Source organism: Acidovorax sp. SUPP2825 (assembly GCF_030158995.1).
GTDB lineage: Bacteria > Pseudomonadota > Gammaproteobacteria > Burkholderiales > Burkholderiaceae_C > Paracidovorax.
Genome location: NZ_BQXK01000001.1, coordinates 1 through 55,905 on the forward strand (window position 1 = coordinate 1; position 55,905 = coordinate 55,905).

A 55,905-nucleotide genomic window follows, 5' to 3' on the forward strand; every position below is an offset into this window, starting at 1 on the left:
TCTTGTGTTGGCGCGAGGCCTCAGCGAACAGGTCGAACTTCAGGGCGCTACGGGGAGTGATCATGGCAAAGGATGGAGCACGCGTTCTCGATCAACAAGGGACCGGATGGGTTTTGAGAGGTTCCCTACTGATACAAGTGTTATGTTGTGCAAATCTTATATTGAGAAATAGATTTGCTTCTGCTTTCGGTTTGGCTTATATGGCGGAAGCTCTGGCTGCCATCGACCATGGGCTTTTTGCAACAGAACCTATGAATGGTTCTACATTCTTATGGCCGCGGCATCAGAAAAATTTTGCTATGCCAGAATGTCTTGATAGTATTGCGAATGTTTCGCATTGCATGCATAACTTTCTGGGAGGGAAAATGAAACGTATTTTGGCTCCGCTCGTCTTTGCTTTGCCGTTGGTTGCATTCGCTCAAACACTTCCACAGGTTACCGTGACTGCTCAGGGCTACTATAGCTTTGGCTACGATACCTACAGTTATGGCGGTGGCCAGGGAGGGGCTGTGCCCTTTGATGAATATCCTATTCTTATTGCCGGTGCTGCTTCATTTGCAGATGCGAGCAGCGTAAGGTGTAGTTCTTCTGGGTCTAGTAAAGAGGTCACTTCCCAGAGCAGCGTAACCGAGCGTTGGATTGCAGCGGAAGAGGTTTACCGCCGCCTCAAGCTCTTTGATACTTTTTGGACTCGATTTGGTATCAATAACTCGGTTGATAGAAAAGGGTATTTTGTCGTTATTTATGCTGATGGCTATAAAGAGCAGTGGGCAGTGATTTCACCGCTCTTCTCCACTGTGACTCCAGGGTCGCCCATGCCGGGCACCCTTGAGCCCGGGAGTACTCCTGCTGGCGTAGTGACGCCGCATCCGGTATGCGGATGATGCAAAAAATAGCAGTGTCCTGCGTGGTTGTTGGGATTTTCGCTATATTGGCGTGGAATCATCTGTCTTTTGGAGGGGGGGCTGCTCCAAAGATGCAAACGAATAATGGTGCCAAATCTGCGCCGCCTCCGTTCAGCGCCGGAGTGGGGGAAAATCTTGCGGATCATGAGGAGGTGTCAACTCGTCAAGTGGAAGCCCCGGCTGGCAAAGTTGTAAATAGCTTGGCGAAAAATTTCCATGAGTCAAGAAATTTAAGGAAGGTCTATCTTGATGCAATGCAAAATTTCGATAAAGGAGGCGGGCTTTATGCCTTGAATATCGTGATGCGCTGCGCGGCCACCAAAAGGGATCAGGCGCGGTTGGATTGGGTAGCAAAGTCTCGAGAGCAAGAGGCGGCAAAAATTCTGCGCGAGGAAAGGTGTTCATCCTTCATCGAGTCTGAAATTTCGCCCGAGCATATCAGGGCGATACGTCAAGCTGCCAGCCAAGGCGGCGATCCCTACATCAAGCTGATTGACTCAACTGCTGGTAAAGCGCTTGGTAATCAAGAGCGAGCCCAAATCGTTCGGAAAATCTTTGATTCCCGTGATCCGCTCCTTTTGGAGCAGTTTTCGGCGGCTCTTTTTTATGAAAATGGTGATGGAATATGGTTGAACGGCAAGTCGTATAAACAAGAAGGGGCAAATCAGATATTTACGACGGCGTGGTTGGCGGCTTCGTGCAACATCATGGAAGGCAATTGTGGTGGATCGTTCGATGCATACGCGATTGAAGGATGCGCACTGACCAATAAGTGTTTTGCGAACAGGCAGGAATTTTTTGAGAACGATGTTGAAGAGCGCTTTGGAAGGGCAGGTGTCGGATTGTATAAAGAAATATTTCCTATCATTTCTAATGCGGTAACGAATGCTGACTCTTCTGTTTTTGAAAAGAAATAAATTTTTAAAATTCTTCCGCAGAGCGATGGAGTTTAAAAAATCATTGAGACTCGTGTAAGTCAATGGTTGCGATTGCAGAGCAGATAATAATCAGATTGAAATTAAAAGGATGCGCTGAGTCATGAGCCGCATCGCCTTAATGGCATTCCTTGCCCTGCCACTGGGCGCCACAGCCAGCGAATCATTGCTCACGCGCCAAGTGGAATCCCTACCCCTGTCTGTGCAAAAGGTCGAAACCTGCGGCGCCTGGACCCAGGCGGACCGGGCAGGTTACTACCGCGTGGTCGTTGTCGATGTGCACGAAGGGGCGGGCAGCGAGATCTACGTGCAGTGGCTCACGCAGCCGACGCAGGAGCGGAGGTCGGAGTTGGTCCGGACCCTGGCGTTTCCCGAACTCAATGACGACCACAGCCAGTACGCCATTCAGGCAATGCGGTGCAGGAAGGTGGGCAGCGGAATCGAGATCGCGATCAAGGCGCAGTACGAGCACGACACGGTGGAAAAGACCCATGCCATTCGGGTCCTTGTCAAAGCAGCGGGAACCTACGCGATATCGGGCATGGCGCGCGGCAACCAACGGCGCTGAGCCTGGATGGGGTGGTGCTGCGCATCGCTCGGCGGACGATTCCCTGCCAACCGTTTCGAGCGCAGCCTCGTCATCCCCTGCGCGTGGAGCCCCGCGCCAGCAGCGCTCCTTCCAGCACCACCCGCCGTACCGTCCGTTCGGGCTCTGCCAGCCGCTGCAGCAGCAACTCGGCCGCGGTGCGCCCGATGTCGTAGGTGGGCTGCGCGATCACCGTCACGTCCATGGCCGGCAGGGCCGTCCAGTCATTGTTGTCGAAGCCGGCCAGGCCGATGTCGTTCGGCATGGACAGGCCCGCGGCCTGGATTGCGTGCACCGCGCCCAGCAGCAGCAGGCCGTTCGTGGCCAGCAAGGCGTCCGGGCGCGGCATGCCCCCGGTGCCCGCCAGCAGCGCCGTGGCGGCGGCCATGCCGGCCTCGCGCGTGGGGGCGACCCAGTGCGGATCGGGCGCCAGCCCGCGTTCGCGCAGCGCATCCGCGTACCCGGCCTGGCGCTCCTGGCCCGTGGTGCTGTGCGTTCCAGCCAGCACGGCGATGCGTCGGTAGCCGGCGTCCAGCAGGTGTTCGGTGGCCCGCCGGGCGGCCGCGCGGTTGTCCAGCACGACGCGGTCGGCGCGGGTGGTGTCGAGGGCGCGGTCCACCAGCACCATCGGAAACGGCCAGTCGGCGGGCCGCAGGCGCTTGAGGCCTTCCATGGTGGGCGAGAGGATCACGCCGCTGGCCTGCTCGTCGGCCATCAGTTCGAGGTAGGACTGCTCCTTGGCCGGGTCTTCATCGGTGTTGCACAGGATGAGCCGCAGGCCGTGGCGGTAGGCCACGTCCTCCACCGCGCGACCCACGTCGGTGAAGAACGGGCTGCGGATGTCCGAGACGATCAGCCCCACCAGCGAGGCCCGCTGCTGGCGCAGGCGCCGGGCCGCCAGGTTGGGGCGGTAGGCGAGCGCGGCGATGGCCTGCTCGACGCGCTCGCGCAGCGGCGTGCGCACGGCGGCGGGGTTCGACAGCACGCGCGATACGGTGGTGGTGGAGACGCCCGCGCGCTCCGCGACGTCCTTGATGCTGGCCAAGCGGCTTTCTCCTACAAAAGAAACCGGCGTTTTGGTATCGATTCCTGAAATCACTTTGCGATGGCCGATCTTGCCGCCAGCGGCGACCGATCGGCGCGTTGATTTTGCGCTGCCTCGCGGGGGTTGCCGTCGCATTCATTCATAGGGGATTACCCGAATTTCCATAGCAAAGGGGTTCTTCGTGGCCTTGTCCGCCCTGAAAAGCAGTTTCATAATCTCGCTCTGGAATCGATACCAAAACAAGGAGACATCGCACCATGTCCACGATCCCGGTCGAGGTCCGCCTGGGCGCCGCGCCCCACAACCGAGAAGACGCCGTGCGCGCCGCGGGCGCCCTGCTGGCTCAAGCCGGCCATGCCCAGCCCGCCTACACCGACAGCCTGCTGCAGCGCGAGAAAGTCGCCAACACCTTCCTGGGCCAGGGCCTGGCCATTCCGCACGGCATGGTCGAGGACAAGCACCTCGTGCGGCGCACCGGTCTGGCCGTGCTGCAGGTACCGGGCGGTGTGCGCTGGGGCGACGATGCCAAGCAGGCACGCCTGGTGGTGGCCATTGCCGCCGCGTCGGACGAACACATCGCGGTGCTGCGCCGCCTGACCCGCCTGATGCGCGACGACGCCCTGATGGACCGCCTGGCGACCACGCGGGATGCCGGCGAGATCGTGCGGGCGCTCACGGGCGAGGAGTCCGCAGGCGCGGCCGAGGCCGCCGGGCTGGAGGACTTTCCGCTCGGCCACGAGCTGTCGCTCAACTACCCCAACGGCTTGCATGCGCGCCCGGCGGGGCAGTGGGCACAGGCGGTCAAGCGCTTCACCGCGCGGGTGCATGTGCGCTGCGGCGACACGGTGGCCGATGCCAAGAACCTGGCTGCGCTGCTGAGCCTGGGCGCGGGGCGCGGCGCGCAGCTGCGCCTGTCGGCGCAAGGCCCCGATGCCCCGGCGGCGCTGGCCGCCCTGCGCGACACCATCGTGCGGCTGGGCGAGGAGGAAAGCCGCCAGGCCGAACTGTCCGCCGCCCGCCAGGCGCAGGCCCAAGGGCTGGGGCGCGAGCTGGGCGACTGGCAGCCCACGGCCCGCCAGACTTTCACCGGCATCGCGGCCAGCCCGGGCCTCGTGATCGGCACGCTGGTGCAGGCCGGCGCCGCGGCGCTGGAGGTGGACGACCGCTTCACCTCGGTGGCCGCCGAGGCCGCGGCATTGGACCAGGCCCTGGCCGCCGCGCTGGCGCAGTTGCAGCAACTGGCCGATGGCGCGCGCGCTGCGGGCAAGGCCGAGCAGGCGGGCATCTTCACCGCCCACGCGGGCCTGCTGCAGGATGCCGACCTGCTGCTGGCCACCAGCCGCAGCGTGGTGCAGGGCCACGGCGTGGCCTGGGCTTGGCGCCGCGCGGTGGGCGAGCGGGTGGCTGCGCAGCGTGCGCTGGCCGATGCCACGCTGGCCGCGCGCGCGGCTGATGTGCAGGACGTGGGCGAGCGCGTGCTGCGCCACCTGCTGGGCCGCGGGGACGAGCCGGAAGGCGGCGCCGCCGCCGCGTGGCCGGCCGATGCCATCTTGCTGGCGGACGACCTGTCGCCCTCGGTCACCGCGCAGATCGACACGGCCAAGGTGCGGGGCTTCTGCACCGCGCGCGGCGGCCCGACCGCCCACACGGCCATCCTGGCGCGCGCCCTGGGGCTGCCCGCCGTCGTGGCGGCCGGCCCCGGCGTGCTGGGCGCCGACGCCGCGGCCGGCACGCCCGCCATCCTGGACGGCTATCGGGGCCGGCTCTACGTGGGCCCAAGCGAGACGGCGCTGATCGAGGCGCGCGAGCGCATGCAGCGCCTGGCCCGCCGGCAGGAGGAAGAGGCCCGCACCCGCCAGCTGCCCGCCACCACCACCGACGGCCACACGGTGGAGATCGCCGCCAATGCCAACCGGGCCGACCAGGCCACGCACGCGCTGGCGGCGGGGGCCGAAGGCGTGGGCCTGATGCGCACCGAATTTCTGTTCCTGGAGCGCGACGCGGTGCCCGACGAGGACGACCAGTACGCCGTGTACCGCGCCATGGTCGAGGCCCTGGACGGTCGCCCGCTCATCGTGCGCACGCTGGACATCGGCGGCGACAAGCAGGTGCCGCACCTGGACCTGCCGGTGGAGGACAACCCCTTTCTCGGCCTGCGCGGCGCCCGCTTGTGCCTGCGCCGCGACGACCTGCTGGTGCCGCAGCTGCGGGCGCTGTACCGCGCGGCGCGGCACGGCCCGCTGTCGGTCATGTTCCCGATGATCAGCACCGTGGAAGAGGTGCACCAGCTGCGCCAGCGCATGGAGGCGGTGCGCCGCGAGCTGGACGCGCCGCAGGTGCCCGTGGGCATCATGATCGAGGTGCCCTCGGCCGCGCTGATGGCCGACCGGCTGGCGGCGCACGTGGATTTCTTTTCCATCGGCACCAACGACCTCACGCAGTACGCGCTGGCGGTGGACCGGCAGCACCCCGAGCTGGCCGGCATGGCCGACAGCCTGCACCCCTCGGTGCTGCGGCTCATCGAACGCACCATCGCCGGCGCCCGGGCCCATGGGCGCTGGGTGGGCGTGTGCGGCGGACTGGCGGGTGAGCCGCTGGGCGCGGCGCTGCTGGCCGGCCTGGGCGTGCAGGAGCTGAGCATGAGCAGCGGCGACATCGGCACCGTCAAGGCGCTGCTGCGCCGCCATTCCCTGGCCGAGCTGCAGGACCTCGCCCGCCGCGCGCTGGACGTGGACACCGCCGACGAGGTGCGCGCCCTGGGCGCCGCGCTGCGCCCGGCCGGCCCGGTGGCAGACACAGGGGATGCATCATGAGGTTTGCTATGAAAAATATAGCGATATGCCCTAGTATTGATTGCGCTGGGGCCGTTTTTGATGCGGCATGTGCCATGCCGGGAAAGGCCGCACCATGACGCCCGAAGTTCTGGCCGGCGCGGCGGCGCCTGCCCGCGTGTTCACCATCACGCTCAACCCGGCCATCGACCAGACGGTGCGCATTCCCACGCTCGTGCCCGGCGCCGTGCACCGGGCGCTGGGGCAGCAGACCGAGGCCGGCGGCAAGGGCATCGGCGTGGCGGCGGTGCTGGCGGCGCTGGGCGTGCCGGTGACCGCCAGCGGCTGGCTGGGCGCCGAGAACGACGGCGTGTTCACCACCGCCTTCGCCGCCTGCGGCATCGCTGACGCGATGGTGCGGGTGGCGGGCAGTACCCGCACCAACATCAAGCTGGCCGATGCCGGGCGGGGCGACTCGACCGACATCAACCTGCCCGGCCTGTCCCTGCCGCCCGAGGCGCTGGCGCAGGCCGAAGCCCAGTTGCTGGCCACGCTGCAGCAGCAGGTGCAGTACGGCGACTGGTGCGAGCTGGCCGGCAGCCTGCCGCCCGGCGCGGCGGCGGGCGTGTGGGAGCGGCTGGCCCGCGCCCTCGCGGCCCAGGGCGCGCACATCGTGATCGACACGGGCGGCGACGTGCTGCGGCAGCTGCTGCAGCGCCTGTCCGATCCGGCCGCTGGCCCGGCGGTGCCGGTGGCGCTCGTCAAGCCCAACCGGGCCGAGCTGGAAGAACTGGCCGGCCGCGCGCTGCCAACGCTGGCGGAGGTGGCCGAGGCCGCATCCGATTTGTGCCGGCGCTACGGCGTGCGGCAGGCGGTCGTCTCGCTCGGCGGTGACGGCGCGGTGATCGCCACGTCCCAGGGTCGCTGGCATGCCGAGGCACCGCGCGTGCCGGTGGCCACCACGGTGGGGGCGGGCGACGCGCTGGTGGCCGGCACGCTCGCCGCGCTCGCGCAGGGCGGCACCTTCCCCGGTGCGGCCGTCTTCGGCATGGCCTGCGCCGCCGCGCGCATCCAGCGCATCGCGCCCGGTCTGCCGCCGCGTGCCGAAGTGGACGCCATCGCCGCCGCCATCGCGCCGCAGCCGGTCTGACCGGCCCCGCCCCCTCAAACGAATCCGCACGGAGACCCATCCCATGGCCCACCTCATCGCCATCGCCGCCAGCCAGGCCGGTCCGGCGCACAGCTTCATGACCGGCGAGGCGCTGCGCGCCGCCGCCGAACGGCTCGGCCACCACATCGCCCTGAGCGTGCGCAGCAGCCTGGGCGCGCAGGGCGGCTGGACGGACGACGAACTCTTGCGTGCCGACGCCGTCATCATCGCGGCCGACATGGCCGTGGACCGCAGCGGCCTGCCTGCCGCACGCCTGCACGAGACCACGCCGGGGGCCGTGCTGGCCGATGCGGCCGACGTCGTGCGCGCCGCGCTGGCACGCGCGGGCGCAAGCGGTGGGGCAGTGGCGGCGCCCGGCGTGCCGTCCCCGGCTGCCGCGGCGGTGCCCGCGGTGGCCGCCGCCGACGTGGCGCGCCCCCTTCGGATCGTCGCCATCACCTCCTGCCCCACGGGCGTGGCCCACACCTTCATGGCGGCCGAAGCGCTGGAGCAGGGCGCCCAGGCGCTGGGCCACACCATCAAGGTCGAGACGCAGGGCTCGGTCGGCGCGCAGAACGCGCTCACGGCGGACGAGATCGCCCAGGCCGATCTGATCGTGATCGCCGCCGACACGCAGGTGGACCGCGCGCGCTTCGCTGGCAAGCGGCTCCATGCGACCGGCACCAAGGCCGCGATCCACGACGCGGCCGCGGTGTTCGCCCAGGCGGCGGCGCAGGCCGCCGTGTGGGGCGATGCGCCCGCAGCGGGCACGGCCGCAACGCCCGGTGCCGCGCCTGCCGGCGCCGCCGTCCGCAGCACGGAGCGCACCGGCCCCTACAAGCACCTGATGACCGGCGTGTCGTTCATGCTGCCCTTCGTGGTCGCGGGCGGGCTGCTGATCGCGCTGGCTTTCGCGCTGGGAGGCATCTACGTGTACGACGACGCGCACCAGGGCACGCTGGGCTGGACGCTGTTCCAGATCGGCGCCAAGGCCGGCTTCACGCTCATGCTGCCGGCGTTGGCGGGCTACATCGCGTTCTCCATCGCCGACCGGCCGGGCATCGCGCCGGGCATGATCGGCGGCCTGCTCGCGGGCACCGTGGGCGCGGGCTTCCTGGGCGCCATTGCCGCGGGCTTCATCGCGGGCTATGCGGTGCACTGGATGAACCGTGCCATCCGCCTGCCGCGCACGCTCGACGGGTTGAAGCCCGTGCTGCTGCTGCCGCTGCTGGGTACCTTGGTGGTCGGCGTGCTCATGATGATGGTCATCGGCAAGCCCATGGCCGGCGTGATGGCCGCGCTCACCGAATGGCTCAAGGGCCTGCAGACCGGCAGCGCCGTGCTGCTGGGCGTGATCCTCGGCGCGATGATGGCCTTCGACATGGGCGGCCCGGTCAACAAGGCGGCCTATGTGTTCTCCACCACGCTGATCGCCAGCGGCGTGGCCAACCCGATGGCCGCCACCATGGCCGCGGGCATGGTGCCGCCGCTGGGCATCGCGCTGGCGTGCTGGGTGTTCCGCAGCCGCTTCAGCGCCGAGGAGCGCGAGGCCTCCAAGGCCGTCGCCGTGCTGGGCCTGGCGTTCATCACCGAAGGCGCCATCCCGTTCGTCGCACGCGACCCCCTGCGGGTGATCCCCGCCTGCATGGCCGGTGCGGCCGTGGCGGGCGGCCTGTCGATGATGTGGAACATCGGCCTGCAGGCGCCGCACGGCGGCGTGTTCGTGCTGGCCATTCCGAACGCGGTCAACCACGTGGTGCTGTACGCGCTGGCGATCGCGGCCGGCACGGGGGTAACGGCGCTGGCGCTGGGGGTGCTCAAGCGGCGGGTGGCGGTGGCGTAGCGCCCTCGGCGCAGGGGTGGCACCGCCCGTTCTTTTTCCCTAGCCCATGGCCAGTTGCCGCCGCCCCTGTTCCTTGGCGGCATACAGCGCCGCGTCCGCGCGGGCCATGAGCTCGGCCAGGTCCTCTTCGCCACCGTGCCACAGCGCCGCGCCGGCGCTGTAGTCGATGGGAAACCCCAGGGCCTGGGCACTTTCGGCCTGCAGGCGTTCGCGCAGGCGCTGGTCGAAGCGTTGCGCCTCTTCCTGCTGCGCATGCAGCAGGAGCACGCCGAACTCCTCGCCGCCGAACCGGCACACGGTGTCGTGCGGCCCGGCCATGGACTGGGCGAGCCGGGCGAACCAGGCCAGGGCGCGGTCGCCGGCTTCGTGGCCGTAGGCGTCGTTGATGCGTTTGAAGTGGTCCAGGTCCAGCAGCAGGGCGGCCAGGGGCAGGCGCTGGCGCGCGGCGCGCTGTCGCAGGGCCTGGCCTTGCGATTCGAAGCCGCGGCGGTTGAGCAGGCCGGTGAGCGGATCCGTCATGGCCAGGGTGCGCAGTTGCTGCTCAGCCTCGTCGCGCCACGCGACCAGCACCGCCACCGTGCCCAGCACGAGGGTGACGTTGGCGGCCACGGCCGCGGCGATGTTGACGGGGTGTGGCGTGCGGAAGCTGGGGTAGGCGTCGGTGAAGGCGCCCAGCACGCCGCGCGCGGCGGTGAACGCGGCCATCGTGGCCAGGCAGCCCATGAGCAGCAGGCGCCAGCGCCGGTCCACCGAGTGCGCTGGGTGGGCCGGGTAGAGCGTGGCGCGCGCCACGGCCAGCAGCAGCGTGGCCAGCAGCAGGTTGGCCCAGCCGACGCGAAACGCGTAGTGCGAAAAGCCCAGGGTGTAGCCCAGCGGGATCGCCACCACCAGTGCCTGCACCAGGCGCCGCCCGGGCCGGGGCCCCAGCCAGATCGCCAGGGCTTCGAAGAGGGCCCATTGGGCCAGGGAATTGGCGGCCATGGACACGGTGGACAGGGTCTGGTCCCACGCGTACGAGGACGCGATGATGGCCGCCCAGGCCAAGCCCTGCAGCAGCAGGCTGGCCTGCACCCAGCGCGCGGCGGTGCCCGCGCCACGGCCCATGATCAGCGGCAGGGCCGCGGAGAGCATGCACAGGTTGGTGGCCGTGATGGCCATCAGGGTGACGAAATCCAGCCGCATCAATCCCTGGTGGCGGCGCCCACCGGGTGCGTCACTGGAAGGCCACCTCGGCGAAGCTGCGCAGCTTGCGGCTGTGCAGGCGGCTCACGCCCCCGGCCCGCAGGATGTCGATGGCGCGCATGCCGATGCGCAGATGCTGGTCCACGCGCTCGCGGTAGAAATGGTTGGCCATGCCGGGCAGCTTGATCTCGCCGTGCAGGGGCTTGTCGCTCACGCACAGCAGGGTGCCGTAGGGCACGCGGAAGCGAAAGCCGTTGGCAGCGATGGTGGCGCTCTCCATGTCCAGCGCGACGGCGCGGCTCTGGCTGAACCGGCGCTGGGGCATGTTGTCGGGCAGCAACTCCCAGTTGCGGTTGTCGGTGCTGGCCACGGTGCCGGTGCGCATGATGCGTTTCAGGTCGGCGTCCTCGATCTGCGTGACGTCGGCGACGGCCTGCTGCAGCGCCATCTGGATCTCGGCCAGCGCGGGAATGGGCACCCACAGCGGAAGCTCTTCGTCGAGCACGTGGTCTTCGCGCACATAGGCGTGGGCTAGCACGTAGTCGCCCAGCTGCTGGCTGTTGCGCAGGCCCGCGCAGTGGCCCAGCATCATCCAGGCGTGCGGGCGCAGCACGGCGATGTGGTCGGTGATGGTCTTGGCGTTGGACGGGCCCACGCCGATGTTGACCATGGTGATGCCGCTCTTGTCCGCCCGCATGAGGTGGTAGGCCGGCATCTGCGGCAGCCGCGGCGGGGCCACGCCCAACTCGTCGCCCGGCTGGGCCGGCAGGCCGGTGCGGCGGGTGACGACGTTGCCCGGTTCGATGAAGGCCACGTACTCGCTGTCCGGCTTGGCCATCTCGGCATGGCCCAGGCGCACGAACTCGTCGATGTAGAACTGGTAGTTGGTGAACAGCACGAAGTTCTGGAACCACTCGGGGGCGGTGCCGGTGTAGTGGCGCAGCCGGTGCAGCGAGTAGTCCACCCGCGGCGCGGTGAACAGCGACAGGGGCTGGGCCTCGCCCGGGCGGGGCGCCCAGGTGCCGTTGGCGATGCCGTCGTCCATGGCCTCCAGGTCGGGCAGGTCGAACACGTCGCGCATGAGCATGCGGCGCTGGGCGGTCAGCGTGCCCTCGATGTGGTCGTGCTCTGCGAACGAGAAGTGGATGGGGATGGGCTGGCTGCTGATGCCCACCTCCAGCTCGATGTTGTGGCTGTTGCGCAGCAGGCGGAACTGCTCGGCGTAGTAATTGGCGAACAGGTCGGGCCGGGTGAGGGTGGTTTCATACCGCCCCGGGCCTTCCACGAAGCCGTAGGCCAGCTGGGTGGCGGCGCGGGCCACGGTGGTGGTCTGCACCCGCACGAAGGGGTAGAAGGCCCGCACGTGGCTGGCCGGGGTCTCCCCGGCGACGAAGCGCTGCATGGCATCGCGCAGGTGCCCGATCTGCTGCTGGTAGATGCGCTGCACCTGCGACAGCGCCTCGGCGGGATCGGTATGAAGGGTGGGCTCGGTGAAGTCTGGGATCTGGGCCATGGCGCCTATTGTCCACGGGCGCGCGGGTCTGCCCGATGACGGGCCCGCTATCTTTTTTTCAGCAGCCACTCGCGCGTCTGGCGCGGGTCCATGGGCGGCGAGATCAGGTAGCCCTGCGCCAGGTGGCAGCCCAGGGTGCGCAGCAGGTCGTGCTGGGCGGCGGTTTCCACGCCTTCGGCCACGGTCTGGATCTGCAGGCTGCGGCCCATCTGGACGATGGCGGTGACGATGGCCACGTCGTCTTCGTTGGCGGGCGTGTCCGAGACGAAGGAGCGGTCGATCTTGAGCTTGTCGATCGGGTAGCGCTTGAGGTAGGCGAGCGACGAGTAGCCGGTGCCGAAGTCGTCGATGGACACGCGCACGCCCAGCGCCTTGAGCGCATCCAGCGTGCGGCGCACCTGGTCGGCCTCGTGCATGAGCACCGATTCGGTGAGCTCGATCTCCAGAAAGCGCGGTGCCAGGCCCGTCTGGCGCAGCACGCCCGCGATCTCGCCGGCCACATCGCGCTGGCGGAATTCGAGCGCCGAGAGATTGACCGCCACCGGCACCTGCGGCAGGCCCTCGTCGTGCCAGGCCCGCATCTGCCGGCAGGCCTCGACCAGCACCCAGCGGCCGATGGGCGTGATGAGCCCGCGCGCCTCGGCGAAGGCGATGAAGTCGATGGGCCCCACCAGGTCGCGCTCGGGGTGGCGCCAGCGCACCAGTGCCTCGAAGCCCACGAGCGAACCGTCGTCCAGGCGCACCTGTGGCTGGTAGTGCAGCACGAACGCGCCGTGCAGGATGGCGTCGCGCAGCAGGCGCTCGTGCTGCAGCACGCCGGTGGAGGGCGTCTCCATGCCCGGGGCGTAGGCCTGGCGGTTGGCGCGGCCGCTGTCCTTGGCCTGCTGCATGGCGGCGTCGGCCCGGCGCACCAGCTCGGCGGCGGTGTCCCCGTCGTCGGGGTACATGCTCACCCCGATGGAGACCGACACCGACAGCGGCGTGCCGTCGGCATGGAACACGGCGCACACGTCGGCCAGCAGCTGGTCGGCCACCGCCAGGGCGGAGGGCCGGTCCTGCGCGTCGCGCAGCACCACGACGAACTCGTCGCCGCCCACGCGCGCCACGATGTCCACCGGGCGCACGCCCTGCACGAGCCGGCGGGCCACCTCGCACAGCAGCATGTCGCCGGCCTCATGGCCCAGCGAGTCGTTCACCGTCTTGAAATGGTCCATGTCGATGAACAGCACGGCGGCGGCCTGCGGCGTGCGCTGCGCGGACTCGATCACGGCGGTGAGCTTCTCCATGAGCGTGGCGCGGTTGGGCAATTGCGTGAGCGCATCGTGCCGGGCCAGGAAGGCCTCGCGCTCCTGGGCCTGGCGGCGCGCGGTGATGTCGCGCAGCACCGCGATGCGGTAGTCCGAGCCCTTCCAGGGCATGGTCTTGCCGACGATCTCCACAGGTACGGCCCGGCCGTCCCGGTGCAGCACCGTGACTTCGTAGGGCTCTTCGCGTCCCTCGCGCACGTAGGCCTCGGTGACGGGGCGGAACTCTTCGCTCACGAAATCGAGCATACGCCGGCCGCGCACCTCGGCCAGGGAGTAGCCCATCAGCCGCGTGAGCGCTTCGTTGAAGTCGGTCACCAGGCCTTCGCGGTGGAAAACGATGGCCTCTTCGGTGGCCTGCGAGAACTTGCGCATGCGCTCTTCGCTCTCGCGTACCGCGCGTTCGGCCTCCCAGTGGTGGGTGATGTCGTTGATGAGCACGAAGGCGCCCATCAGCCCCAGCTTCGGGTGCAGGTGGGGAATGAGGTTGACCTCGATCATGCGGGGCGGCCCGCCCCGCACCCGCTGCTTGCGCGTGTATTGCACGCGCTCGCCCCGCAGCACCTGCTGGATCTGGGGCTGGATCGAGGCCCAGGCGCTGTCGCCGATGGCTTCCTGCACTGTCTTGCCCAGGATCGCCTCCACCGTGTGGCCGGTGGATTCGGCGTAGCCCTGATTGGCAAAAACACAACGCAGGGTGGACGATTCGAAGTAGGCGAGCAGCGCCGGAACGGAGTCGGCCAGCAGCCGCAGCAGAGAACTGCTGCAGTGGGGGTCCTGGGAAGGACCGTCCGCTCGGCTTGATGTGTCTGGCATGTCCCACCCTTGTATCTCGAAGTTTTATAGCCGATCGGGGCGCCCCTGGCGAGGGGTGCAAGCCCTTGACCACCCGGCCCCGGGATAATCCGGGGATGACTTCTTCCGTTTCCGGCGCTGGCGCCGAGTTCTCCTCCCTGGCGCTGCACCCCGCGACCCTGTCCAACCTGCAGCAGCTGGGCTACACCCGCATGACGCCGATCCAGGCCGCGAGCCTGCCCGTGGCCCTGCTGGGCCGCGACCTGATCGCCCAGGCCAGCACCGGCAGCGGCAAGACGGCGGCCTTCGCCCTGGCGCTGCTGGCCAACCTCAATGCGCGCCGCTTCGCGGTGCAGGCCCTGGTGCTGTGCCCCACGCGCGAGCTGGCCGACCAGGTGGCCACCGAGGTGCGGCGCCTGGCCCGCGCGCAGGAGAACATCAAGGTGGTCACCCTGTGCGGCGGCGTGCCGCTGCGCGGGCAGATCGCCAGCCTGGAGCACGGCGCGCACATCGTGGTGGGCACGCCCGGGCGGGTGATGGACCACCTGGAGCGCGCCACGCTCGATCTGCAGGCGCTCAACACCCTGGTGCTCGACGAGGCCGACCGCATGCTGGACATGGGCTTCTTCGACGACATCGCCAAGGTCGCGCGCCAGTGCCCGGCCGAGCGCCAGACGCTGCTGTTTTCCGCCACGTACCCCGAAGGCATCGAGCGCCTGGCGCGCCAGTTCATGAAGGAGCCGCAGCGCATCACGGTGCAGGCCCAGCATGGTTCGGCCAAGATCGCGCAGCGCTGGTACGAGGTGAAGGAAAGCGAGCGCCTGCACGCCGTGTCGCAGCTGCTGAACCACTTCCGGCCCGAATCGGCCATCGCCTTTTGCAACACCAAGCAGCAGTGCCGCGACCTGGTGGGCGTGCTGCAGGCGCAGGGCTTTCACGCGCTGGCCCTCTATGGCGAGCTGGAGCAGCGCGAGCGCGACCAGGTGCTGGTGCAGTTCGCCAACCGCAGCTGCTCGGTGCTGGTGGCCACCGACGTGGCCGCGCGCGGCCTGGACATCGCCCAGTTGCAGGCGGTGATCAACGTCGACGTGACCCCCGATCCCGAGATCCATGTGCACCGCATCGGCCGCACCGGCCGCGCGGACGCCGAAGGCCTCGCCTTGAGCCTGGCCAGCCTGCCCGAGATGGGCAGCGTGGGCAAGATCGAGCAGCTGCAGGGCCGCGAGTCGGAATGGCACCCGCTGTCCGAGCTGACCGCCGCTCCCGGCGGGCCATTGCTGCCGCCCATGGCCACCATCCAGATCATCGGCGGGCGCAAGGAAAAGATCCGCGCGGGCGACGTGCTGGGCGCGCTCACCGGCGAGATGGGCTTTGCGCGCGAGCAGGTGGGCAAGATCAACGTGAACGATTTCTCCACCTACGTGGCCGTGGAGCGGGGCATCGCCCAGGACGTGGTGCGGCGCCTGGCGGCCGGCCGGGTCAAGGGCAAGCTCGTGAAGGCGCGGCTGGTGGATGGCACCTGACGGCCTTTGAGGGCCCCTGAGGGGCCCTGAGGGGCCCTGGCGGTGGCGGGGCCGGCGCCCCCGGGTTTGTCCCGATCGCGCCGCCTGTGCCCTGTTTTAGACTGCAAGTCATCTAGAGGAGTAGATCAATTGCCGTCGCCCGCATCCCCTTCCGCCGTGGCGGAGCACCCCGGTCTCGCCCGCTATGCCGCGCTGGCGGCCGCGCTGCGGCACCGCGTCGTCCGGGGCGAATGGCTGCCCGGCACGGCCCTGCCGGCCGAGCAGGCGCTGGCCGCCGAGCATGGCGTGGCGCTGGGCACGCTGCGGCGCGCGCTGGAGCTGCTGGTGGAGCAGGGCCTGATCGAGCGCATCCACGGCAAGGGCACCTTCGTGCGCAGCGGCATCGCCGGCGCGTCGATGCTGCGGTTCTTTCGTTTCGGAGAGGGCGCGGCGGGGCAGGAGCCCGCTTCGCGCATCCTGTCGCGCCAGGCCATGGCGGCCCCGGCCGAGGCGGCCCGCGCGCTGGGCCTGGCACCGGGCGAGCCGGTGCTGCGCCTGCACCGCCTGCGGCTGATCGACGGCGAACCCTGCCTGCTGGAGCACATCTGGCTGCCGCTGGACCGCTTCGGCGCGCTGGCGGAGGACGACACCGCCGCCTGGCCGCCGTTGCTCTATCCCTTCTACGCCAGCCGCTGCGGCGTGCACGTGCAGCGGGCGGTGGACGACATCGGCTTCGGCGTGCTGTCCGCGCCCCAGGCGCGCAGCCTGGGGCTCGCGGCGGGGCACCCGTGCGCCGTGGTCACCCGCCGTGCCATGGACCTGGCCGGCCGCTGCGTCGAATGGCGCGTCACGCGCGGCGATGCCCACGCCTTTCACTACACCGTCACCCTGACCTGAACCGAACCTGGAGACCCGCATGCCTTCCATCGCATCCCCCGCCACCGGTGGCGCCCGCCGCCGCTGGATCCTCGGTGCCGCCGGCGCCGCCCTGGCCGCGCCCTGGGTGGCCGGCCGCGCGCAGGGCATCGGCGGCAAGCCCGTGACGCTGGTGGTCTCCTACCCCGCCGGCGGCGGCGCGGACCTGATGGCGCGCATCATCGCGCCGCGGCTGGGCGAAGCGCTGGGCCAGAACGTGGTGGTGGACAACAAACCCGGCGCCAGCGGCCAGATCGCCGGCGCCTACGTGGCGCGTGCCACGCCGGACGGCAGCACGCTGCTGCTGGACGCCTCGTCCTTCGCGGTCAACCCCGCGCTCTATCCCAAGATGGCCTACGACACCGACAAGGCCTTCACGCCGCTGGCCGTGCTCGCCACCTTTCCCAACGTGCTGGTGTGCTCCGCGGGGTTCCAGGCGCGCAGCGTGCAGGACGTGATCGCGCTGGCCCGCGCCAAGCCGGGCGAAGTGGCCTATGCGTCGTCCGGCAACGGCTCGGCGCAGCACCTGGCGGGAGCGCTGTTCGAGGAGCGCGCCGGGGTGCGGCTGTCGCACATTCCCTACCGGGGCGGCGGCCCCGCGATGAACGATGTCATGGCGGGGCAGGTGCCGCTCTTTTTCGCCAACGTGGCCTCGGCGCTGGGCCACATCCGCTCCGGCAAGCTGCGCGCGCTGGCCGTGACGGCCGCGCTGCGGGCCCGTTCGCTGCCGGAGGTGCCCACCATGACCGAAGCGGGCGTGCGCAAGTACGAGGTGCTGGAGTGGAACCCGGTGCTCGCCCCCGCCGGTTTGCCAGCCGCCACGCGCACGCGCCTGGTCGATGGCATCCGCAAGGCGCTGGGCGATGCCGAGGTGCTGGCGCGCATCCGCGCGCTGGGCGGCGATGTGTTCGCCGATGCATCGCAGGCCTCCGCCGGGGCCTTCATCCGGGCCCAGCAGGGGCAGTGGGCCCAGGTGGTGCGCGACCGCAACATCTCGGTCGGCTGAACCGATGCCGACCGACGCCGACCGCGCTCCCCACCCTGATGCCTGGGACGGAGCCGGTGCCTGCTGGGACGCGCACGTCCACGTGTTCGACGCCGATGCGCCGACGCAGCCCGGCCACTACCGCCCCGCGCACCACCCGCTGGAGCGCATCGAGGGGGTGGCTGCCGCGCACGGGGTGCGGCATCTGGTGCTGGTGCAGCCCAGCGTGTACGGCACCGACAACGCGGTGATGCTGCGCGCGCTGGCCGCGCGGCCCGGCCGGCACCGCGGCGTGGCCGTGGTGGATGCTGCGGTGCCCGACGCGCTGCTGGACCGCATGCACGCGCTGGGCGTGCGGGGCGTGCGCTTCAACCGCGTCTCGCCGGTGGGCAACGGGCCCGAGGCGTTCCGCGCCCTGGCGCCGCGCCTGCGCGAGCGCGGCTGGCACGTGCAGTGGTATGCCGGCCCGGAGCATCTGGCGGAGATCGCGGCGCTGCACGCCGGCACCGGCGTGGCCTGCGTGCTCGACCACCTGGCGGGCCTGCATGCCGAGTTGCCGGCGGACGACGCGGCATGGAACGCCCTCGCGGCGCTGGCCGCGCAGGGCGCGTGGATCAAGCTGTCCGGCTGGTACCGGCTGCGCGCTCAGGCGCCCTACGGCGCGCTGCAGGAGACGATCCGGCGCGTGGCGGACCTGGCGCCCGGGCGGCTGGTGTGGGGATCGGACTGGCCGCACACGTCGTTCGCCGCCGACGCCATGCCGGCCTACGATTTGGTGTGGCAGCCGGTGGTGGAGGCGTTGGGCCCGGACCGGGCCGGCACGGTCCGGCAGAACGCCTCGCGCCTGTATGCCTGACGGACGCCGCCCCGACGTGCTTTAGAAAATATCTTTTCAGTAGTGACTTAATACTGTTTCGATAGTAATATCCCTTCGTCGGCCATCCGGCCCATGACGAAAGGAAAACAATGCGCAAGACGAACAGGGGTATCGCCGTCGTGACGGGGGCGTCGTCGGGCATCGGGCTCGTGACCGCCCGGTCCCTGGTGCAGGCGGGCTACCAGGTCTTCGGCACCAGCCGCAAGGCACCCGCCGATCCGCCCGCCGGCGTCACGATGCTGGCTTGCGACGTGACGGACGAGGCGTCGGTCCAGCGCCTCGTGGATGAGGTGGCCAGGCGGGCAGGGCGCATCGATCTGGTCGTCAACAACGCCGGCGTGGGCCTGCTGGGCGGGGCCGAGGAGTCCTCGATCGGGCAGGCGCAGCGCCTGTTCGACGTCAACGTCTTCGGCGTCGCCCGCGTCGTCAACGCGGTGCTGCCCGTCATGCGGGCCCAAAAGAGCGGCCGCATCATCAACATGAGCTCGATCCTGGGGCTGATTCCGGCGCCCTTCAACGCCTTCTACGCATCGACCAAGCACGCGATCGAGGGCTACTCGGAATCCCTCGACCACGAAGTGCGCCGGTTCGGCATCCGCGTGGTTCTGGTGGAGCCCGGCGTGACGCGCACGGCGTTCGAGGAAAACCTGTCGCGCGCCGACCGCCCCCTCGCGGACTATGCCGACGATCGCACCCGCAGCGAAGCGCTCATGCGCCAATGGGTGGAGGCGGGCGATGCGCCGCAGATCGTCGCCGACGCCGTCGTGAAGGCCGCCACGGCCACCCGGCCCAAGCTGCGCTATTCGGCCGGCAAGCAGTCCACCCAGGTCCGCTCGCTGCGCCGCTATCTGCCCGAGGGCCTGGTCGACAAGACGCTGCGCAAGTTCAACGGCTTGCCGGCCTGAGCCCGGCGGGCGCGGACGCTCTCCCTCGCATCCCCTCCCGGGTCCCGACCAGGCCGCAGTGGAGGGGGCTTCGCTGGCGTGGCGGGCTCGCCGTGGCAGGCCGCCGGCGGCTCGGAATGGCGCCGTTCGGGGCAGAATGGCGGCCCCGGCGCTTTCCTTGCCAGCCCATGCCCTCCCGCCCCCTGTCTTCCGATCCGAGCGCCCCGGGCCGCACCGGTCCTGCCGCGCCCGCGCCCCGCACGCTGCTGTGGGGCTCGGTGGCCGTGGCGCTGGTCACCATCGTGCTCAAGACGCTGGCCTGGCACCTCACCGGCTCGGTGGGGCTGCTGTCCGATGCGCTGGAGTCGTTCGTCAACCTGGCGGGCGCGGTGTTCGCGCTGGCCATGGTGACCGTGGCGCAGCGCCCGGCGGACGACGACCACCCCTACGGGCACCACAAGGCCGAGTATTTTTCTTCCGGGTTCGAGGGCATCCTGATCGTGGGGGCCTCCGCCGCCATCTTCTGGGCGGCGGCGCACCGGCTGTCCTCGCCGCAGCCGCTGGAGCAGGTCGGCTGGGGCCTGGCGCTGTCGGTGGTCAGCTCGGCGCTCAACGGCGGTCTGGCGTGGCTGATGTTCCGCTCCGCGCGCGTGCATCGGTCGGTGGCGCTGGAGGGCGATGCGCGCCACCTTGTCACCGATGTCTGGACCTCGGCGGGCGTGGTCGTCGGCATCGGCGCGGCCGGCGCGACCGGCTGGCTCTGGCTGGACCCGGTGGTCGCCATGGCCGTGGCGCTGAACATCCTGCGGGAAGGCGCGCGCATGGTGTGGCGCGCCTCGCAGGGCCTGATGGACGCGGCCGTGGAGCCCGAGGCGCAGGCCGCCATCGACGCGGCGCTGCACGGCTTCTCGCAGGGCGCGCCGCAAGTGCGCTTCGACCACCTCATCACGCGCCAGGCCGGGCAGCGCCGCTTTGCCGGCCTGCACATGCACGTGCCCGCCGAGTGGAGCCTGGGCCGCGCCGCCCAGTTGCGCGGCGCCGTGGAGACCGCCCTGATGCGCGCCGTGCCCGGGCTGCGCGTGACCATCGAGCTGCTGCCCGTCGGGGTCGAGGCATTTCTGGAAGAACCGAAGGATTCCCCACCATGATGAGCGTGTTGCAGCGCGTGCGCGAAGCGCGCGTGGAAGTGGATGGCGAGGTGGTGGGCCGCATCGGCCCGGGCCTGCTGGTGCTGCTGTGCGCCGAGCGCGGCGACACCGATGCCGAGGCCGACCGGCTGCTGGCCAAGCTGCTCAAGCTGCGCGTGTTCACCGACGATGCGGGCAAGATGAACCGCAGCGTGCAGGACGTGGGCGGCGGCCTGCTCGTCGTGAGCCAGTTCACGCTGGCCGCCGACACCTCCGGCGGCAACCGCCCGAGCTTCACCCAGGCGGCGGCGCCGAACGAGGGACGGCGGCTGTACGACCTGTTCGTGGCCCGGGCACGGGCGCTGCACCCGGTGGTGGAGACCGGCCGCTTCGCGGCCGACATGCAGGTGCACCTGGTGAACGACGGGCCGGTCACCATTCCGCTGCGCATGGCGCCAACGGATGGTTTGCTATTGAAATAATAGCTAAACAGGCAATCAATACCCCGGCATGGGGCTGTTTGGAGGCCCCATCCGGCCTTTCAGCGGTGGGGAAGGCGCGGCCCGCGCCGTGGCCGGCTCAGTCCGCGTACGGGTCGTCGAAACCCAGTTCCTGCAGGATGGCCGTTTCGTAGGCTTCCATCTCGTCGGCGTCTTCCGCGCTGGTTTCGTGGTCCCAGCCCTGGGCGTGCAGCGTGCCGTGCACCAGCAGGTGGGCGTAGTGCGCGCGCAGGTCGCGGTTCTGCTCGCGCGCCTCGCGCGCCACCACGGGCGCGCACAGCACGAGGTCGGCCATCACCAGGGGCTCCTGCGCGTAGTCGAAGGTGAGCACGTTGGTGGCGTAGTCCTTGCGGCGGTACTCGCGGTTGAGGGCCTGGCCTTCTTCGGCATCGACGATGCGCACGGTGATCTCGGCGTCGCTGGACAGCGCGTGGCGGATGAAGCGCGCCGCGGCATGGCGGGGCAGGGCGGCGCGGTGTTCCTGCACCCCGGGAAAGCGCGCGAACTGCAGCGACAGGGTCAGATGGTTCAGGGTCATTTGGGCCTCTGGCGCATGTTCCACTAGGGCGTTGTGCTATTGATTCAGGAGTGTCCTGCGCGGCTGCCCGCCGCGCGCTGGGCATCGTAGGCGTCCACGATGCGGGCGATGAGCGGGTGGCGCACCACGTCGGCGGTGGTGAACCGGGTGATCGCGATGCCCTTGACGCGCTTGAGCACCCGCTCGGCGTCGATCAGGCCGCTCATCGCGCCCTTGGGCAGGTCGATCTGGCTCACGTCGCCCGTCACCACGGCGCGGGCGCCGAAGCCGATGCGGGTGAGGAACATCTTCATCTGCTCGGGCGTGGTGTTCTGGGCCTCGTCCAGGATGATGAAGGCGTTGTTCAGCGTGCGCCCGCGCATGAAGGCCAGCGGCGCGATCTCCAGCGCGTTGCGCTCGAAGGCTTTCTGCACCTTCTCGTAACCCATCAGGTCGTAGAGTGCGTCGTACAGCGGGCGCAGGTACGGGTCCACCTTCTGCGTGAGGTCGCCGGGCAGGAAGCCCAGGCGCTCGCCGGCCTCGACCGCCGGGCGCGTCAGCACGATGCGCTGCACCGCGTTGCGCTCCAGGGCGTCCACCGCGCAGGCGACGGCCAGGTAGGTCTTGCCGGTGCCGGCGGGGCCGATGCCGAAGGTGATGTCGTGGCTGGCGATGTTGTCCAGGTAGTTGCTCTGCGTGGGGGTGCGCGCGCGCAGGTCGGCGCGGCGGGTGTTGAGCGTCACCGCGCCGTCACCGGGCGCCTCCAGCATGGAGCTGTCGCCGGCCAGCATGAGCTGCAGGTGCTCCTCGGCGATGGGCCGCTCGGCCATTTCGTACAGCGCCTGGAGCAGCTCCATCGCCTGGGTGGCCTTGGCCTTCGGCCCATCCACCTTGAACTGCTCGTGCCGGTGCGCGATGCTGACCGACAGCGCCGTCTCGATGGTGCGCAGGTTCGCATCGGCCGGGCCGCACAGGTGCGACAGCCGGTTGTTGTTGTGGGGGGTGAAGGTGTGTCGCAGGATCACGCGGATAATTCCGGTTGGATGGCCGCAACGGTGCGGCGAAGGACATCAATGATAGGCAAACTCACCGGCACGCTGCTGGAAAAGAACCCGCCAGAAGTGCTGCTGGACTGCCACGGCGTCGGCTACGAGGTGCAGGTGCCCATGAGCACCTTCTACAACCTGCCGCCCGTGGGGGAGCGCGTGGCCCTGCTCACCCAGTTCATTGTGCGCGAGGACGCTCAACTGCTCTACGGCTTTGCCACGGCGCCGGAGCGTCAGGCGTTCCGCGAACTCATCAAGATCTCCGGGGTGGGCCCGCGCACCGCGCTGTCCATCCTGAGCGGCATGGGCGTGTCCGACCTGGCGCAGGCCGTGTCCCTGCAGGAGGCGGGGCGCCTGGTGAAGGTGCCCGGCATCGGCAAGAAGACCGCCGAGCGCCTGCTGCTGGAGCTCAAGGGCAAGCTGGGGGCTGACATCGGCGCCCATGCGCACGCCACGAGCGACGCGCAGGCCGACATCCTGCAGGCCCTGCTGGCGCTGGGCTACAACGACAAGGAAGCGGCCGCCGCACTGAAAGCGCTGCCACAGGACGTGGGCGTGAGCGACGGAATCAAGCTGGCGCTCAAGGCGCTGGCCAAATAAATCAAAATAACGAGTCAGCAGGGAAGTGAAGCGAAACGGGGGGCACTGTGGACGCGCCGGCAGGCGGCGCGGCGCGGGTCCCGGTGGGTCAATCAACAGGGAGTCGACGGAAGATGGCACGAGGTAAATCAAAAGGGAAATGGATGGCGCGCACTGCTGCGCTGGCCGTGGTGGTTTCGCTGGTGGCCGGGTGCGGCGGCGGAAGTGAAACCGTTCTGGCGGGCGGCGCGACGCAGTCCGAGGTGCTTCAGGTCGGATCGGCGGTGCAGCCGGCCGACACCGATGCAGGGGTTTCCAGCACCAAGCAGCGGGCAGCCGGCCCGCAGGTGGAGGCGGCCCGCGTGGCCCTGCCCGCCTTCGTGCGCCCAAAGTCGTCGCAACTCCGGCGCGACGGCGCCCGCTGGGTGGGCGAGGCCCGCACCGTCGAAGCCACGGCCACGGCGGACAACCTGCAGCGGCTGCTGCAATGGGTCCCATTGGCCAACGGCGGCATGAAATCGGCCGTGAGCTTTACCTCCGAAGATGCGCAGGGCCTGCGCCTGGGGGTGCGGGTGAGGCAGATTCCCGACGAGGCCGTGGTGCGGGTCTATCGCCAGGACCGGCCTGCTGCCGTGTACGAAACCACCGGCCAGGCCATTCGCCAGACCATCGAGCGCAATATCGCGGCGGGAGACGCATCGGACAACGCACGCACGTGGTGGACCCCGAACTCCGGCGCGAACGAGGCCACGCTGGAGATCGAGCTGCCCGCTGGCGTGCCGGCCTCCGCGCTGGAGGTGGCCGTGCCGGCGCTGGCGCATCTTTTCGAAAACCTGTCCCTGCCGCAGGAAGGCGCCCAGACAACCAAGGCAGTCGGCGATGCCATCGCCTGCAACCTGGATGCCAGCTGCTTCGACGAATACGCTGCCCAGCGCGACGCCGTGGCGCGGATGCTGTTCGTGGACAAGGGCAAGGCCTATGTGTGCACCGGCACCCTGATCAACGACCGCGACGCCACGCGCACGCCGTATTTTCTGAGCGCCAACCATTGCATTGCCTCGCAGACCGTGGCGTCCACCTTGCAGACGGACTGGTTCTTCCACTCCGCGGCCTGCAACAGCGCCACGCTGTCGTCCCGCTCCACCGCGCGCACGGGTGGCGCTACGCTGCTGTATGCCAGCGCCGATACCGACACCGCCCTGCTGCGGCTGAACGAGGCCCCACCTGCAGGCGCCGTGTTCGCCGCCTGGGACGCCAGCCCGCAAGCCGAATCGACGGCGGTCGTGGGCATCCACCATCCGAGGGGTGACCTGCAGAAGGTCAGCATCGGCAGCGTCATGGGCACGCTGGCGTGCACCAACGACACCGACGGCTCCATGCTGTGCGACTCTTCGACGGATGCCTCGGCGGGCTACTACGACGTCGGATTCGACCGCGGAACGGTGGAAGACGGCAGCAGCGGATCGGCCATCTTCCACGATGGCCGTGTGATCGGCACGCTGTACGGATTCGCCTCCAGTGCCCAGTGCTCGGTGAACGACGTGCGGGTGTATGGCCGCTTCGACCTGGCCTACCAGAAGGCCCTCAAGCAGTGGCTGTCGCCTTCGGTGAGCGTGCCGGTGGCCTGGCGGCATCCCGCCCATCGGTTCGGCCTGCCGCACGGGCACACGCAGGCCGGTGTGTCCGGCAACGGCGCGGCCCCGTTCGGGAATGGCTGGCTGGCCTCGCGCTAGCCGGCCGAGGCCCATCACCGGCGCGATGATGCAATGAGGTAAAGCGCGAAAAAATTACCTGCTGGCAGCCATGTGGCTGTGGCACATTTTGCAATCCGGGGGCGGCATGGGACCGCCCAGATTTCGATGACAGGAGTTGTTCCATGCAACAGGCACTGAGGCGAGTTCGATCTTTGGCGGTTTTGGCCGTGGCCGCCGTGCTGGCCGCCTGCGGCGGCGGCAGTGGCACCGAGGCGGTGCAGTCCGCGGCCGCCCCCCAGGCGAGGGCGGTGGTGTACAGCGTGGAGTCGCGCGAGCAGCCGGCGTCCGCCGTGCAGGACGTGGCACGGGTCAAGGACCGTGTGGTGCGCACGGCCATCACGCCCGCACGCATCGACCTCGGGCCGCTGGACCAGTCCAAGGAAGCGGTGGCCAGCGACTTCGGTCCGCGCCAGGTCGGCAGCCCCCGCAGCATCGCCCAGACGGCCACGGCCAGCGCCACGCAGCAGCAACTGCAGTGGACGCCCACGGCCAGCGGCGGCCAGGTCGCTGCCCTGAGCTTCTCGGCCGAAGGCGCGCACGGCCTGCGCCTGGGCGTGCTGGTGCGCCAGTTGCCCGGCAGCGCCGTGCTGCGCGTGTACAGCCAGGCCCGGCCCTCGGCGGTGTTCGAGATCGCCGGCCAGGAAGTGCTGCAGATCATCGAGCGCAACCAGGCGGCGGGCGACACCTCCGACGCCGGCCGCACCTGGTGGACGCCCGACACGGGCGGCGACGAGGCCACGCTGGAGGTCGAGTTGCCATCCGGCACGCCCGCGAGCGCGATCGACCTGTCGGTGCCGCGCCTGTCGCACATCTACGACAACCTGTCGCTGCCCACGGCCGAAGAGCTGGAGCAGCAGACCAAGATCAACGAATCCGACACCTGCAACCTTGATTCGACCTGCTATGACGATTACGCCGCCCAGCGCAACGCCGTGGCACGGATGCTGTTCGTGCGTCCCGACGGCAAGACGTACGTGTGCTCGGGCACGCTGCTGAACGACCGCGACGGCACCGGCACGCCCTACTTCATCTCGGCCAACCACTGCATTTCCACGCAGACCGTGGCGTCCACCCTGCGCACCGACTGGTTCTACCGCTCCCCCAGCTGCAACAGCCGTACGCTGTCGTCCGCCACCACGGCGCGCACCGGCGGCGCCACGCTGCTGTACGCGACGGACAGCAGCGACACGTCGTTCCTGCGCCTGAACGAGGCCCCGCCCGCCGGCGCCGTGTTCGCCGCATGGAACGCCAATCCCCAGGGGTTGGGCGGCGCCGTCGTCGGCATCCACCACCCGAAGGGCGACCTGCAGAAGATCAGCTTCGGCAACCTGGCATCCCTCACCGCGTGCACGTCCATCAGCGACACCAACTTCACGTGCAGCGGCACCAGCGGCAACTTCTACCGGGTGACGTGGAGCCAGGGCACGACCGAGGGCGGCAGCAGCGGCTCTGGCATCTTCTCCGGCGGCGCGCTGATCGGCACGCTCTACGGCGGCAGCGCCGTGTGCACCAACAAGGCCTCGTCGGACTACTACGGCCGCTTCGACGTGGCGTACAACGCGTCCATCAAGAACTGGTTGTCGCCGGCCACCAGCGCCAGCGGCCGCACCGCCGTGTACCGCTTCTTCAATAGCAGCACGGGCGCGCACTTCTTCACGGCGAGCGCGGGCGAGCGCGACTTCGTGATCAACACCTACCCGGCGTTCGCCTACGAAGGCGTGGCCTTCTATGCCTATGGCGGCGCCACTGCCGGCCAGAGCGCTGTGTACCGCTTCTTCAACAAGAGCAACGGCGCGCACTTCTACACCATCGATGCGGGCGAACGCGACTTCGTGCGGGCCACCTACCCGTCGTTCGAGTACGAGGGCCCGATCTGGTATGCCCAGACCGGCGCCGGCAACGGCTCGACCGCGATGTACCGTTTCTTCAACAAGAGCAACGGCACGCACTTCTACACCATCAGCCAGGGAGAGCGCGACTTCGTGCAGGCCACCTATCCGGTGTACCAATACGAAGGCCCCGTGTACTACGCCTGGACTTCCAACTGATCCGCAACGCATGAGCATCCAGACCGACGACTTCGCCCCCGCACCCGCCAAACGCGTGATCTCCGCCGCGCCGGCCTCCCCGCAGGAGGAAGCGTTGGAGCGGGCGCTGCGCCCCAAGCTGCTGCAGGAGTACGTCGGTCAGGCCAAGGCGCGCGAGCAGCTGGAGATCTTCATCGGCGCGGCGCGCAAGCGCGGCGAGGCGCTGGACCACGTGCTGCTGTTCGGGCCCCCGGGCCTGGGCAAGACCACGCTCAGCCACATCATTGCCGCCGAGCTGGGCGTGAACCTGCGCCAGACCTCCGGGCCCGTGCTGGAAAAGCCCAAGGACCTGGCCGCGCTGCTGACCAACCTGGAGCGCAACGACGTCCTGTTCATCGACGAGATCCACCGGCTCTCGCCTGTGGTGGAGGAAATCCTCTACCCCGCGCTGGAGGACTACCAGATCGACATCATGATCGGCGAGGGGCCCGCGGCGCGCAGCATCAAGCTGGACCTGCAGCCCTTCACCCTGGTGGGGGCGACCACCCGCGCCGGCATGCTCACCAACCCTCTGCGCGACCGCTTCGGCATCGTCGCGCGGCTGGAGTTCTACACCCCCGAGGAGCTGTCGCGCATCGTCATGCGCAGCGCCGGGCTGCTCAACACGCCGATCCAGCCGGACGGGGGCTTCGAGATCGCGCGCCGATCGCGCGGCACGCCGCGCATCGCCAACCGCCTGCTGCGCCGGGTGCGCGACTACGCCGACGTGAAGGGCACGGGCCAGATCACGCTCGATATCGCCCAGCGCGCGCTCACCATGCTCGACGTGGACCCCCAGGGCTTCGACGTCATGGACCGCAAGCTGCTCGAGGCCGTGATCCACCGTTTCGACGGCGGTCCCGTGGGGCTGGACAACATCGCCGCGAGCATCGGCGAGGAGTCCGGCACCATCGAGGACGTGATCGAGCCCTACCTGATCCAGCAGGGCTACCTGCAGCGCACGCCGCGCGGGCGCGTGGCCACCCTGGCGGCCTATCGCCACCTGGGCGTGGCGCCGTCCCGCAACCCTGCCGACCTGTTCGGCGGGCCGCCTTCGGCGGCTTGACCCATCGCTTCCGGACGCCTTGTCCGAACGCTCCTGCGGCTTCATCGCAGCAGCCAGATACGCGTCGGGGATCGACGCGCGTTGCATTCTCGACGCCCCGTGAATTCTCGCTTGTCGCCCTGCGATTTCTGGTGTTTACTCCCTCTATCCGCCTTCGCTGCGAGATCGTCAAAAAGCATCGCTGCCAGGTGCGGATATTGATCGACAAACCTTTTTTTGGGAGAGGGAAACTCACATGGATCCGATTCTGGGCCAGATCATTCTTTGGGCCGTGCCATGGGTACCGCAGGGCTGGGCCCTGTGCGACGGCACACTGCTGTCAATCAATCAGAACCAGGCGCTCTACTCGCTGCTGGGCACCCGTTATGGCGGCGATGGCGTCAACACCTTCGGCTTACCCGATCTGCGCAACCGGGTTCCGCTCGGTTCCCAGAACATGGTGACCATCGGTGGTACGAGCGGTGCCGCTACCGCGTCCACCAACGCCATCGGCGCTGCGATCCTGTCGCTCGCCAACCTGCCGGCCCACACCCATGGCGTGACGGTGGCCGCGGGCGGAACGGCTTCGGTGTCCATTCCCGCGGACGACACCACGGGCGACAACAACATTCCAAGCAATACGTTGGTGATGGGCAAGGGCGCTGCTGGCACCACGCCCGCCAAGGTGTACAGCTCCAAGTCCTCCACCACGACGCTCAAGCCCTTCGATGCACCCTTGACCCTGCCTGCCATCACCACGCAAGCGGCCGGCAGCGTCACGCCCACGCCCGTGCAGATGAACGTGCCCGTCACGGTCAGCACGCTGCAGCCCGGCATCACGCTGAACTTCATCATTGCCGTGAACGGCATCTATCCGTCGCGTCCCTGACCGCGGATGGGCAGGCAGCGGCCTGCCTGCCGCCATGGCCACCCGGGCGCGGCTAGCGCTTCGGTGGCGATGGCCGACGAGGCCGGGGCAACCCGGCCTTTTTCTTTCTTTTTGCGGACCGTCGCACAGGCGTCCGCCGGTGCTTCAGATCAGGTCAACGCCCCCCGGGCATCCACCCGGATGATCCGCTCCACCACGCCGTGCGCCAGCCCGCCGCGCACGCCGATCAAGAAGTCGTACAGGTTCACCGTCGGGTCGCAATGGCCGGGAATGAGCCACAGCATGCGGCCCAGCGAGGGCAGCCGGGCCTTGTTGCCGTCGGCGTAGAGAATGCCGTGCTCGTCGCCGCCGTTGGCATAGCGCAGCGCCCGCTCGGGCGGCAGCATCGCCACGATCGGCAGGCCGGAGTCGATGGCGTGGCTCTTGTGGCCGGCATCGCACACCGCGTGCGTTTCCTGGCTGGAGATGACCTGGGTCTTGACGAACAGCGCATGCTCGAAGGCCGGCTGGGCCGGCTCGCGTTCGTTGCCGGCGTAGTCCGCGTCCATGAACAGGAACGAGCCCGCCTGCAGTTCGCCGTAGACGCCGCTGGCGGCCTCGTGCACCAGCGTGCCGGTGCCCGCGCCGGTCACCAGCGGCACAGCAAGGCCGGCGGCGGTGATGAGGTCGCGCGTGTGGCGCGCGGCCTCCACCACGGCGGCGATGGCCTCCCGCCGGGCCTGGGCACCGCGCAGGTGCTGCGCGCGGCCATGGTAGGCATGCAGGCCCGCGAAACGCAGCCGGGCATGGCGCGCCACGGCCAGCGCCAGGGCCACGGCCGGTTCGCCGGGCGGCACGCCGCAGCGCCGCTGGCTCACGTCGATTTCCACGAACACATCGATACCCGCATCGCTGGCGGTGACGGCCATGGCCTCGGCCAGGCGTTCGATGCCTTCCTCGCTGTCCACCGCCAGGGCCAGGCGCCCGCCGCGCAGCCCGAGCTGGTGCGCCAGGCGCGCCACGCGCAGCAGCTTGGCGGCGGCGATGACCTGGTTGCTGATGTACAGGTCGTTCACGCCGGCGGCGGCCAGCGCCTCGGCCTCGCTCACCTTCTGCACGCAGGCGCCCGTGGCACCGGCCTGCTGCAACAGCAGGGCGAGCTCGGCGCTCTTGTGCATCTTGGCATGGGGCCGCCAGCGCACCTGGTGCTTGCGCGCGAAGTCGGCCATGCGCTGGATGTTGCGCTCCATGGCGTCGAGATCGACGACGAGTGCGGGGGTGTCGATCAGGTCGACGCGCAGGCCGATGCTGGCGCGCAGGGATTCAGGAATGGGCTTCATCGCGCGTGGCGTCGTCAAGGTGCTGTGTGTCGGCCCAGCCGACCAGGGTGAGGCCGTCGCCGGTCCAGAGCAGGCGGTTGATGGCCGCGTTGGTGAGTTGCCAGGTGCGTGGGGCCTGCAGTTCCTGGCCGGTGGCGGCGCGGTACAGCACGTCCATCACGCCGCCGTGGGCGACGAGCACCACGAGTTCGCCGGGGTGGCGCTGCGCCAGCTGGTGGGTGGTGCCGAGGATGCGTTCGCGGAACACGATCAGCGACTCGCCCCCGTCGGGCACGAAGTGCGGATCGCGCTGGCGCCAGCGGCGGGCCTCCTCGGGCATTTCGGTCTCGATCTCGGCGAAGGTGCGGCCCTGGAGCTGGCCGAAGCTGCGCTCGCGCAGGCCGGGCTCGGCGATCAGCGGCGCGCCCGTGGTGTCGGCCACCGCCTGCGCGGTGGCATGGGCGCGCTGCAGGTCGCTGGCATAGATGGCGGCCACGGGCTCGCCGGCCAGGGCCTCGCCCACGCGGCGCGCCTGCCACAGGCCGGTGTGGTTGAGCGGAATGTCCAGATGGCCCTGGATGCGCGTGTCCACGTTCCAGGCGGTTTCTCCGTGGCGGATGGCGATGATGCGGGTGGCGTGCATGGCGTCGAGTTCGTCGATCAGGGGGCAGGCGGCGCCAGCGTGGTGCGCACCTGTCGCGGGCCAGCGGGGGGCTGCGGGAAACCGGTCAGGGCGGCGTCGAACAGGATGCCGAAGATGGCCGGGTCGCTGGTCCAGACGTCCTCGTGCACGGCGGAGGTCTCGTACACGATCTGCTGCGTGGCGGCGTCGCGCAGCACCAGGCTGGCCTCGCGGCGGTAGAGCTTCGGGGGGCGGTCCATCATCCAGCTGCCGCCCATGCCCCAGCCCCAGCGGCCGCCGTGGCCCCCGTAGCCGAGGCCCAGGCCCCAGCGGGGGTAGAACGGGTCGCCGTAGTAGGGCCAGTAGGCCGGCGTGGCATAGCTCGCCTGTGCGCCGATCTGCAGCACGAGCCGGGCGTTGGCGTCGTCGCGTTGCAGCCCCACGCGCGCCAGCGACTGCTGGGCCATGGCTTCGATGGGGGCGAACGATGCGGCCTGGGCCTGCTGCGAGGGCAGGCGCTCCAGGCGATAGGTGGGCGGCGAGGGCAGGGCGGCCAGCGTCGAATAGCTGTGCACCGCGCTGTCCACGGTGCGGGTGACGGCGCAGCCGCCGAGCATCAGGGCGGCCGTGGCCAGAGTGATGGAGAAAGCGCAGCGCAGGGTCTTCATGGGTGTCTCCGGAAAGGGTCCGTCATGGTGCGGTCAGCGCTGGCGATAATCGATGGGGCGTTCAGGACAGCTGGACCACCTGCACGCCCGGCAATCCGGGGGCGGCAGGGAAATCCTCGCGGTCGAACGCCTTGTCTCCGTCTTCGCTGGCGATGCCCGTCGCTTTCAGACCTTTGAAGTCGTGCAGTGTTCCATCGAGCAGGTGCGACGGCACGACGTTCTGCAGCGCGTTGAACATGTTTTCCACGCGGCCGGGGAATTTTCTGTCCCATTCGCGCAGCATCTCGCCCACCTGCTTGCGCTGCAGGTTCTCCTGGCTGCCGCACAGGTTGCAGGGAATGATGGGAAAGTTGCGGTGCGCGGCCCAGCGCGCGGTGTCCTTCTCGGCCACGTAGGCCAGCGGGCGGATCACCACGTGTTTGCCGTCGTCGCTCACCAGCTTCGGGGGCATCGACTTGAGCTTGCCGCCGAAGAACATGTTGAGCAGCAGCGTCTGCAAAATGTCGTCGCGGTGGTGGCCCAGGGCGATCTTGGTGCAGCCCAGTTCGTTGGCCACGCGGTACAGGATGCCCCGGCGCAGCCGGCTGCACAGGCTGCAGGTGGTCTTGCCTTCGGGAATGAGGCGCTTGACGATGCTGTAGGTGTCTTCGTTCTCGATATGGAACGGCACGCCCTGCGAGGCCAGGTACTCGGGCAGCACGTGCTCGGGAAACCCCGGCTGCTTCTGGTCGAGGTTCACCGCCACCAGGTCGAAGTGGATGGGCGCGCGCGCCTTGAGCTTGAGCAGGATGTCCAGCAGGGCGTAGCTGTCCTTGCCGCCGGACATGCACACCATGACCTTGTCGCCCTCCTCGATCATCTGGTAGTCCACGATGGCCTTGCCCACCTCGCGGCACAGGCGTTTTTCCAGCTTGTGGGTTTCGCGCTCGATCTTCAGGCGGGCCGGCGCCGCAGCGGCCTCGGCGATTGCGGCAGCATCGGGCGTGCCGAGGGGCTCGGGGACGTCGGCGGTCCAGCCGGGAGTGGGGTCGTTGAGCATGGCATTCATGGGGTTCACCACTGTCCTGTCTCGCTGCGGATGGCCACTTCGCAGTCGTCAAAAATTTCCAATTTGGCGATCTTCACGCGCACGCCCAGCACGCCGGGCAGCAGCATGAGCCGGGCGCTGAGCTTGCCGATCAGCGTCTCCAGCAGGTTCACGTGCTCGGCCGTGCACTCGTCGATGATGATCTGGCGCACCTTGCGGTAGTCCAGCACGTGCAGGATGTCGTCGTCGCTCGGGTGCAGGGGTTGCGTGCCCAGGTGCAGCTCGGCATCGACCTGGATGGGCTGCGGCGTGGTCATCTCGTGCGCGAGGATGCCCAGGTTGGCGTCGAAGCGCAAACCGGTGAGCGTGAGGATCTGGGTGCCTGCGGCGTTGTACATGGGGTATGGGAAGGAAAGGGGGAGGGCGGAGCCGGCTTGCGCTCACATCATCGAAAAGTCGCGCTCGAACCGCATCAGGTGCTGGCCGCCATCCACCAGCAGCGTGGTGCCGGTGATGGAGCGGTTTTCCAGCGCGAACTTCACGGTGGCGGCCACGTCGGCGGGCGTGGAAGACCGGCCCAGCGGGCTCAACGCGTGCAGCTGGCGGAATTTCTCGCCTTCCAGCAGGTGGCTGGTGAGGGTGAGGCCCGGCGCCACCCCCACCACCCGCACCCGGGGCGCGAGGGCCAGCGACAGCATGGTGCCGGCCGCCTCCAGCGCTGCCTTGGAGAGGGTGTAGCTCAGGAAGTCGGGGTTCTGGTTCCAGAGCTTCTGGTCGAGCAGGTTGACCACGGCGCCGTGGATTTCGCCCTGGTCGCCCTCCTCGCCCGCAGCGGCTGCGGCCCGCTGTTCCAGATGCGCATGCAGGCCCTGGGCCAGCAGCACGGGCGCCGCGGTGTTGCTGCGCAGGTGCTGCTCCAGCGTGGAAAAGCCGAAGCTCGCGGCATCATCGTGCTCGAAAAGCGAGGCACTGTTGACCACCGCATCCACCGCGCCGAAATGCTGCACCACGCGGGGCAGCAGGCCGCGCACGGCGGCCTCGTCCTGAAAATCGGCATCGAAATGGGCGCTGGCGCATGAAAATCGCCGGCATGATGCTACGGTTTCGATAGCATCCTGCTCGGAATGCCGATAGTGGACGGCCACCTGCCAGCCGCCGGCCGCCAGCGCGAGCGCGATGTCGCGGCCCAGGCGCTTGGCGGCGCCGGTCACCAGCACGGTGCGAGGACGGGAGGGGGAGGGCATCGGGGACAATCGGGACCGTGACGACGACAGAACCCCCAAGTTTAACGACCGCCCTGGCGGCCCACATCGGCCAGGCCATTGCACAGGCCGGCGGCTGGATCGGCTTCGACCGCTTCATGGCCCTGGCCCTGTACACGCCCGGCCTGGGCTACTACGCCAACGACTCCACCAAGTTCGGCCTGCTGCCCGGATCGGGCAGCGACTTCGTGACCGCGCCAGAGCTGAGCCCCCTGTTCGGCCAGACCCTGGCCGTGCAGGTGGGCGAGGCCCTGGCGCAGACCGGAACGCACGAACTGTGGGAGTTCGGCGCGGGCTCCGGCGCCCTGGCGCTGCAGCTGCTCGATGCCCTGGGCGAGCGGGTGCAGCGCTACACCATCGTCGATCTTTCCGGCACCTTGCGCGCGCGCCAGCAGGTGCTGCTGTCCCCGCATGCGCACAAGGTGCGGTGGGTGGATGCGCTGCCCGACCGCTTTGCGGGCGTGGTGGTGGGCAACGAGGTGCTGGACGCCATGCCGGTGAAGCTGCTGGCCCGCCACGGCGGGCAGGCGGCCGGCGTGTGGCATGAACGCGGCGTGGTGCTGCAGGGCGATGCCTTCGCCTGGGCCGACCGGCCCACCGATCTGCGCCCGCCCGTGGAGGTGGAAGGCCCGCACGACTACCTGACCGAGATCCACCTGCAGGGCGAGGGCTTCATCCGAACCTTGGCCGACCGGCTGGAGCGCGGTGCGGCCTTCCTGCTGGACTATGGCTTCGGCGAAGCGGAGTACTACCACCCCCAGCGCCACATGGGCACGGTGATGTGCCACCAGGGGCACCTGGCCGACAGCGATCCGCTGGTGGCGGTGGGCCGCAAGGACATCACCGCGCACGTCAACTTCACGGCCATGGCGCTGGCCGCGCAGGACGCGGGCCTGCAGGTGCTGGGCTACACCACGCAGGCGCACTTTCTCATCAACTGCGGGTTGGCCCAGCGCATGGTGGAGTTGCCCCTGCTCGAACGCGCGACGGCCGCCAAGCTGGTCATGGAGCACGAGATGGGCGAGCTGTTCAAGGTGCTGGCCCTGGGCGCGGGCGAACCGTGGGAGCCCATCGGCTTTTCGCAAGGGGACCGGTCCCACCGGCTTTGAAATGCTGCCCTTCAATGCATCACGCCGTCCCGACCCTGATGGGGCGGACGGCGTGATGCGGCTCAGCTTGCAGCCTGCGCACAGGCAGGCGGCCTTCGCCGGGAAACCGATAATCCGATGCCATGGCGGGAAAATAGGGAGCCCGCCAAGGCGCGGATATCAGGCTTCTGCCAATTCCAGCATCTTGGACAAGGCAGGAACCGGCAGGGAGCTCCATTTTTGATTCTGGCCGCCGTTATAGGGCCAGATCAAGATCGGGTTGCCGGGGGTGGGGTTGTTGTTGGCATTGTCCAGAACCATCTGGGGGTATTGGACGTTGGAAATGGTGGGTGCGCGGCCCACCCAGTTCCATTGCTGGCTGGTCCGTCCGAGAACCAGGTTGGCCACGATGACCTGGCCCTGCTGGCCGTCATAGCCCTGAACGTCGAGGCAGAGGCTGGGGTTCGCCACCAGCGTGATGAAGCCGCTGTTGGGGTCCATGTTCCATTGAGAGGTCGTCCCACCGACCCCGGACAGCACATTCAGGGTGACCAGCGAACCTGCCGAGGGGCTGGCGACGCCGATGCAAAGGTTGGTATTTTGCAGGCTCTGGATTACGTATGCAGTCATTGCTAAACCTCCGTGTATTGTGGATTTGTCGTGCCATATGTTTTTGGCCGACACGCCATTCTGGTGGGAGGAATATTGAATGCAATAGGGAATATCAGGACGGGTGGTGGTAATTTGTGATGAATTGTTGGTGATTTCTGAAAATAACTGAATTCTTCTGAATCATTTCAAATCACCTATAAATATTCATATTGGCGATTATCAATTCGGCAGTGAATCACAGTGTCGGACATTGCCGAATTCGGATCCTTTCGAATCTCTCCGAACAGAACAGGGCGTCAATTCAGCCGCAGACCACTGGCCGCATCGAACAGATGCGCCTGCGCCGCCACGGGCCGCAACTGAAGCGCGTCGCCCGGCCGCACGTCGATGCGGTCGCGGAACGCCGCCAGGATGTCGTGCCGGCCATCGAGCCGCAGCGCCACCTGGGTATCCGAGCCCGTGGGCTCCACCACGACGACCTGGGCCGGCAGGCCCGCTCCGCTGGTGTCCAGCGCGAAGTGCTCGGGCCGGGCCCCATACAGCACGCTGTCGCCATGGCGCCCGCGGGGCGGGCGGGCCAGGGGCAGGCGCAAGCCGTCGTCGGTGACCACGCTGGCCTCGCCATCCAGGTGCAGCCGGCCGGGAATGAAGTTCATGGCCGGCGAGCCGATGAACCCCGCCACGAACGCATTGGCCGGCCGGTCGTACAGATCGAGGGGCGCACCCACCTGCTCGATCACCCCGTCCTTGAGCACCACGATGCGGTCGGCCAGGGTCATGGCCTCCACCTGGTCGTGCGTGACGTACACCGTGGTGGTGCCCAGCCGTTGGTGCAGCGCCTTGATTTCGGTGCGCACCTGCACGCGCAGCTTGGCATCGAGGTTGGACAGCGGCTCGTCGAACAGGAAGGCATCGGGCTGGCGCACGATGGCGCGGCCCATGGCCACGCGCTGGCGCTGGCCGCCCGAGAGCTGGCGCGGCGTGCGGTCCAGCAAGGCTTCCAGGCCCAGGACGGCGGCCACCTCGTTCACCCGGCGCCGGATGGCGGCCTGGCTCTCGCCCTGCAGCTTCAGCGAGAAGCCCAGGTTCTGCGCCACCGTCATGTGGGGGTAGAGCGCGTAGTTCTGGAACACCATGGCGATGTTGCGGTCCTTGGGCGCCACGTCGTTGATCACGCGCCCGCCCAGCCGGATCTCGCCGCTGGTGATGGTTTCGAGCCCCGCGATGGCGCGCAGCAGCGTGGACTTGCCGCAGCCCGAGGGCCCGACGAGCGCGACGAACTCGCCGTCGCGGATGTCGATGTCCACCCCGTGGATCACGGGTGTGCCGCCGTAGTGCTTGACGATCTGGTGAAGTGACAGTTCGGCCATGTCAGTCCTTGACGCCGCCGGCCGTGAGCCCGCGCACGAGGTAGGTGCGCACGAGCACCGTGAAGATCACCACCGGGAACATCACCAGCGTGCCGCTGGCGGCGATCTTGGTCCACTCCCAGCCTTCGTACTGCAGGAAGTTGACGATGGCCACCGGGGCGGTGACGGCATTCGTGCGCGTGAGGATCAGTGCGTAGAAGAAATCGTTCCACGAGAAGATGAAGCACAGCACGGCGGTGGCCGCCAGCCCGGGGGCCGCCAGCGGCAGCGTGATGCGCCAAAAGGCCTGCCAGACGCCGCAGCCATCGATGTAGGCCGCCTCTTCGAGCGCGGTGGGCACCGCTTCGAAGAAGGTCTGCATCAGCCAGATCACGATCGCCAGGTTGAAGGTGAGATAGACGATGGCCAGGCCCACGATGGTGTCCTGCAGTCCGAGCCAGCGGTAGGCCAGGAAGAACGGGATGGTGAAGGCGATGGGCGGCGCCATGCGCGTCACCAGGATCCACAGGGCCACCTGGCGCCGCCACCGGAACTGCCAGCGCGTGAGCGCATAGGCGGCCGGCACGCCGATCAGCAGCGACAGGCCGGTGGACAAGGTGCTGACCGCCAGGCTGTTCGAGAACGACTTGAGGAAGTTGCCCTGCAGCAGGCTGCGAAAGCCCTCCAGCGTGGGCGTGAAGAGCAGGCGGTCCTCGAAGATGTCCGCGCTGGGCCGGAAGGCCAGCTGCACCAGCCACAGGAAGGGGAACATCACCACCAGCAGCAGAGCGACGGCCACGAGGCCGCGCGCGTTGCGGCGCAGCCATCCGGCACGCCGCGCATCTGGCAAGCGCAGCGCGGCAGGGGGCGGCGTGAACGTGGAGGGCAGGGGCAGGGCGGCTTCAGCGTTTGTCATGGTCGTTCCATCCGAGTCGGCCCACCAGCCAGCTGAGCGCGAACACGCCCGCGAGAATCACCATCGCGATGGCGCTGGCATAGCCCCAGTAGGAGAAATTGAAGGCCTGGATGAAGCCGTAGTAGTTGGTCACCTCGGTCACCGTGCCCGGGCCGCCATCGGTCAGCACGTAGATCAGCGGAAAGGCCTTGAAGCTGTCGATCAGTCGGAACAGGCCGCACACCACCAGCACCGGCCGCAGGTAGGGCAGCACGATGTACCGGAACAGTTGCCAGCGGTTGGCGCCGTCCAGGCTCGCGGCCTCCAGCGGGTCGTCCGGCACCATCTGCAGCGTGGCCAGCACCATCAGCAGGGTGAACGGAAACCACTGCCAGGTGTCGGCGATGGAGATGGCCCACAAGGCCGTGTCGGGGTTGGCGATCAGCGAGCGCACCGGCAGGCCCACCGCCTCCAGCGCGCGGTGCAGAGGGCTCACGTCGGGCGTGTACAGGATCTTCCAGATCAGCGCCACCACGATGGGCGGCAGCACCATGGGGATCAGGAATGCCGTGCGCGTGGCGCCCAGCAGCTTGGAGCGCCCGTTGAGCAGCAGCGCCAGGCCCAGCCCCACGCCCAGTTGCAGCGCCACGCTGTAGACCGACAGCTGCAGTTGCGTGGCGATGGAGCGCAGAAAGCGCGCGTCCTCCAGCAGGTGGCGGTAGTTCACCAGCGGGTCGTCGAAGCGGAAGGTGCCGGCCGCGTCGGTGAGGCTCAGGGGCGTGAAGCTCGTCACCAGCAGCGCCGTGGCCGGCGCCAGCGTGATGACCAGCAGCACGGCCAGCGAGGGCAGCACGCCCCACAGGAAGGCGCGGCGGCGCGCCGCTTCCCAGCCGAGGCCGGGGCGCAGAGTCAAGGTGCTCACCGCCGGCTCACAGCTTCAGCCCGGCGCGCTGGAGCTCGGTGATCGATTGGGCCTGCGCCTGCTGCAGCGCCTGCCGCGCGCTGGCCTGGCCGGAGGCGATCAGCGCGATCGCCTTGTTGAGCTGCTGGTCCACTTGCGGGTAGACCGACACCGTGCGGTACTTCATGTGCCCGGTCTTGGAGGCCAGCTCGATCGAGTCCAGTGCCAGTTGTGCCAGGTCGTTGCCGTTGATGACCTGCCTGGCGCGGAACTCCCGGGAGTCGATGTCAGAGCGGCGTGCCGGCGAGCCGTAGCCAGCCAGCACCGCCTTGCGCGTGGTCTGCTTGGACAGCGCCCACTGGATGAAGGCCCACGCGGCCTCCTTGTTCTTCGACCCCGTCGGAATGCCCAGGCCATGCACGGCCGTGCCCGGAAAGCGCCCTGCAGGCCCCTTGGGCACCTGGCCGAACTGCAGTGTCTTCAAGGTCTTGCTGGAGGCCGGGTCCCCCAGTTGCGCGAGATGCAACTGCCCCGCATCGGTGAAATTGACGCGGCCGAGCTTGAGCGCCTGGGTCACCTGGTCGGGCGTGTAGGTGATGGCACCGTCGGGCCCGAACTCTCGCAGCAGGCTGGCGTAGTACTCGGCCGCTGCGATGGCTTCGGGCGTGTCCAGCGTGGGATACAGGTCGTCCGGTGCCTTGCGGAACACGTCGCCACCGAAGGCATGCAGATAGGGCACGAAGGTCCAGCCGTAGTGGCTGTCGGACACGAAGCCCGCCACGCGCTCCTTCTTGTTCACGGCGCGCAGCACCTTCACCAGGTCGTCCGTGGTGTCCGGGTAGGCCAGGCCGGCCTGTTGCACCAGGTCGAATCGCGAGGAGGCGGACAGCAGCGCCTCGGCCGTCCAGGGGATGCCGTAGAGCTTGCCGTCCTTGCCGGTCTCGGGTGCGCGCGCGCCGGGCAAAAAGTCGTCCACATCCCAGTCGGCGGGCGTGAGGTTGGGGTTCCTGATGAAATCGTCGAGCGGCGTGAGCCAGCCCGAGTGGATCCATCGGCTCGAGTAGATGAAGGTCACGTTGACCACGTCGTAGGCCGAGCCCTTGGTGGACAGTTCCAGATCGGCACGCTGGTTGTAGACCTGGAACGAGGGTGCGTCGAAGTTCACCCTGGCGCCCGTGAGCGCTTCGAACTCGGGCAGGTACTGCTGCAGCAGCTTGGGGTAGGCCGCGCTGAAAGTGGAGACATTCAGGGTCACGCCCTGGAACTTCTTCGCACCGCTCTGCGCCTGCGCAAAGCCGGGCAGCAGGGCGGTGGCGCCCAGGGCCGATGCGGCCTGGAGCCACTGGCGTCGTTGGGTCATGTCGATGGCTCCGTGGCGTCAGGCGGTCGCGGTAATGACGCTGTCGATCTGCGCGTCGTTGGTGGCTTCGGGCCGCACGCGGGTGCGGCTGCGGCGCCCGTCCACCGCCACGGCGGGCTCGCCGTGCACCGTGACGCGGCGCACCACGCGGGCCTGCGTGCCGTAGTCGTTGATCGCGAAATGCTGCGTCGCCCGGTTGTCCCAGATCGCCACGTCGTCCTGCTGCCACTGCCAGCGCACGGTGTTCTCCAGGCGGACCACGCGGTTTTGCAGGATCTCGAAGAGGCGTGCCGATTCGGTGCTGGAAAAGCCCGCGATCTTCTTGACGAAGTGGCCCAGCAGCAGCGCGCGCTCGCCCGACACGGGGTGCACGTGCACCACGGGGTGCTCGGCCTCGAACACGGAGGACACGAACACCTTGCGGTGGTGGTTCAGCCGTTCCTCCTCGACCACCACGCGCTCGGCGCCGTAGTCGTAGTCGTTGCTGTGCACGGCCCACAGGCCGTCCGCCAGGCGCTGGAGATCTTCGGGCAGGCGGGCATAGGCCGCGGCCGTGTTGGCCCACACCGTGTCGCCGCCATAGGCCGGAATGGTCACGCCGCGCAGGATGCCGTACTTGGGGAATGCGTCGATGAAGGTCACGTCGGTGTGCCACGAATCGGCACGGCCACCGCCCTTGGAGGCGTCGAGTTCGAAGATGCGCGTGCCCGTGGGCGAGGGCACCGTGGGATGGGCCACGGTCTTGCCCAGGCGCGCGCCGAACGCCTGGTGCGCGGTATCGTCCAGGTGCGTCTGGCCGCGGAAGAACAGCACCTTGTGGCGCACCAGCGCGGCGGTGAGGTCGGCGATGGTCGCGTCGTCCAGCTCCCCCGACAGCTGGAGGCCGAGCACTTCACCGCCCAGGCTGCCCGCCACGCGGCGGATGCGCAGGTTTCCAAAGGACGTATCGAACCGGGATGGGGATGTTTCGCTCACGGGCAGGCTCCAGCGGGGAAGGGGTGATGGCCGGATTCTGGAGACCGCCATGACGGACGCGAAGCGACCAAATCGGATATGCAAGCGACCCGAACATCGGGCCATATCCATAGGCCGAAAAGATGGAAGGGCGCTGCCGGCCCGTTACCCGTTACCCGTTACCCGTTACCCGTTACCAGTTACCAGTTACCAGTTACCAGTTACCAGTTACCAGTTACCCGTCGGCCAGCGTGCCCTTGGCCGGTGCGGCGTCCAGGGTCGCCGCATCGCTGCGGTCCTTGAGCCCGATGCCGGTGAGCCCCAGGCGCCGGGCCTCCTGGCACAGCCACCACAGGCGCGCCGCCGCCGCGGCCGGTGCCAGCCCTTCGTGCCGCACGTTGGAGATGCAGTTGCGCTGCGCATCGCTGCGGCCCACCTGTGGATGCCAGGTGAGGTAGATGCCCAGGCTGTCGGGCGAACTCAGGCCCGGGCGTTCGCCGATCAGCACCGCCACCAGGCGTGCGCCCAGCAGTGTGCCCACCTCGTCGCCCAGCGCCACGCGCGCCTGTGTGGCAATGACCAAAGGGCCGATGCGCCAGCCCTGCGGTGCCGTGCCCCGGATGGCTTGCACCAGCGGCGCGGCATGGCGTTCCACGGCTAGGGACGAGAGGCCATCGGCCACCACCAGCAGCAGGTCGCATCTCGCCTCCGGCGTGCCGCCATTGCCCTGGCGGCCCAGGCCGCGCAGCCGTTCGGCATCGGCATCGCCCAGGCGGCGGCCCAGGTCCGGGCGCAGCAGGTAGGTGGCACGGTCGGTGGCGGCGCTGGCCACCTGCAGCGGGGTGCCGCCTGCCGAGGCGAGCTGCGTGGCCAGGCCTTCGGCATCGAGTGGCCGGTGCACGGCATCGCGTGCCTGGGCGTGGGCCATGCCGAAATCCAGCAGTTCGCGCGTGGGGATGGCGGTGCCTGCGCGCCCCAGCGCCAGTCGCGCCGCCGTGTGGGCGCGCATGTCATCCCAGGGATCGGGCGGGGGGCCGGCGTCCGGGGTGGCGGGCGTGTCGGCCATCACCCGGCCCCTCCGATGCGCCGCAACTGTGTCAGCGTGGGCCGCTGCTGCGCGGCGGGCAGCAGGCGGCCGGCCCCGTCGGTCAGCTGCATGCGCTGCAGCCAGGCTTCGAACTCGGGCGCGCGCCGCAGGCCCAGCACCTCGCGCAGGTACAGCGCGTCGTGGAACGAGGTGCTCTGGTAGTTGAGCATGATGTCGTCCGCACCCGGCACGCCCATGATGAAAGTCAGGCCCGCCACGCCCAGCAGCGTCATCAGCGTGTCCATGTCGTCCGAATCGGCCTCGGCATGGTTGGTGTAGCACACGTCGCAGCCCAGCGGCACGCCCAGCAGCTTGCCGCAGAAGTGGTCTTCCAGGCCCGCGCGGATGATCTGCTTGCCGTCGTACAGGTACTCCGGCCCGATGAAACCGACCACGGTGTTGGTGAGCAGGGGCGAGAACGCGCGCGCCACGCCGTAGGACCGCGCCTCGCAGGTCTGCTGGTCCACGCCGTGGTGGGCGTCGGCCGACAGGGCACTGCCCTGGCCGGTCTCGAAATACATGACGTTGTCGCCCAGCGTGCCGCGCCGGAGCGACAGGGCCGCCTCGCGCGCCTCGTGCAGCAGGGCCAGGTTCACGCCGAAACCGGCGTTGGCCTTTTCGGTGCCGGCGATGGACTGGAACACCAGGTCCACCGGCGCGCCCTGCTCGATCATCTGGAGGGTGTGGGTCACGTGCGTGAGCACGCAGGACTGCGTGGGAATCCGCAGCGTGGCGATCACCTCGTCAAGCCGGTGCACCAGCCCCGTCAGGGCCGTGATGCTGTCCGTGGCCGGGTTGATGCCGATCACCGCGTCGCCCGCGCCGTAGAGCAGGCCGTCGATCATCGAGGCGGCGATACCGCGCAGGTCGTCCGTGGGGTGATTAGGCTGCAGCCGCACGGCCAGGTGCCCGGGCAGGCCGAGGGTGTTGCGAAAGCGCGTGGTCACCCGGCACCGGCGCGCGACGGCCACCAGGTCCTGGTTGCGCATGAGCTTGCTCACGGCCGCCGCCATCTCGGGCGTGAGGCCCGGGGCTACCGCGGTCAGCAGGGCGCTGTCCGCGGCCAGCAGCCAGTCGCGCAGCCCCCCGACGGTGAGGTGGGCGATGGGCTCGAAGGCCGCGGCATCGTGCGTGTCGATGATGAGGCGGGTGACCTCGTCGTCCTCGTAGGGCACCAGCGCTTCGCTCAGGAAGCGGTCGAGCGGCACATCGGCCAGGCACATGCGCGCGGCCATGCGTTCCACCGCCGTGCCCGCCGCGATGCCCGCCAGCACGTCGCCCGACCGGGCCGGCGTGGCCTTGGCCATCACGTCGCCCAGGTCGCGGAACTGCCAGCGCTGTCCGCCGGCGGTGTGGTGGTAGCGGCTGGCGGGCATGGGGCGTCGGGGGCCTTTCGTGGACGGTCAGGCGACGATGAGGTGGCTGCCGGCCGCCTGCAGCGCCGACAGGCCGGGCAGCGCGCGCGATCCCGCATCGGTCACGATGGTATCGATCTCGGGCAGGCCTGCATACACCACGCGGCTGGCCTGGCCGATCTTGCTGTGGTCGGCCAGCACGATGAGCCGCTGCGCCTGCGCCGCCATGGCGCGGGCGATGGCCGCCTCGTGGTGGTCGAAGCTGGTGGCCCCGTGCAGGCAGTGGATGCCCACGGGCGAGAGCAGCGCCACGTCGGCGCGGTAGCGGTGGATCTCGGCCACCGTGATGTCGCCGTGCGTGGCCCGCACCCCGGGGTCGGTGCGGCCGCCCAGCAGGATGACGTCGTTGCGCGCCGGGCGGCCGGCGTCGGCCCCGGCCAGCTGGAGCGCGGCGTTCAGGCTGTTGGTCACCACCGTCATCCCCGACAGGGACGACAGCTCCGCCGCCAGGAGGGTGGTGGTGCTGCCGGCATCGAGGAACAGCGTCTGCCCCGGCTGCAGCTGCCGCAGCGCGGCGCGGGCGATGGCGCGCTTTTCGCGCTCGCGCACCGCCTGGCGCACGGCCAGCGGGGGTTCGGGCGCCGGGCCGGGCGCGACCACGCCGCCGTGCACACGGCGCAGCACGCCCTGCGCCTCCAGCTCGACGAGGTCGCGCCGCACGGTCTCGCGCGAAACGTCGAGGTCCTTCACGATGCGCTCGGTGCTCACGCGGGTGAGCGTGGCCAGCAGTGTGCGGATGCGGATGAATCGTTCTTCCTGCAGCATGTCCTGTGATCCTGTCGTGTCGGTTCGTTCGCGGGTGGGGATAGCGCAGGGGCCGTGCCCGCGGCCCGGTGGTGCCGGGTGGCTCCGTTCACCCGCAGGCGCCGGTGTCCTGGGAGCATCGCGAAAGAACGGGGGAAGGGTGTGTGTGCGTTCCGTGCGGCCCCGGTCGGTGCGATGGGGGGCATGGGTGCCCAGTGTTATCTTTTGCAGGAAAGGGCACAAGCACCCAATATGCCAAGGTCAGGCGTCCGTTTCGTGACGGGTGCCAGCGCCGGGCAAGTAGTGGGGGGCGCCGTGTCGATAGATGATTTTGTAGTTAGCAATGCATAAATCATTCGTTCCGGTTTGGAGGTGTGCTGAATAAAGTGGCAACCCAGAGGGCCCCCGCCGGGCCCGTTCAAAGGTGGTTCACCATGTCGGCAGTTCTGTCCCACGACCCGGTTTCCGCGACGGCCATCGCCCTGGACGATGATGCCGCGCCGCAGCCCTTCGATATCCGCCCGGTGGCCGGCGCCGCAGGCCCGCTGGGCGCCGAGGTGGTGGGCCTCGATCTGTCGCGGCCCCTCGGCGCGCAGGACTTCGACCGCATCCACCGCGCGCACCTTGCGCACCACGTGCTGGTGTTCCGCGACCAGCGCATCACCCCGCGCCAGCACATCGATTTCAGCCGCCGCTTCGGCCCGCTGCAGATCCATGTGCTGAAGAACTTCCAGCTGGCCGATCACCCCGAGATCCTGATCGTCTCCAACATCAAGGACGCCGGTGGCCAGCCCATCGGGCTGGGCGATGCGGGCCATTACTGGCATTCCGATCTGTCGTACAAGGAAAAGCCCAGCCTGGGCTCGCTGCTGCATGCGCAGGAGCTGCCCGGCGAAGGCGGCGACACGCTGTTCGCCGACCAGCACGCGGCCTACGATGCCTTGCCCCTGGCGCTCAAGAACGCCATCGCCCCGCTGTCGGCCGAGCACATACCTGGCCAAGTACGAAGAGCTGCGCGCCCGCAGCCCCTGGCGCCCGAAGCTCACGCAGGCGCAGATCGACGAGGTGGCGCCTGCGGTGCATCCGGTGGTGCGCACCCACCCCGAAACCGGCCGCAAGGCGCTCTTCGTGAGCGAGCACTTCACCACGCGCCTCGTCGGCTTGCCCGACGATGAAAGCCGCGCGCTGCTGGACGAACTGTTCGCCGCCAGCGTGCGGCCCGAGTTCCTGTACCGGCACCGCTGGCTGCCGCACGACCTCGTGTTCTGGGACAACCGCTCGGTCATGCACCTGGCGGCTGGCACGCCCGACAGCGAGCGCCGCAAGCTCTACCGCACCACGGTCGAGGGCGACCTGCCGTTCTGAACGGCCGCCGCCTTCGCCTTGCGTTACTCCCTTCCCCTTCTTCGTTGCTTCTCGCTTCTCGCGCCAGGAAATGCCCACCATGCACCAGCCTTCACGCCGCGGCATCGCCCGCCGCACCCTTGCCGCCCTGGCCGCTGCCGGCCTCATCGCCTGCGGCCTGGGGCTACCCGCCGCTTCGCACGCGGCCGAAGGCCAGTTGCGCATCGCGCAGCAGTTCGGCGTGGTGTATCTGCTGTTGAACGTGGCGCAGGACCAGAAGCTCATCGAAAAGCACGGCAAGGCGGCGGGCATCGACATTCAGGTCGATTACCTCCAGCTGTCCGGCGGCTCGGCGGTCAACGATGCCCTGCTGTCCGGCAACATCGACATCGCAGGCGCTGGCGTGGGCCCGCTGTTCACGCTGTGGGACCGCACCAAGGGCCGCCAGAACGTGAAGGGCGTGGCCTCGCTGGGCAACTTTCCGTACTACCTGGTGAGCAACAACCCCAAGGTGAAGACGCTGGCCGACTTCACCGAGCAGGACCGCATCGCGCTGCCCGCCGTCGGCGTGTCGGTGCAGTCGCGCGTGCTGCAGATGGCCTCGGCCAAGCTCTGGGGCGACAAGGAGTTCAATCGCCTGGACAAGATCCAGGTGGCCCTGCCGCACCCCGATGCCGCCGCCGCGATCATCAAGGGCGGCACCGAGATCACGGGCCATTTTGGCAACCCGCCGTTCCAGGAACAGGAACTGGCCGGCAACCCGGCCGCGCGCATCGTGCTCAACTCCTACGACGTGCTGGGCGGGCCTTCGTCGGCCACCGTGCTGTACGCGACCGAGAAATTCCGCCGCGAGAACCCCAAGACCTACAAGGCGTTCCTGGATGGCCTGGACGAGGCCGCCAAGTTCATCACCGCCCATCCGGAGAAGGCGGCGGACATCTACCTGCGCGTGACCGGCGCCAAGACCGACCGGGACCTGCTGCTCAAGATCATCAAGAACCCGGAAGTCCAGTTCAAGGTGAAGCCCGAGAACACGCTGGGCATGGGCCAGTTCCTGCACCGCGTGGGCGCCATCAAGAACGCGCCGACCACGCTCAAGGACTATTTCTTCGAAGACGCCCACACCGCGGGCGGCAACTGAAGCGCGCCATGCGGCTGGGACCCCTTTTCCCCGCGCTGATGGAGCGCCTGGAGCCCGAGACCGGCGGCGCCGGCGGTGGCGTGGCCCCGGCGGCCGGCCCGCTGCCCAGCCGCGCGGCGGACCCGTCGGCGCTGCTGCACGTGGAAGGCGTGAGCATCGACTACCGCACGCGCGACACCGTGGTGCGTGCCACGCACCGGGTGGATTTCCAGGTGCATGCGGCCGACCGCTTCGTGCTGCTGGGCGCTTCGGGCTGCGGCAAATCGACGCTGCTCAAGGCCATTGCAGGCTTCATCCCGCCGAGCGAAGGCCGCATCGTGCTCGGCGGCCAGCCCGTCACGCGGCCGGGGCCCGACCGAGTGGTGGTGTTCCAGGAGTTCGACCAGCTGCCGCCCTGGAAGACCGTGCGCGAGAACGTCATGTTCCCGCTGCTGGCCGCACGCCGCGCCAGCCGCGCCGAGGCCGCTGAGCGCGCGGCGCTCTACCTCGACAAGGTGGGGCTGTCCCGGTTCGCCGATGCGCACCCGCACCAGCTGTCGGGCGGCATGAAGCAGCGCGTGGCCATCGCCCGTGCCCTGGCCATGCAGCCGCGCGTGCTGCTGATGGATGAGCCCTTCGCCGCGCTCGATGCGCTCACGCGCCGCCGCATGCAGGAAGAACTGCTGGGGCTGTGGGACGAGTTCCGCTTCACGCTGATCTTCGTCACCCATTCCATCGAAGAAGCGCTGGTGGTGGGCAACCGCATCGCCATCCTGTCGCCGCACCCGGGGCGGCTGCGCGCCGAGGTCAACTGCCACCAGTTCGGGCTGCACAGCCTGGGCGGCACGGCGTTCCAGGCCACGGCCCAGCGCATCCACCGGCTGCTGTTCGACGAGCCGGCGCCCGGTGGCGGCGCGGCCGGGCCGGTGCAGGCCGAGGTGCAGGCGCACGAGCGGGCCGTGCCTTCCGCCGCGGCGCGGCCGATCGGCGGCCTGCCTTTCCAGATTTCCGTATGACCGCTGCCCTCACCCCTTCCGTGGATACCGCGCCCCGTGCGCGGCCCGAGCCGCCCGTGCGGCCGGAGTTCGAAGGCCCGCTCGCGCCGCTCGAAGGCATTGCGCCCCAGCAGCCGCTGCCGCTGTTCGCACGCGTGTGGCAGCAGCAGGCCGTGCGCCGGCTCGCCATCCTGGCGGTGCTGGCCGTGCTGTGGGAGCTGCTGGCGCGCTGGCAGAACAACGATCTGCTGCTGCCCACCTTCGTGCAGACCGCCCGGGCCCTGGTCGAGGGCCTGGCGTCGGGCGAGCTGCTGGCCAAGGCCGCGATCTCGCTGTCGGTGCTGCTCAAGGGCTACCTGGCCGGCATCGCGGGGGCCTTCGTGCTGACCACGCTGGCGGTATCGACCCAGTTCGGGCGCGATCTGCTGTCCACGCTGACCGCCATGTTCAACCCGTTGCCCGCGATCGCGCTGCTGCCGCTGGCGCTGCTGTGGTTCGGCCTGGGGCAGGGCAGCCTGGTGTTCGTGCTGGTGCACTCGGTGCTGTGGCCGCTGTCGCTGGCCACCTACGCGGGCTTTCAGGGCGTGCCCGAGACCCTGCGCATGGCCGGGCGCAACTACGGCCTCACGGGCATCCGCTACGTGCTGCAGATCCTGGTGCCGGCGGCGCTGCCGTCCATCCTGTCGGGCCTGAAGATCGGCTGGGCCTTTGCCTGGCGCACGCTGATCGCCGCCGAGCTGGTGTTCGGCGCGTCGTCGGGCAAGGGGGGCCTGGGCTGGTACATCTTCCAGAACCGCAACGAGCTCTACACCGACAAGGTGTTCGCCGGCCTGGCGCTCGTGATCCTCATCGGGCTGCTGGTGGAGACGCTGGGCTTTCACACCCTGGAGCGCCTGACGGTGCGCCGCTGGGGTGTGCAGCGCTGACCGAACGGCCCGCTGCACGGGGGCGCGTGCGGGCGGGGGCCATGCCCCTGGGCTTTCAGGCCCCTGGCCGGCCGATCCGGGGGGCGAAAATCCGCAAGCCCTACACTTGCAGCCCATGTTTCGCTGGCTGATCGTCGTTTTTCTCGCGCTGGTGCTCATCAACGGCCTCACGCCGCTGCTGCAGCGCCTGGGGATGGGGCGTCTGCCGGGGGACTTCCGGTTCCGTCTGTTCGGTCGCGAGTGGTTTATTCCACTCACCAGCACGCTGCTGCTCAGCGCCTTGGCGAGCCTGATCGCCAAGTGGGTGTGAGGCCCGCGCGTCGCCTGTCACGGATTTTCCATCTGCCCTTGTCACACTGGGCGCGCCCGATGTCCCGGCCGCCCCTTTGAAAGTCGTTTTTCCCATGTTCCGCTCCATCGCCCGGCTGCTGCCGCTGCTCGCCTGCGCCATCGCGCCGTTTTCCGCCATGGCCCAGGGCCCGGCCAACACCTTGCAACGCATCCAGGAAACCCATTCCATCACCCTGGGCGTGCGCGAAGCGGCCTGGCCGTTTTCGTTCCTGGACGACAAGAAGGCCCCCGCGGGCTACTCCGTGGACCTGTGCCTGGCCGCGGTCGATGAGATCAAGCGCACGCTCAAGCTCAAGGAGCTGGACGTGAAATACAAGGTGGTGAGCGGCACGGAACGCATTCCCAAGCTGGAAGCCGGCGAGATCGATCTCGAATGCGGCTCCACCACCAACACCAAGGCGCGCCAGGATCGCGTGGCGTTCAGCAACACCGTCTTCGTGGCGGGCATCCGCGTGCTGGTGCCCAAGGGCGTGAAGATGGATGTGCTGCAGGACCTGGCCGGACTGCCCGTGGCAGTGAGCAAGGGCACGACGTCCGAGAAGCTCCTGACCCAGCTCGCCGTCAACGAGGTGAAGATGCAGCTCAAGGTGTTCGCGTCCGACACCGAGGCCTACAAGGCCTTCCAGGACGGCACCGTGCGCGCCTATGCCAACGACGATTCGCTGCTGCTCGGCATGGCCGCCAAGAACAAGGCCGCGGACAAGGTGGAACTGAGCAAGTTCGTGCTGTCGGTGGAGCCGTACGCCATCATGATGCGCAAGGGCGATACCGAGCTGGGCGCCGTGGTGGACCGCACGCTGAACCGCCTGTTTTCGAGCCGCGACATCGACCCGCTGTACAAGAAATGGTTTGCCACCGAGCAGTTCAACCTGCCCATGGCGCGCCTGAGCCGCGAGAGCTTCAGCCGCCCGAACAAGGAGCCGGGCGTGGCGATGATCCTGGGCTACTCCATCTGAGGTCCCTGCCAGGCGCGCCGGCGGTCGGCCCTGGCCTACATGCCGCCGCCGCCGCCCCGCCGATACTGGCGGGCAACGCCTGCGTCCGTTGACCGCCGCCGCCCCTGCGGGCCGGCCGGGCCCAGGCCCTGCACGAACGCGAGGTGGTAATGAGAGCATGCATCGACATCGGCGGCACGAAGATCGCCGTCGCCCTGGCGCCCGCGGGCACCGGCCTGGCCGAACTGGTGGCGCGCCGCACCGAGCCCACCGCCAAGACCGGCGCACCCGACGCCCTGGCCCGGCAGGCCCTGCGCATGGTGGACGAGGCCTGCGCCGAAGCGGGCATCACCCGCGCGCAATTGCAGGCCACCGGCGTCTCGGCCTGCGGCCCCTTCGCGCTGCGCGACGGCCAGGTGGAACTGGCCACCCCCAACATCTGCGGCGGCCTGGCCGGCCCCGGGCGCGACGCGCCGAACGACTGGATGCAGATCCCCCTGCAGGCGCCGCTGGCGGCCGCGCTGGGCACGGTCCATGCGCAGAACGATGCCGTCGCCGCGCTGCTCGCCGAGCGCCGCTGGGGCGCGCTGCAGGGCCTGGACCACTGCGCCTACGTGACCTGGAGCACCGGCGTGGGCGTGGGCCTGTGCGTGGACGGCCGGGTGCTGCGCGGCAAGAACGGCAACGCGGGCCATGCGGGCCACAGTTTTTCCAGCGACGGGCCGGGCGATGCCCTGTGCGGCTGTGGCAACGTGGGCGACGTGGAGTCGCTCGTGGCCGGCAGCTCGATGCCGCGCCGCTTCGGCCACGACGCCGAACAACTGGTGGATGCGGCCAGGCGGGGCGATGCCGCCGCGCACGCCGCGGTGGCGGGCATGTGCCGCGTGCTGGGCCGCATGCTCTACAACCTGGTGGCCACGCTGGATCTGCAGCGCATCAGCCTCGGGGGCAGCGTGTTCCTGCACCACCAGGACTACCTGCTGCCGCCGCTGCAGGCCGAGGTGTCGGCGCACCTGCCTGCGCTCACGGCCGGGGTGCGGCTGGTGCCGGCCGGCCTGGGCCTGCAGGTGGGCGACTATGCGGCGCTGGCGGTGGCGAGCGGCTGAGATGGATCGGCCTTCAACCGCCTCGCTCCGTTGGTTCGCCCGGCCGTGCTCCCGCACTGCCAGCGGCTTCCTGCCGGGTGGTCCGGCGGAAGGCCAAACCGCATGAACCGTTACATGGCGGCCCGGTCGGGGGGACGATAATCCGGCCCCATGCACATCCGCTTCACCAAGATGCAGGGCGCGGGCAACGATTTCGTCGTGATCGATGAAACCCAGGGCCGCCTCGGCCTCACCGCCGCGCAATACCGCTTCCTGGGCGACCGCCACTTCGGCGTGGGCGCCGACCAGATCCTCACCGTCCGTCCCTCGCCCGCCGAGGGCATCGACTTCGAATACGTCATCCACAACGCCGACGGCGGCGAGGTGGAGCAGTGCGGCAACGGCGCGCGCTGCTTCGCCCGCTTCGTGCGCGACAAGGGCCTGACCACCCGCGACCGCATCCGCGTGCGCACCCGCGCTGGCGACATCGCCCCCGAACTCACCCCCGACGGCCGCGTGACGGTGGACATGGGCCGCCCGGTGCTCGATCCCGCGCGCGTGCCGTTCGACACCACGGGCCTCACCCCCATCATGCAGGGCTTGGGGCAAAAATGGCCTCTGGCGCATGATCCACTAGGGCATGACGCTATTATTTTTGTAGCGGTCGTTTCCATGGGCAATCCGCACGCGGTGCAGCTTGTGGACGACGTGGACACCGCGCCCGTCGCGCAGACCGGGCCGCTCATCGAGCGCCACGCGCGCTTTCCGCAGCGCGTGAACGCGGGCTACCTCCAGGTCGTGGACCGCACCCGGGTGCGCCTGCGCGTGTACGAGCGCGGCGCCGGCGAGACGCTGGCCTGCGGCACGGGCGCCTGCGCCGCCGTGGTGGCGGGCATCCGCCTGGGGCTGCTCGATGCGCGCGTGGACGTGCAGACGCGTGGCGGCCTCCTCACCATTGCCTGGAACGGCGGCGACACGGACCCGGTCTTCATGACCGGTCCCGCCACCACCGTCTTCGAAGGCCAGATCGACATTCCCGACACACCATGACCATTCCCCACAGCACCCAGGTTCCCCCCATCACCGAAGACGACATCGCCGAGTTCCTGGCGCAGACGCCGGGCTTTTTCGAGCGCCACGCCGAGGTGCTGGCCAGCGTGCAGATCACCAGCCCCCACGGCCAGCGGGCTGTGAGCCTGCAGGAACGCCAGGCCGAGATGCTGCGCGAGAAGATCAAGGGCCTGGAGCAGCGCATCATGGAAATGGTGCGCAACAGCAACGAGAACGCCGCCATCGCCCACAAGATCCACCGCTGGACGCGCGAGCTGGCCGAGGCCCGCAACCCCTCCAGCCTGCCGAACGTGGTGGAGGAGGGCATCCGCCGCCTGTTCGACGTGCCCCAGGCCGCGCTGCGCCTGTGGGACGTGGCCCCCACCTATGCCGGTGCGGCCTACGCCCAGGGCGCGAGCGAGGATGCGCGGGCCTTCGCCTCGTCGCTGACCATGCCGTTCTGCGGGCCCAACCTGGGGTTCGAGCCCACGGCGTGGCTGCCCGATGCATCGCAGGTGCAGTCGCTGGCCCTGCTGCCGCTGCGCGAAGGCGCGATCGACAGCACCGAGCCGGCCTTCGGTCTGCTGGTGCTGGGCTCGGCCGATCCGCACCGCTTCGATGCCGCCATGGGCACGGATTTTCTCGCCCGCATGGCGGAGCTGGCGAGCGGCGCGCTCTCGCGCCTGCGCTGAGCGGCGGCGCCGGCCCCTTGCCCGCCGGCGCCTTCTGCCTTTCTTTTCCCCTGCATCGCCGCCTGCCATGACCGAACCGGTGCCCACCGCCGATGCCGAGCCGGCACCGGCCGCCACCGCGCCCACCGATCCGGCGGTGCTGCGCTACCTGGAGCACGTGCGCGTGGAAAGGCGCCTGGCTGCCCGCACCCTGGCCCTGTACACGCTGGACCTGGACAAGCTCGCCCGCTTCGCCGAAGGCGCGGGCGTGCCGCTGCTGGGCCTGGCCACCGCGCACATCCGCCGCTTCGTCGCGCAGATGCACAGCGGCGGGCGCAGCGGGCGCGGCATCGCGCTCATCCTCTCGGGATGGCGCGGGTTCTTCACCTGGGCCGGGCAGCAGGGCCTGGTGCCGCACAACCCTGTGCAGGGCGTGCGGGCGCCGCGCGCGCCCAAGCCGCTGCCCAAGGCCCTGCCCGTGGACGATGCGGTGCGCCTGGCCGAGTTCGAGCACGCGGGCGGCGACCCCTGGCTGGAGGCGCGCGACGCCGCCATGGTGGAGCTGCTCTACGGCTGCGGCCTGCGGGTGGGCGAACTGGTGGGGCTGGATGCCGCGCCCGGCCCCGACACCCAGCTCCAGGGCCGCGGCTGGATCGACCTGGAGGCCGGCGAGGCGCATGTGTTCGGCAAGGGCTCCAAGCGCCGCAGCGTGCCGGTGGGCACGGCCGCACTGGCTGCGCTGCAGGCCTGGCTGGCGCAGCGCCCGCAGCCCTTCGGCGGCGCTGCGTCGGCGCGGCTGGATGCGGCGCTGTTCGTGGGCCAGCGCGGCCAGCGGCTCACGGCGCAGTCGATCTGGCTGCGCCTGCGCCAGCGCAGCCAGCAGGCGGGGCTGACCACGCCCGTGCACCCGCACATGCTGCGCCACTCGTTCGCCAGCCATCTGCTGCAGTCGAGCGGCGACCTGCGCGCGGTGCAGGAGCTGCTCGGGCACGCCAACATCACCACCACGCAGGTCTACACGCGGCTCGATTTCCAGCACCTGGCCAAGGTGTACGACGCGGCCCATCCGCGCGCCCGCAAGAAATCCAGCGACTGAGGGGCCGGCCGCTGGCGCCGGGCCTGGAGGCCGGCGGCCGGCCGCGGGGCGGGATCAGCCGCGCACCAGGCGCCGCGGGATGCGCGGGGCCGCCAGGACGGGGTCCTGGGGCAGCTTGAAGGCCGCCACCGAGGCCAGCAGTTCGCGGGCCCGGCTGCTCAGGGCAGCGGCGGCCGCGGCCATTTCCTCGACCATGGCGGCGTTGTGCTGGGTGGTCTGGTCCATCTGCGTCACGGCGCCGTTGATCTGGTCCACGCCCTCGCTCTGCTCGCGGCTGGCGGCGGTGATCTCGCCGACCAGGCCGGTCAGGCCGCCGATGCTGCTCACCACGCTGCCCATGGTCTGGCCTGCGCGGTCCACCAGGGCCGTGCCCGCGTTCACGCGGTCCACGCTGGCGGTGATGAGGCCCTTGATCTCGCCGGCCGCCTGCGCCGCGCGCTGGGCCAGGTTCCGCACCTCGCCCGCCACCACGGCGAAACCCCGGCCCTGGTTGCCGGCGCGGGCCGCTTCCACGGCGGCGTTCAGCGCCAGGATGTTGGTCTGGAAGGCGATGGCATCGATGACACCGATGATGTCCGCGATCTGGCGGCTGCTGTCGTTGATGCCGCGCATGGTCTGGATCACGTCCGACACCACCGCGCCGCCCTCGCGGGCCACGGCGGACGCGGTCTGCGCCAGCTGGTCGGCCTGCCGCGCGCTGTCGGCGTTGTGGCGCACGGTGGCGCTCAACTGCTCCATGGACGCCGCCGTCTGCTGCAGCGCGCCGGCCTGGCCCTCGGTGCGCGCCGACAGGTCGCCGTTGCCCTGGGCGATCTGCGCCGCAGCGGCCGAGACGCTCTCGGCGCCCTCGTGGATGGCGGTCACCACGGTGGCCAGGTGGTCGCGCATGTGGCGCAGCTGCGCCATCAGGCTGGTGTCGTCGCCGGGGGCGAGGGCGATGGCCACGGTGAGGTCGCCCTGGGCCACGCTGCGCGCCAGGGCGGCGGCGGTGGCGGGCTCGGCGCCCAGTTCGCGCAGGATGCTGCGCGCCACGAGGTAGCCGAAGCCGAGCGCGGCCAGCACGCCCGCCGCCACGGCCACCACGATCCCCAGGCGGGTGTCGGCGAAGGCCACCTCGGCGGCTTCGTAGTCGACCTGCGCCGTGTCCAGCTGCACCTGCGTGAGGGACGACAGCACCGTCTGCAGCGGGTCGAGCGCCGGGTACATCTCGCGGGCGGCGAAGGCGGTCAGCCCCGGGATGTCGCCGGCGTGCAGCAGGCCTTCGAGCCGCGCCACCGCCGCATCGGCGGCCAGTTGCAGCGGGCGAAATTGCGCGACCAGCCGGCGCTCCTCGCCGATCAGCGGGGCGGACAGGTAGGCCGACCACTGGGCGTCGATGTCCTTGCGTGCGCTGGCGATCGAGTCGAGGCCCTGCCGGGGCGTCATGGCGCCGTCGCGCACCTTGTGCGCCGTGTCCACGACGTTCACGGCATAGGCGTCCGCCACGATCTTGATCTGCTTGAGCGGCACGACGCGGTCGTGATAGACCGACACGAGTGCGGCATTGGAGCCCGCCATGCCCAGCAGGCCGGCGGTGCCGACGCCGGCGGCGAGCAGGCACAGGAGGGCCAGGAGCAGGGCCAGGCGGGTGGCGACTTTCAAAGGACCGAAGTGCAGCATGTGGTGTTTTCTCCCTGAAATTGTTGGAATGCTTGGTGCTTGGATGTGCGTCTCCTGCCAGGGGGCTGGAGATGGGGTGGATGGTAGGAATCTGTGAGCGGATGTTTCTCAACAATGCTCAAATGTTGCTTTGCGTCCTCCCGGCCCGGCCGCGCGCCACCGGGCCCGCGCCATGCCTTTCGCCGGGGCGGCGCACGGGCATCGCACAATCGCGGGCATGAAAACCCTACGCCTTCGACCCGGCAAAGAGCGCTCCCTGCTGCGCCGCCACCCCTGGATCTTCGAATCGGCCATCGCCAAGGGCGGCGGCGACAGCGGCGAGACCGTGCGCGTGGAGTCGCACGAGGGCCAGTTCCGCGCCTGGGCCGCGTTCAGCCCGACCTCGCGCATCCGCGCACGCGTGTGGAGCTTCGACGAAGCCCAGCGCATCGATGCTTCTTTTTTCATAGCAGCATGCCGGCGTTCCATATGCGCCAGAGGCCGATTTGGCATTGAAAGCGATGGCGTGCGCCTGGTGCACGGCGAGTCCGACGGGCTGCCCGGCCTGATCGTGGACCGCTATGGCGACACCCTGGTGGCGCAGTTCACCAGCGCCGGCACCGAGCGCTGGAAGGCCGTGATCGCCGACGCGCTGCTGCAGGAGACCGGGCTGGTGCGCCTCTACGAACGCTCCGAT

Annotated in this window: 51 protein-coding genes and 1 pseudogene (1 of these 52 only partly in view); 30 read left to right on the top strand and 22 right to left on the bottom strand. The window is 69.2% G+C overall.

The annotated features are described in order from the left end of the window. The 3 genes from AVAK2825_RS00005 to AVAK2825_RS00015 form a co-directional block, all read left to right on the top strand. A partial coding sequence (locus tag AVAK2825_RS00005; RefSeq protein WP_284392889.1) for a hypothetical protein occupies positions 1–884 on the top strand: 884 nt, incomplete at its 5' end. Further along, positions 875–1,822, top strand: a complete 948-nt coding sequence (locus tag AVAK2825_RS00010; protein ID WP_284392893.1) for a hypothetical protein — start codon at positions 875–877, stop codon at positions 1,820–1,822. The genes AVAK2825_RS00005 and AVAK2825_RS00010, both read left to right, overlap by 10 nt. A gap of 121 nt (positions 1,823–1,943) precedes the next feature. Beyond that, positions 1,944–2,408 carry a hypothetical protein gene (locus AVAK2825_RS00015; protein WP_284392895.1) on the top strand — a complete coding sequence of 155 codons (465 nt, stop codon included), beginning with the start codon at positions 1,944–1,946 and terminating at the stop codon, positions 2,406–2,408. A gap of 70 nt (positions 2,409–2,478) precedes the next feature. Here AVAK2825_RS00015 and AVAK2825_RS00020 read toward each other — a convergent pair whose 3' ends face one another. Next, positions 2,479–3,471, bottom strand: a complete 993-nt coding sequence (locus AVAK2825_RS00020; RefSeq protein WP_284392897.1) for a LacI family DNA-binding transcriptional regulator — start codon at positions 3,469–3,471, stop codon at positions 2,479–2,481. Positions 3,472–3,728: 257 nt separating this feature from the next. Here AVAK2825_RS00020 and ptsP point away from each other — a divergent pair, with 257 nt between their 5' ends. From ptsP to AVAK2825_RS00035, 3 genes are all read left to right on the top strand, one after another. After that, positions 3,729–6,284 carry a phosphoenolpyruvate--protein phosphotransferase gene (gene ptsP / locus AVAK2825_RS00025; protein WP_284392903.1) on the top strand — a complete coding sequence of 852 codons (2,556 nt, stop codon included), beginning with the start codon at positions 3,729–3,731 and terminating at the stop codon, positions 6,282–6,284. 94 nt (positions 6,285–6,378) lie between these two features. Further along, positions 6,379–7,392: a 1-phosphofructokinase family hexose kinase gene (locus tag AVAK2825_RS00030; protein WP_284392905.1), complete on the top strand. Its 1,014-nt coding sequence runs from the start codon at positions 6,379–6,381 to the stop codon at positions 7,390–7,392. A 43-nt stretch (positions 7,393–7,435) separates the two neighbouring features. After that, positions 7,436–9,235 carry a fructose-specific PTS transporter subunit EIIC gene (locus AVAK2825_RS00035; RefSeq protein ID WP_284392906.1) on the top strand — a complete coding sequence of 600 codons (1,800 nt, stop codon included), beginning with the start codon at positions 7,436–7,438 and terminating at the stop codon, positions 9,233–9,235. 39 nt (positions 9,236–9,274) lie between these two features. Here the strand turns inward: AVAK2825_RS00035 and AVAK2825_RS00040 are convergent, their stop codons facing one another. Genes AVAK2825_RS00040 through AVAK2825_RS00050 form a run of 3 tightly spaced genes read right to left on the bottom strand, consistent with a single transcriptional unit; the run spans position 9,275 to position 14,050 of the window. Next, complete coding sequence (locus AVAK2825_RS00040) at positions 9,275–10,417, bottom strand: GGDEF domain-containing protein (protein WP_284392907.1); 1,143 nt, start codon at positions 10,415–10,417, stop codon at positions 9,275–9,277. Between the two features lie 31 nt (positions 10,418–10,448). After that, positions 10,449–11,930, bottom strand: a complete 1,482-nt coding sequence (locus AVAK2825_RS00045) for an AMP nucleosidase (protein WP_284392916.1) — start codon at positions 11,928–11,930, stop codon at positions 10,449–10,451. Positions 11,931–11,977: 47 nt separating this feature from the next. After that, positions 11,978–14,050 (bottom strand): putative bifunctional diguanylate cyclase/phosphodiesterase, encoded by a 2,073-nt coding sequence (locus tag AVAK2825_RS00050; RefSeq protein WP_284392918.1) that lies wholly within the window; start codon positions 14,048–14,050, stop codon positions 11,978–11,980. A gap of 95 nt (positions 14,051–14,145) precedes the next feature. On the opposite strand from AVAK2825_RS00050, the gene dbpA reads away from it, so the two are divergent. The 7 genes from dbpA to dtd all read left to right on the top strand — a co-directional run bounded on the left by dbpA (position 14,146) and on the right by dtd (position 20,801). Next, positions 14,146–15,552 carry an ATP-dependent RNA helicase DbpA gene (gene dbpA / locus AVAK2825_RS00055; protein WP_284392920.1) on the top strand — a complete coding sequence of 469 codons (1,407 nt, stop codon included), beginning with the start codon at positions 14,146–14,148 and terminating at the stop codon, positions 15,550–15,552. 129 nt (positions 15,553–15,681) lie between these two features. Beyond that, entirely contained in the window at positions 15,682–16,428 is a 747-nt protein-coding gene (locus AVAK2825_RS00060) for a GntR family transcriptional regulator (protein WP_284392922.1), read from the top strand. A 19-nt stretch (positions 16,429–16,447) separates the two neighbouring features. After that, on the top strand, positions 16,448–17,452 hold the full coding sequence (locus tag AVAK2825_RS00065) for a tripartite tricarboxylate transporter substrate binding protein (protein WP_272567133.1): 1,005 nt from the start codon (positions 16,448–16,450) through the stop codon (positions 17,450–17,452). A gap of 4 nt (positions 17,453–17,456) precedes the next feature. Then, positions 17,457–18,287, top strand: coding sequence for an amidohydrolase family protein (locus tag AVAK2825_RS00070; RefSeq protein ID WP_284392924.1), 831 nt, complete (start codon positions 17,457–17,459; stop codon positions 18,285–18,287). Between the two features lie 110 nt (positions 18,288–18,397). Next, positions 18,398–19,213: an oxidoreductase gene (locus tag AVAK2825_RS00075; RefSeq protein WP_284392925.1), complete on the top strand. Its 816-nt coding sequence runs from the start codon at positions 18,398–18,400 to the stop codon at positions 19,211–19,213. A gap of 167 nt (positions 19,214–19,380) precedes the next feature. Further along, positions 19,381–20,340 (top strand): cation diffusion facilitator family transporter, encoded by a 960-nt coding sequence (locus AVAK2825_RS00080; RefSeq protein WP_284392926.1) that lies wholly within the window; start codon positions 19,381–19,383, stop codon positions 20,338–20,340. After that, positions 20,337–20,801, top strand: coding sequence for a D-aminoacyl-tRNA deacylase (dtd, locus tag AVAK2825_RS00085; protein WP_284392927.1), 465 nt, complete (start codon positions 20,337–20,339; stop codon positions 20,799–20,801). The genes AVAK2825_RS00080 and dtd overlap by 4 nt, the downstream gene beginning before the upstream one ends. 97 nt (positions 20,802–20,898) lie before the next feature. Here dtd and ybeY read toward each other — a convergent pair whose 3' ends face one another. Together ybeY and AVAK2825_RS00095 are read right to left on the bottom strand one after the other, a co-directional pair. Beyond that, complete coding sequence (gene ybeY / locus AVAK2825_RS00090; protein ID WP_284392928.1) at positions 20,899–21,357, bottom strand: rRNA maturation RNase YbeY; 459 nt, start codon at positions 21,355–21,357, stop codon at positions 20,899–20,901. A 44-nt stretch (positions 21,358–21,401) separates the two neighbouring features. Further along, entirely contained in the window at positions 21,402–22,361 is a 960-nt protein-coding gene (locus tag AVAK2825_RS00095; RefSeq protein ID WP_284392929.1) for a PhoH family protein, read from the bottom strand. Positions 22,362–22,409: 48 nt separating this feature from the next. Here AVAK2825_RS00095 and ruvA point away from each other — a divergent pair, with 48 nt between their 5' ends. The 5 genes from ruvA (at position 22,410) to AVAK2825_RS00120 (ending at position 28,715) form a co-directional block, all read left to right on the top strand. Continuing rightward, positions 22,410–22,982, top strand: coding sequence for a Holliday junction branch migration protein RuvA (ruvA, locus tag AVAK2825_RS00100; protein WP_272567143.1), 573 nt, complete (start codon positions 22,410–22,412; stop codon positions 22,980–22,982). A 143-nt stretch (positions 22,983–23,125) separates the two neighbouring features. Further along, positions 23,126–24,694: a trypsin-like serine peptidase gene (locus AVAK2825_RS00105; RefSeq protein WP_284392930.1), complete on the top strand. Its 1,569-nt coding sequence runs from the start codon at positions 23,126–23,128 to the stop codon at positions 24,692–24,694. 143 nt (positions 24,695–24,837) lie between these two features. Next, complete coding sequence (locus tag AVAK2825_RS00110; protein ID WP_284392931.1) at positions 24,838–26,763, top strand: trypsin-like peptidase domain-containing protein; 1,926 nt, start codon at positions 24,838–24,840, stop codon at positions 26,761–26,763. A 10-nt stretch (positions 26,764–26,773) separates the two neighbouring features. After that, positions 26,774–27,847: a Holliday junction branch migration DNA helicase RuvB gene (gene ruvB, locus AVAK2825_RS00115; RefSeq protein ID WP_272567148.1), complete on the top strand. Its 1,074-nt coding sequence runs from the start codon at positions 26,774–26,776 to the stop codon at positions 27,845–27,847. Positions 27,848–28,082: 235 nt separating this feature from the next. Next, positions 28,083–28,715, top strand: coding sequence for a phage tail protein (locus tag AVAK2825_RS00120; RefSeq protein WP_284392935.1), 633 nt, complete (start codon positions 28,083–28,085; stop codon positions 28,713–28,715). Between the two features lie 149 nt (positions 28,716–28,864). Here the strand turns inward: AVAK2825_RS00120 and AVAK2825_RS00125 are convergent, their stop codons facing one another. The 6 genes from AVAK2825_RS00125 to AVAK2825_RS00150 all read right to left on the bottom strand — a co-directional run bounded on the left by AVAK2825_RS00125 (position 28,865) and on the right by AVAK2825_RS00150 (position 33,574). Continuing rightward, positions 28,865–30,034, bottom strand: coding sequence for a DSD1 family PLP-dependent enzyme (locus AVAK2825_RS00125; protein WP_284392937.1), 1,170 nt, complete (start codon positions 30,032–30,034; stop codon positions 28,865–28,867). Continuing rightward, on the bottom strand, positions 30,018–30,656 hold the full coding sequence (locus AVAK2825_RS00130; protein ID WP_272567152.1) for a histidine phosphatase family protein: 639 nt from the start codon (positions 30,654–30,656) through the stop codon (positions 30,018–30,020). The genes AVAK2825_RS00125 and AVAK2825_RS00130 overlap by 17 nt, the downstream gene beginning before the upstream one ends. Positions 30,657–30,673: 17 nt before the next feature. Next, complete coding sequence (locus tag AVAK2825_RS00135) at positions 30,674–31,303, bottom strand: DUF4136 domain-containing protein (RefSeq protein WP_284392940.1); 630 nt, start codon at positions 31,301–31,303, stop codon at positions 30,674–30,676. Between the two features lie 61 nt (positions 31,304–31,364). Beyond that, a complete protein-coding gene (ttcA, locus tag AVAK2825_RS00140; protein ID WP_284392942.1) occupies positions 31,365–32,351 on the bottom strand; it encodes a tRNA 2-thiocytidine(32) synthetase TtcA in 987 nt (328 codons plus the stop codon). A gap of 5 nt (positions 32,352–32,356) precedes the next feature. Further along, a complete protein-coding gene (locus AVAK2825_RS00145) occupies positions 32,357–32,728 on the bottom strand; it encodes a dihydroneopterin aldolase (RefSeq protein WP_284392946.1) in 372 nt (123 codons plus the stop codon). 42 nt (positions 32,729–32,770) lie between these two features. After that, the gene (locus AVAK2825_RS00150; protein ID WP_284392948.1) at positions 32,771–33,574 is read right to left on the bottom strand and encodes an SDR family oxidoreductase; all 804 of its coding nucleotides are present in this window, start codon (positions 33,572–33,574) and stop codon (positions 32,771–32,773) included. An 8-nt stretch (positions 33,575–33,582) separates the two neighbouring features. Between AVAK2825_RS00150 and AVAK2825_RS00155 the strand changes: the two genes are divergently transcribed. After that, positions 33,583–34,701, top strand: coding sequence for a class I SAM-dependent methyltransferase (locus AVAK2825_RS00155; RefSeq protein ID WP_284393817.1), 1,119 nt, complete (start codon positions 33,583–33,585; stop codon positions 34,699–34,701). Positions 34,702–34,860: 159 nt separating this feature from the next. On the opposite strand, the gene AVAK2825_RS00160 is transcribed toward AVAK2825_RS00155, so the two are convergent. The 9 genes from AVAK2825_RS00160 to AVAK2825_RS00200 all read right to left on the bottom strand — a co-directional run bounded on the left by AVAK2825_RS00160 (position 34,861) and on the right by AVAK2825_RS00200 (position 44,018). Continuing rightward, positions 34,861–35,310, bottom strand: coding sequence for an RICIN domain-containing protein (locus AVAK2825_RS00160; protein WP_284392952.1), 450 nt, complete (start codon positions 35,308–35,310; stop codon positions 34,861–34,863). A gap of 278 nt (positions 35,311–35,588) precedes the next feature. Further along, on the bottom strand, positions 35,589–36,662 hold the full coding sequence (locus AVAK2825_RS00165; RefSeq protein WP_284392956.1) for an ABC transporter ATP-binding protein: 1,074 nt from the start codon (positions 36,660–36,662) through the stop codon (positions 35,589–35,591). A gap of 1 nt (position 36,663) precedes the next feature. Further along, on the bottom strand, positions 36,664–37,557 hold the full coding sequence (locus tag AVAK2825_RS00170) for a carbohydrate ABC transporter permease (RefSeq protein ID WP_284392958.1): 894 nt from the start codon (positions 37,555–37,557) through the stop codon (positions 36,664–36,666). Further along, a complete protein-coding gene (locus AVAK2825_RS00175; protein WP_284392960.1) occupies positions 37,544–38,458 on the bottom strand; it encodes a carbohydrate ABC transporter permease in 915 nt (304 codons plus the stop codon). Before AVAK2825_RS00175 ends, AVAK2825_RS00170 begins: the two co-directional genes overlap by 14 nt. Before the next feature lie 7 nt (positions 38,459–38,465). Beyond that, a complete protein-coding gene (locus AVAK2825_RS00180; protein ID WP_284392962.1) occupies positions 38,466–39,797 on the bottom strand; it encodes an ABC transporter substrate-binding protein in 1,332 nt (443 codons plus the stop codon). An 18-nt stretch (positions 39,798–39,815) separates the two neighbouring features. Then, positions 39,816–40,772 carry a TauD/TfdA dioxygenase family protein gene (locus AVAK2825_RS00185; RefSeq protein WP_284392964.1) on the bottom strand — a complete coding sequence of 319 codons (957 nt, stop codon included), beginning with the start codon at positions 40,770–40,772 and terminating at the stop codon, positions 39,816–39,818. A gap of 214 nt (positions 40,773–40,986) precedes the next feature. Beyond that, positions 40,987–41,817: an ethanolamine ammonia-lyase subunit EutC gene (gene eutC / locus AVAK2825_RS00190; protein ID WP_284392966.1), complete on the bottom strand. Its 831-nt coding sequence runs from the start codon at positions 41,815–41,817 to the stop codon at positions 40,987–40,989. Beyond that, complete coding sequence (locus AVAK2825_RS00195; protein WP_284392971.1) at positions 41,817–43,214, bottom strand: ethanolamine ammonia-lyase subunit EutB; 1,398 nt, start codon at positions 43,212–43,214, stop codon at positions 41,817–41,819. Before AVAK2825_RS00195 ends, eutC begins: the two co-directional genes overlap by 1 nt. A gap of 27 nt (positions 43,215–43,241) precedes the next feature. Next, entirely contained in the window at positions 43,242–44,018 is a 777-nt protein-coding gene (locus AVAK2825_RS00200) for a DeoR/GlpR family DNA-binding transcription regulator (RefSeq protein ID WP_284392972.1), read from the bottom strand. A 413-nt stretch (positions 44,019–44,431) separates the two neighbouring features. On the opposite strand from AVAK2825_RS00200, the pseudogene AVAK2825_RS00205 reads away from it, so the two are divergent. From AVAK2825_RS00205 to AVAK2825_RS00250, 10 genes and pseudogenes are all read left to right on the top strand, one after another. Then, positions 44,432–45,362 (top strand): annotated as a pseudogene (locus tag AVAK2825_RS00205) (TauD/TfdA dioxygenase family protein). Between the two features lie 70 nt (positions 45,363–45,432). Next, the gene (locus tag AVAK2825_RS00210) at positions 45,433–46,482 is read left to right on the top strand and encodes an ABC transporter substrate-binding protein (protein ID WP_502870462.1); all 1,050 of its coding nucleotides are present in this window, start codon (positions 45,433–45,435) and stop codon (positions 46,480–46,482) included. A gap of 8 nt (positions 46,483–46,490) precedes the next feature. Continuing rightward, positions 46,491–47,477 carry an ABC transporter ATP-binding protein gene (locus tag AVAK2825_RS00215; RefSeq protein ID WP_502870463.1) on the top strand — a complete coding sequence of 329 codons (987 nt, stop codon included), beginning with the start codon at positions 46,491–46,493 and terminating at the stop codon, positions 47,475–47,477. After that, a complete protein-coding gene (locus tag AVAK2825_RS00220; protein ID WP_284392978.1) occupies positions 47,474–48,382 on the top strand; it encodes an ABC transporter permease in 909 nt (302 codons plus the stop codon). The genes AVAK2825_RS00215 and AVAK2825_RS00220 overlap by 4 nt, the downstream gene beginning before the upstream one ends. A 115-nt stretch (positions 48,383–48,497) precedes the next feature. Beyond that, positions 48,498–48,692 (top strand): DUF2905 domain-containing protein, encoded by a 195-nt coding sequence (locus tag AVAK2825_RS00225; protein ID WP_272549218.1) that lies wholly within the window; start codon positions 48,498–48,500, stop codon positions 48,690–48,692. Positions 48,693–48,786: 94 nt separating this feature from the next. Next, positions 48,787–49,689, top strand: a complete 903-nt coding sequence (locus AVAK2825_RS00230; protein WP_284392989.1) for an amino acid ABC transporter substrate-binding protein — start codon at positions 48,787–48,789, stop codon at positions 49,687–49,689. Positions 49,690–49,838: 149 nt separating this feature from the next. Beyond that, positions 49,839–50,774 (top strand): ROK family protein, encoded by a 936-nt coding sequence (locus AVAK2825_RS00235; RefSeq protein WP_284392991.1) that lies wholly within the window; start codon positions 49,839–49,841, stop codon positions 50,772–50,774. A 150-nt stretch (positions 50,775–50,924) separates the two neighbouring features. Then, positions 50,925–51,803, top strand: a complete 879-nt coding sequence (dapF, locus tag AVAK2825_RS00240) for a diaminopimelate epimerase (protein ID WP_284392994.1) — start codon at positions 50,925–50,927, stop codon at positions 51,801–51,803. Further along, a complete protein-coding gene (locus AVAK2825_RS00245; protein ID WP_272567184.1) occupies positions 51,800–52,495 on the top strand; it encodes a DUF484 family protein in 696 nt (231 codons plus the stop codon). Before dapF ends, AVAK2825_RS00245 begins: the two co-directional genes overlap by 4 nt. A gap of 67 nt (positions 52,496–52,562) precedes the next feature. After that, complete coding sequence (locus tag AVAK2825_RS00250; RefSeq protein WP_284392997.1) at positions 52,563–53,570, top strand: tyrosine recombinase XerC; 1,008 nt, start codon at positions 52,563–52,565, stop codon at positions 53,568–53,570. Between the two features lie 54 nt (positions 53,571–53,624). On the opposite strand, the gene AVAK2825_RS00255 is transcribed toward AVAK2825_RS00250, so the two are convergent. Then, positions 53,625–55,229, bottom strand: coding sequence for a methyl-accepting chemotaxis protein (locus AVAK2825_RS00255; RefSeq protein ID WP_284393000.1), 1,605 nt, complete (start codon positions 55,227–55,229; stop codon positions 53,625–53,627). A gap of 217 nt (positions 55,230–55,446) precedes the next feature. On the opposite strand from AVAK2825_RS00255, the gene AVAK2825_RS00260 reads away from it, so the two are divergent. Beyond that, positions 55,447–55,905, top strand: the 5' portion of a protein-coding gene (locus AVAK2825_RS00260) for a class I SAM-dependent rRNA methyltransferase (protein ID WP_284393002.1). The gene runs 723 nt beyond the window's last position; 459 of the gene's 1,182 nt are visible here — the first part of the coding sequence; the start codon lies at positions 55,447–55,449; its stop codon lies off the right edge, out of view.

Bases quoted from the DNA above. Each gene is read 5' to 3' on its own strand.
- AVAK2825_RS00010 (WP_284392893.1), top strand. From the start codon at position 875: ATGCGGATGATGCAAAAAATAGCAGTGTCCTGCGTGGTTGTTGGGATT.
- AVAK2825_RS00015 (WP_284392895.1), top strand. From the start codon at position 1,944: ATGAGCCGCATCGCCTTAATGGCATTCCTTGCCCTGCCACTGGGCGCC.
- ptsP (WP_284392903.1), top strand. From the start codon at position 3,729: ATGTCCACGATCCCGGTCGAGGTCCGCCTGGGCGCCGCGCCCCACAAC.
- AVAK2825_RS00030 (WP_284392905.1), top strand. From the start codon at position 6,379: ATGACGCCCGAAGTTCTGGCCGGCGCGGCGGCGCCTGCCCGCGTGTTC.
- AVAK2825_RS00035 (WP_284392906.1), top strand. From the start codon at position 7,436: ATGGCCCACCTCATCGCCATCGCCGCCAGCCAGGCCGGTCCGGCGCAC.
- AVAK2825_RS00040 (WP_284392907.1), bottom strand. From the start codon at position 10,417: ATGCGGCTGGATTTCGTCACCCTGATGGCCATCACGGCCACCAACCTG.
- AVAK2825_RS00045 (WP_284392916.1), bottom strand. From the start codon at position 11,930: ATGGCCCAGATCCCAGACTTCACCGAGCCCACCCTTCATACCGATCCC.
- AVAK2825_RS00050 (WP_284392918.1), bottom strand. From the start codon at position 14,050: ATGCCAGACACATCAAGCCGAGCGGACGGTCCTTCCCAGGACCCCCAC.
- dbpA (WP_284392920.1), top strand. From the start codon at position 14,146: ATGACTTCTTCCGTTTCCGGCGCTGGCGCCGAGTTCTCCTCCCTGGCG.
- AVAK2825_RS00065 (WP_272567133.1), top strand. From the start codon at position 16,448: ATGCCTTCCATCGCATCCCCCGCCACCGGTGGCGCCCGCCGCCGCTGG.
- AVAK2825_RS00070 (WP_284392924.1), top strand. From the start codon at position 17,457: ATGCCGACCGACGCCGACCGCGCTCCCCACCCTGATGCCTGGGACGGA.
- AVAK2825_RS00075 (WP_284392925.1), top strand. From the start codon at position 18,398: ATGCGCAAGACGAACAGGGGTATCGCCGTCGTGACGGGGGCGTCGTCG.
- AVAK2825_RS00080 (WP_284392926.1), top strand. From the start codon at position 19,381: ATGCCCTCCCGCCCCCTGTCTTCCGATCCGAGCGCCCCGGGCCGCACC.
- dtd (WP_284392927.1), top strand. From the start codon at position 20,337: ATGATGAGCGTGTTGCAGCGCGTGCGCGAAGCGCGCGTGGAAGTGGAT.
- ybeY (WP_284392928.1), bottom strand. From the start codon at position 21,357: ATGACCCTGAACCATCTGACCCTGTCGCTGCAGTTCGCGCGCTTTCCC.
- ruvA (WP_272567143.1), top strand. From the start codon at position 22,410: ATGATAGGCAAACTCACCGGCACGCTGCTGGAAAAGAACCCGCCAGAA.
- AVAK2825_RS00105 (WP_284392930.1), top strand. From the start codon at position 23,126: ATGGCGCGCACTGCTGCGCTGGCCGTGGTGGTTTCGCTGGTGGCCGGG.
- AVAK2825_RS00110 (WP_284392931.1), top strand. From the start codon at position 24,838: ATGCAACAGGCACTGAGGCGAGTTCGATCTTTGGCGGTTTTGGCCGTG.
- ruvB (WP_272567148.1), top strand. From the start codon at position 26,774: ATGAGCATCCAGACCGACGACTTCGCCCCCGCACCCGCCAAACGCGTG.
- AVAK2825_RS00120 (WP_284392935.1), top strand. From the start codon at position 28,083: ATGGATCCGATTCTGGGCCAGATCATTCTTTGGGCCGTGCCATGGGTA.
- AVAK2825_RS00125 (WP_284392937.1), bottom strand. From the start codon at position 30,034: ATGAAGCCCATTCCTGAATCCCTGCGCGCCAGCATCGGCCTGCGCGTC.
- AVAK2825_RS00130 (WP_272567152.1), bottom strand. From the start codon at position 30,656: ATGCACGCCACCCGCATCATCGCCATCCGCCACGGAGAAACCGCCTGG.
- AVAK2825_RS00135 (WP_284392940.1), bottom strand. From the start codon at position 31,303: ATGAAGACCCTGCGCTGCGCTTTCTCCATCACTCTGGCCACGGCCGCC.
- ttcA (WP_284392942.1), bottom strand. From the start codon at position 32,351: ATGAATGCCATGCTCAACGACCCCACTCCCGGCTGGACCGCCGACGTC.
- AVAK2825_RS00145 (WP_284392946.1), bottom strand. From the start codon at position 32,728: ATGTACAACGCCGCAGGCACCCAGATCCTCACGCTCACCGGTTTGCGC.
- AVAK2825_RS00150 (WP_284392948.1), bottom strand. From the start codon at position 33,574: ATGCCCTCCCCCTCCCGTCCTCGCACCGTGCTGGTGACCGGCGCCGCC.
- AVAK2825_RS00160 (WP_284392952.1), bottom strand. From the start codon at position 35,310: ATGACTGCATACGTAATCCAGAGCCTGCAAAATACCAACCTTTGCATC.
- AVAK2825_RS00165 (WP_284392956.1), bottom strand. From the start codon at position 36,662: ATGGCCGAACTGTCACTTCACCAGATCGTCAAGCACTACGGCGGCACA.
- AVAK2825_RS00170 (WP_284392958.1), bottom strand. From the start codon at position 37,557: ATGACAAACGCTGAAGCCGCCCTGCCCCTGCCCTCCACGTTCACGCCG.
- AVAK2825_RS00180 (WP_284392962.1), bottom strand. From the start codon at position 39,797: ATGACCCAACGACGCCAGTGGCTCCAGGCCGCATCGGCCCTGGGCGCC.
- eutC (WP_284392966.1), bottom strand. From the start codon at position 41,817: ATGGCCGACACGCCCGCCACCCCGGACGCCGGCCCCCCGCCCGATCCC.
- AVAK2825_RS00195 (WP_284392971.1), bottom strand. From the start codon at position 43,214: ATGCCCGCCAGCCGCTACCACCACACCGCCGGCGGACAGCGCTGGCAG.
- AVAK2825_RS00200 (WP_284392972.1), bottom strand. From the start codon at position 44,018: ATGCTGCAGGAAGAACGATTCATCCGCATCCGCACACTGCTGGCCACG.
- AVAK2825_RS00210 (WP_502870462.1), top strand. From the start codon at position 45,433: ATGCCCACCATGCACCAGCCTTCACGCCGCGGCATCGCCCGCCGCACC.
- AVAK2825_RS00215 (WP_502870463.1), top strand. From the start codon at position 46,491: ATGCGGCTGGGACCCCTTTTCCCCGCGCTGATGGAGCGCCTGGAGCCC.
- AVAK2825_RS00220 (WP_284392978.1), top strand. From the start codon at position 47,474: ATGACCGCTGCCCTCACCCCTTCCGTGGATACCGCGCCCCGTGCGCGG.
- AVAK2825_RS00225 (WP_272549218.1), top strand. From the start codon at position 48,498: ATGTTTCGCTGGCTGATCGTCGTTTTTCTCGCGCTGGTGCTCATCAAC.
- AVAK2825_RS00230 (WP_284392989.1), top strand. From the start codon at position 48,787: ATGTTCCGCTCCATCGCCCGGCTGCTGCCGCTGCTCGCCTGCGCCATC.
- AVAK2825_RS00235 (WP_284392991.1), top strand. From the start codon at position 49,839: ATGAGAGCATGCATCGACATCGGCGGCACGAAGATCGCCGTCGCCCTG.
- dapF (WP_284392994.1), top strand. From the start codon at position 50,925: ATGCACATCCGCTTCACCAAGATGCAGGGCGCGGGCAACGATTTCGTC.
- AVAK2825_RS00245 (WP_272567184.1), top strand. From the start codon at position 51,800: ATGACCATTCCCCACAGCACCCAGGTTCCCCCCATCACCGAAGACGAC.
- AVAK2825_RS00250 (WP_284392997.1), top strand. From the start codon at position 52,563: ATGACCGAACCGGTGCCCACCGCCGATGCCGAGCCGGCACCGGCCGCC.
- AVAK2825_RS00255 (WP_284393000.1), bottom strand. From the start codon at position 55,229: ATGCTGCACTTCGGTCCTTTGAAAGTCGCCACCCGCCTGGCCCTGCTC.